The organism is Enterobacter cloacae complex sp. P43RS, assembly GCF_014930585.1.
In the GTDB taxonomy this organism is placed as follows: Bacteria; Pseudomonadota; Gammaproteobacteria; order Enterobacterales; family Enterobacteriaceae; genus Enterobacter; species Enterobacter bugandensis.
Window position 1 is genome coordinate 1 of the sequence record NZ_JADBRJ010000018.1, and the last position, 45,487, is coordinate 45,487.

Below are 45,487 nucleotides of genomic sequence, written 5' to 3' on the forward strand. Positions count from 1 at the left end.
GTAAAGGATGTTAAAAAGTGTTCACCATGTCCCCGAACACCTGTCTACCATGTCCCCGGACTGTACACCCACGGGGAGAGGGAGAAAACACTAAAAACGGCAACCTCAGGGTTGCCGTTTTGCTTTTACCTAACTGTGTTTGTTCTTCAATTCAAATCTCGGCGACACCAGACCGTACAGCGTCCAGCCCATGAAGGTCACTATCGCCCCGTACAGCATCGCCTCCTGTCCGGACGAGTAGAGCGCATAGAAGCTGTATATCGCCCCAACCAGCGCCACGATATTCGCTACTCGCGCTTTGTGCGGATCCACCTTCGCCACCTTCTGAATGATCGCCAGCGCCGCCATCGACAGAATATACGGGATGATGTTCGTCACCACCGCCAGGTTGACCAGCACGTTGAACTGGCTGTTCAGCGACGGGCTGATGGTCATTAGCGATAATCCGCTCTGGAAGATGACAATTGCCAGCATACCCTGCACCGGCGCATCGGCTTTGGTCACGCGGGAGAAGATTTTCGGGAAATAGCCTTCATCTGCCGAAGATTTAAAAACCTGTGCAATGGTGAACTGCCAGCCAAGCAGCGATCCGCAGCAGGACATCACCATCAATCCCATGATCACTTTCCCGACCTCCGGGGTGAACATCTGCGCAAAGGCCAGTCCGAACGGTGCCGTGGAGTTAGCCAGATCCATGTTTGGCACGATCCCCGCTATCACGTTGGTTGAAACGATATAGATCACCGCCGCGCCCAGCGTCCCGCCGAGAACCGCAATCGGCACGTTCTTCTCCGGGTTTTCCACCACTTCCGCATTTGCGCAGGCGGATTCCAGGCCCAGGAAAGCCCAGAGCGTCATGGCGATAGACGAGCCCACGGCGGTGAAGAACGGCACATGGTGCGGGTTCCAGGAGTTGGCGTACAGCGTCGGGCTAAACCAGAACCAGCCGATGATGCACAGACCGACCACCGGGATGATCACGCCCCAGACGGTGATGCTGCTGAGTTGTCCGGTGATGCGCGCGCCGCCAAAGTTAGCGACGGTACAGATCCACAGCACGCCGATGGTCGCCAGCCCAATTTGCACCGGGCTGAGCGTCGCGCCAAACAGCTCCGTACCGTAGCCCACGGCGGAGATGGCAATCGCCACGTTGGCGATCAGCAGCGACACCCCATAGGTATAGTTCGCCATAAAGTTGCCGGACTTGCCGAAGGCGTACTCGGCATAGCCGCCCATGCCGCCTGACTTGCGGCTGAACATCCCGCACTTGGCAAACGCCCACGCCAGCGCCATCGATCCGACAGCCGTCACCAGCCAGGAGATGATAGAGATGGTCCCCACCTCGGCAAGCTTGGTGGGCAGCATGATAATCCCGGAGCCCATCATGTTAACCATGGTGAGGATAGTCAGCTGCACCACGCCCATCTTATTCGACTTGCTCATAATTTTTCTCCTTTCAGCAGCGATGGCTGAGCAGCGGATTGTTTGATGACGTAGCAGCGAACCTGTTTGCGACCGTCACACTCCTCGACGTACACGCCCTGCAGCTCCGGCGCGAAGCCCGGCAGCAGGTTGATGCCTTCTTCCAGCGCGGCAAAGTAGCGCAGCACGGAACCGCCCCAGACTTCCCCTGGAACCACGCACAGTACCCCCGGTGGGTAAGGGAGCGCACCTTCGGCGGCGATGCGGCCTTCCGCGTCGCGCAGGGAGACCAGCTCGACCTCACCACGCAGGTAGGCGTAGTTCGCCTCTTGCGGGTTCATCATCACGCGCGGGAAGTGAGACTTGCGGAACATCTCTTTTTGCAGCTGCTTCACGTTATGGCGGGCGTACAGATCGTGCATCTCCTGGCAGATCTGGCGCAGGGTGTAACCCGCGTAACGTTCCGGATGCTGTTTGTAGAGGGAGGGCAGGACGTCTTTCAGCGGCACATCGCTCTCAAGCAGTTTTTCGAAGCGCACCAGTTGGGCGACCAGCTGCTGCAGCTTGCCCATGTCCTCCGCAGGGGTGAGCAGGAACAGGATCGAGTTGAGATCGCATTTTTCCGGCACGATGCCGTTTTCACGCAGGAAGTTGGCGAGAATGGTGGCGGGCACACCGAAGTCGTCATACTCCCCGGTGCGGGCGTTAATGCCCGGCGTGGTCAGCAGCAGCTTGCACGGGTCGATAAAATACTGATGCTCAGCGTAGCCTTCAAAAGCGTGCCAGCGTTCACCCGGTACGAAATGGAAGAAGCGCAGATCGGTTGCAATCTCTGCCGTGTCCCAGCTTTCCCACGCGCGGCCATCCACCGTCTCGGGCACAAATGGACGAATAAATCGGCAGTTCTCCAGGATCAGCTTGCGCGCCTCAATGCCCGTCACCACGCAGTCCATCCACATGTTGCGGCCGCTTTGCCCCTCATGCATGCGGGCGTTAATGTCCAGCGCGGCAAACAGCGGATAAAACGGGCTGGTGGAGGCGTGCATCATAAAGGCATTGTTGAGCCGCTTATGTGGGACATAGCGCTGCTGGCCTTTGATGTGGCTGTCCTTCTTGTGAATTTGCGAGGTCTGCGAGAAGCCCGCCTGCTGTTTGTGCACGGACTGGGTGACCAGGATCCCCGGATCGTTCTCGTTCAGCTCCAGCAGCAGCGGCGAGCAGTCGGCCATCATCGGAATAAACTGCTCGTAACCCACCCAGGCCGAGTCAAACAGGATGTAATCACACAGGTGCCCAATCTTATCCACCACCTGACGGGCGTTGTAGATGGTGCCATCGTAGGTGCCCAGCTGGATCACCGCCAGGCGGAACGGACGCGCATCGCGTGCACGGCCAGGCGCCACCTCTGCCACCCGTTCACGCAGGTAGCTCTCCTCAAAGCAGTGCGCGTCAATGCCGCCGATAAAGCCGTACGGGTTGCGCGCGGTTTCCAGATAGACCGGCGTTGCGCCAGCCTGGAGGAGGGCACCGTGATGGTTAGATTTGTGGTTGTTACGGTCGAACAGCACCAGGTCGCCCGGAGTGAGCAGGGCGTTCAACACCACTTTGTTGGACGACGAGGTGCCATTCAGCACGAAGTAGGTCTTATCGGCGTTAAAGACTTTTGCCGCATGCTGCTGGGCAATGCACGGCGCGCCTTCGTGGATCAGCAGATCCCCCATCGCCACGTCGGCGTTGCACAGATCGGAGCGGAATAACGTCTCGCCAAAGAAATCGACAAACTGATTGCCGGCAGGATGACGGCGGAAAAACTGCCCGCCCTGATGCCCCGGGCAGTCAAACGCGCTGTTGCCCTGCTTCACGTAGTCGACAAGGGCGCGGAAAAACGGCGGGCGCAACTGGGTTTCATACTTCTGCGCGGCCGCTTCCAGCTGGCGTCCATAAAAGTCTTTGCTGGTGTCTGAATGCTCAAATACGCCGTGAATGCGCGATAAATAATCTGCCGGGATGATCTCTTCTTTGTGCGTCGCCACAAATACGGGAATGCCAAAACCGGTAGCTTCTATTTCTTCCAGGATACCGCTGGCAATATCCGTGACCGCCAGAACAATGGCGGCAACATCAATATAATCAGAAGCGCGGACATCCACCACTTCACGCTGGGTAGTAAAGCAGTCCGGACATGCACGGCTGGCTGCGATTTTTAAATTTTTCATCTTTCTCTCTTTATTTTAGGTAATAAGCGTCCCTCGATTTCTTGCAAGAAAGAAATCGATAATTTTCCGGAGAAAAAAGCAAAGGGTAGCCGCTGATTAAAATCAGTGAATTGCTTTTTTGATGATTGAAATTCAGTCCGCCCGGTGCGGATGAGTCTGAATCAAGATGAATGAGCGCACGAGTTCACAGGCAATTGCCTGTAAGTTAAGGTTTTTCAGGATAACCTGTAAGCGAGTGCGCCAGAAGTCGAAGGACTACCGGGCATTAAAGAGATGAAAGTCAAAGCAGTTTCGGTGGGCAAACATCATAATATGTGTTGTCCGCCTTATATGGGGCATTAAGCGATTGTTGTTTTCCATGTTTCATTTTCCTTTCAGTAATTGAAAGCATGGTCATTTTATCCAGGCAAAGGCGATTAACCGTGAAGCAGATCACCATTAACCGATCATTTCAGAAATAATTAGTCGCTTTTGATGAATAATGCAGATCAAAATTCTGAATTGTTAGTGTCACGTTAATAGATTGTGTTGTGAATGTTTGATGCGAGCTTAAATAATCAAAAAAATAACGGTTGGGATATTTATGAAATATTTTCTGAGAGGTTTCGTTTTTATTTAAAAATAAATTGAATAGTTATTCAAAGCATAAACCGATAACCGATACCGGTTTCAGTTAATAAATGACGGGGGCGCGCGGGGTCAACTTCAAGTTTCTGGCGAAGATGTCCCATATATATGCGTAAATAGTGACTATGCTCCACCGCGTTGGGTCCCCACACCTGACTTAACAGCTGGCGCTGGGTGAGAACCTTGCCGTGGTTGTTGAGCAGCACGGCGAGCAGGCGAAACTCGATTGGCGTGAGATGGATTTCTTCTTCACCGCGCACAATACGCCGCGCGGCCAGATCAACCCGGATATCCCCAAACGTATAGGTTGGGTCAGCAGGCGTGGTGGCGCTGTGGCGGCGCAGGGCCACGCGCAGGCGAGCCTGTAGCTCGCCGATACCAAAAGGTTTTATCAGATAGTCGTCCGCCCCGGCATCCAGCGCGGCGATTTTATCCGTCTCTTCAGTACGGGCGGAGAGCACCAGAATCGGCATCTGGCTCCACTGACGTACCTCGCGGATAAAATCGATGCCGTCACCGTCCGGCAGGCCAAGATCGAGGATCACCAGGTCCGGCTTGCGGGTCGCGGCTTCAATTAACCCTCGCTGAAGCGTACCCGCATCATGAACGCGCAGACCATCGCCTTCCAGCGCTGCGCGCAGAAACCGGCTAATGGCGATCTCATCTTCAACAATCAAAACGTTGATCACAAATCCTCTGGTAATTCATTCAGTTCCGGCGGGGTTTCCAGAGGAAGTGTAACACAAAAACGCGCGCCGCCTTCCGGACGATTTTCCGCGAAAATGGTTCCGCCATGAACATCAATTATTGCCTGACAAATCGCCAGCCCCAGCCCCACGCCCGGGATGGCAGACTCCTTATTGCCGCGTGCGAATTTTTCGAAAATAGCCATCTCCTGTCCGGCAGGAATGCCCGGCCCGGTATCCCAGACGTCAAGACGAAGCGTGTCGTCGTCCACCGTCGCATCCACCCCAATCCGGGCGCTGGCACCCGCATATTTGCCGGCGTTTTCCAGCAGATTAATTAACACTCGTTCAAACAGCGGACCGTCGACGTGAATTAACGTCAGGGGCTCGGGCATGTTCAGCGCAATATGCCGCCCACCGAGGCCGGGTTCGAGCATTTTCAGCGCGCTGCCCACCACCTCTTCAAGCGTGAGCCACTCTTTTTTGAGGTTAAAACCGCCTGACTGGATCCGCGCCATATCGAGCAGGTTATTCACCAGACGCGTGGTATTGAGCACGTGCTGACGGATTTCGCTGGCCTGCATGGCGTGTTTTGAACCTTCCGCTGCCAGGTCCAGCGTCAGGATTTCCGACTGGCCAAACAGGACGGTAAGAGGTGTGCGCAGGTCGTGAGACAGCGCCGCCAGCAGCGAGTTACGAATGCTTTCGCGCTCGCTTGCCAGCCGGGCCTGCTCTTCGCTGGCGGTGAGGGCCAGCCGTTCCAGCGCGCTGGCAACCAGCAGCGTAAAGGTCTCCAGCAGTCGCTGCTGTTCGGGGATCATCAGCTGGCGCAGATTAGAGGGCTCCACGATAACCAGCCCCAGGTTTTTATCGGCGCTGCGCAGGGGCAGAATTTGATAGGGCACGCCGGGCAGGGTGTCGGTTCCTGCACCCGCCGGTAGCCCTTTATCAAAGCTCCAGCGGGCGATGGCTTCGTCCCAGGGCGTCATGCCCGAGGCCGACGTCAGCGGGCGCAGCTTGCCGTGATCGTCCGGGAGTAAAATCAGGTTGCTGGCATGAAAGGTCGAGCGAATAAACTGCTCGCTGGTCTGCACAATATCCAGCGGCGTGCGGCCTACCGCCAGCGATTTCGACATCTCATAAAGATGCCGCGTGCGCTGTTCGCGATAGCGGGCGATACGCGCCTGGTAGCGCACGCCAGCCGTTAAGTTCCCTATCACCAGCCCGACGGTGAGCATCACGGCGAAGGTGAGGATGTACTGTACGTCCGAGACGGCGAGCGTCCCGCGGGGGGCAATAAAGAACAGATCGAAGCTGATGACGTTAATAACCGTCGCCAGTACCGACGGCCAGCGTCCGTAAAAGAGCGCCACCACTACCACGCCCAGCAGGTAGATCATCACCAGGTTGGCCGCGTCGAAGGCAATCAGCCATTTGCTGGCGATTATAGTGATCAGGGCGCAGAGCACGACGGCGACAAGGCAGCCGCGGAGCTGAATGCGCCATTTATCGCTGAAGGCCCGGCTGTCCGGCGCGCGGCTGGGGAGGGGAGCAGGTTTATCATCCAGCGCCACGATCACCAGGTCCAGATCCGGCGCGCGGCGGGCCAGCTTGTCGGCAAAGGATTCGCGGCTAAACCAGCGGCGATGCTGGCGGCGGCCAATGACAATTTTCCCCAGGTTATGCTCCCGCGCGTAGCGCAGAATGGCTTTATCTTCCTGCGGATCGGAAAGGGTAGCGGTTTCGGCACCCAGCTCCTGCGCCAGGCGCAGCGAGCTCAGGATCGCGCGGCGCTGATTTTCGGGCAGAGCGTGCAGCTGCGGCGTTTCGACATACACCGCATGCCAGACGCTGCCAAATTTGGCCGCCAGGCGCGCGGCGGTGCGGACCAGCTTTTCATTGCCGCTGCCGTGGCCCACGCACAGCAGAATGGCATCCCGCGTATGCCAGACGCGCTCCTGTCCCTGCAGGTCGCGCCAGGCGCGCATCTGATCGTCAACGCGATCGGCAGTACGACGCAGGGCCAGCTCGCGCAGGGCAATCAGGTTACCTTTGCGGAAGAAATGTTCGATGGCGCGCTCGGCCTGGCCGGCAATATAAACCTTGCCTTCGTGCAGGCGCTGGCGTAAATCGTCAGGAGGCAGGTCAACCAGTACCACCTCATCGGCAGAATCAAAGAACGGGTCGGGCACCGTCTCGCGCACCTGAATGCCGGTCACGCCGCTGACTACGTCGTTCAGGCTTTCAAGATGCTGAACGTTAACCGTCGTGAACACATCAATGCCGGCCTCGAGCAGCTCTTCAACATCCTGCCAGCGTTTGGGATGGCGTGAGCCTGGCGCATTGCTGTGCGCCAGTTCGTCCATCAGGATAAGGGCAGGGCGACGCGCGAGGGCGGCATCAATATCAAACTCCGTAACTAACCGACCACGGTGGCTGATGCGGCGGGGCGGCTGGGTAGCCAGCCCCTTCAGCAGCGACGCCGTCTCTTTGCGTCCGTGGGTTTCAACCACGCCGATCAGAATATCGAGCCCCTGCGCCCGAAGCCGCTGGGCTTCCGTCAGCATGGCGAAGGTTTTCCCGACGCCCGCGCAGGCGCCAAAGAAAATTTTCAGTTTGCCGCGATGGGCTTCAGCCGTCTGTTCAAGCAGCCTGTCCGGATCCGGGCGCATGGGCTCGTCGGTCATTTAGTTTTTCCTTAGCGCGTCCAGCGCCAGATTCAGCTCAACAATATTTACCACGGGCATGCCGATGAAGCTGACCAGTGGCTTTTGCGTGTGCTCTGCCACCAGCTTGCTCACCTGTTCGACGGTCAACTGACGGGCGGCGGCGACGCGCGGGATCTGCCAGGCCACCGCTGCCGGCGTCAGGCTGTAGTCCAGCCCGCTGGCCGAGGCGGTCACCAGCTCTACGGGCACATCGCGGCTGGCCTGAGGATTGGCGGCACGCAGGGTTGCCACGCGTTCAGCGACGGCTTTGTCCAGCTCCGGGTTGCTGCCCGCCAGGTTACTGCCGCCGGATGCCATCGGATTATACGGGCTTTCGGCAGTGGCGGAAGGGCGTCCCTGGAAGTAGCGAGCATCCGTAAAGTTCTGACCAATCAGGCGTGAACCGCGGTTTTCGCCGTTTTGTATAATCAGCGAGCCGTTGGCCTGATCCTTAAACCACCACTGGCCCAGCGCGGTGGTTACCAGCGGGTACAGCCCGCCGGTAATGAGAGACAGCAGAATAAACAAAAGTATAGCGGGGCGTAACATCGTCATTTGATTCACCTTTTAAACCAGCCCGAACAGGGTCAACAGCAGGTCGATAGCCTTGATACCGATGAAAGGCACCACCAGCCCGCCCAGGCCGTATATCCACAGGTTGCGGCGCAGCATGGCGGCGGCGGTCAGCGGCTTATAGCTCACGCCCTTCAGCGCCAGCGGAATAAGAAAGACAATGATCAGGGCGTTGAAAATCACTGCGCTCAGAATGGCCGATGCCGGAGAGTGCAGGTGCATCACGTTCAGCGCATTGAGCTGCGGATAGGTGGCCGCAAAGGCCGCCGGGATAATGGCAAAATACTTCGCCACGTCGTTGGCGATACTGAAGGTGGTCAGCGAACCGCGCGTCATCAGCATCTGTTTGCCGATGTGCACCACCTCAATCAGCTTGGTCGGGTTAGAGTCGAGGTCGACCATGTTGCCCGCCTCTTTTGCCGCCTGGGTACCGGAGTTCATCGCCACCGCCACGTCGGCCTGCGCCAGGGCAGGGGCATCGTTGGTACCGTCACCCGTCATCGCCACCAGACGACCTTCCGCCTGATACTGACGAATCAACGCCAGTTTCGCTTCCGGCGTGGCTTCGGAAAGGAAATCATCCACGCCCGCTTCGGCGGCAATCGCCGCGGCGGTAAGACGGTTATCCCCGGTGATCATCACCGTTTTAATGCCCATTTTACGCAGCTGGGCAAAGCGCTCTTTAATGCCGCCTTTGACGATATCTTTCAGGGCAATTACGCCCAGCACGTTCGCGCCTTCTGCCACCACCAGCGGCGTGGCCCCCTGACGGGCTACGCTTTCGACCAGGTTGTCCACTTCAGGCGGGAAGTGGCCATTGTTGGCCTCAATGTGGCGACGGATGGCGTCAACAGAGCCTTTACGGATCATGCGATCCTGAATGTTAATCCCGCTCATTCGGGTTTGCGCCGTAAACGGCACGAAGGTGGCATGCAGGCTCTGAACGTCGCGCTGGCGCAGGTTAAAGCGCTGCTTGGCGAGAACAACAATGCTTCGGCCTTCCGGGGTTTCATCGGCAAGCGAGGAGAGCTGTGCCGCATCCGCCAGCGTTTTTTCATCCACGCCCGGGGCGGGTAAGAATTCGGACGCCTGGCGGTTACCGAGGGTGATGGTCCCGGTTTTATCCAGCAGCAAGACATCCACGTCACCGGCGGCTTCAACCGCGCGCCCGCTGGTGGCGATAACGTTAGCACCGAGCATACGGCTCATGCCGGCCACGCCGATGGCCGACAGCAGGCCGCCGATGGTGGTAGGGATCAGGCAGACCAGCAGCGCCACCAGCACGGTGATGGTGACCGGAGTGCCGCCATAGGCGGAAAATGGCCACAGCGTCGCGGTTGCCAGCAGGAAGACGATGGTCAAAGCTATCAGCAGGATGGTCAGGGCAATTTCGTTCGGTGTTTTACGGCGCTGAGCGCCTTCCACCATGGCGATCATCCGGTCGAGGAAGGTTTCGCCCGGGTTGACGCTGCACTGGATCACCAGCCAGTCGGAAAGAATGCGCGTCCCACCCGTTACGGAGGCAAAATCACCGCCGGATTCACGGATCACAGGTGCGGATTCCCCGGTAATGGCGCTTTCATCTACCGATGCGCCACCTTCAATGACTTCTCCGTCGCACGGGATGATGTCGCCAGCTTCCACCAGCACCACATCACCTTTACGTAGTTCATCCGCCGGAACGTGGTCCATCTGCGCGCCGTATTTCGGTTCACGTAATTTCCGCGCAAACGCCGTTTTTTTCACCCCTTTCAGGCTGTTGGCCTGCGCTTTACTCCGGCCTTCCGCCAGCGCTTCGGCAAAGTTGGCGAATAGCACGGTAAACCACAGCCACAGGCTGATGGCCCCGGTAAACATCGCGTTTCCCGGCATGTGACCCGTCCCCATGGCAATCGCCAGTGCGGTGGTCAGGACGCTGCCGGCCCAGACGATAAACATCACCGGGTTGTGCCATTGCACGCGCGGGCTCAGCTTTTTGACCGCATCCATAAGCGCCTGACGAACTAACGTCGGTTCGAGCAGGGCCAGTTGTTTACGACTCATGACAAATACTCCGCAAAATCAGCGTAAAGAGAGAGTTTCCGCGACCGGGCCTAACGCGAGGGCGGGGATAAAGGTCAGGGCGCCGACCAGCAACACGGTGCCCGTCAGCAGGCCGATAAACAGCGCGCCGTGGGTCGGTAACGTCCCGGTGGTGGTCGGTTGGATTTTTTTATTCACCAGCGATCCGGCAATCGCCATAACCGGCACGATGATCCCGAAGCGGCCCACGAACATGCAGAACGCCAGCAGACAGTTCCAGAACGGAGAGTTGGCGCTTAAGCCTGCAAAGGCGCTACCGTTGTTGTTGGCGGCCGAGGAGACGGCATACAGCACTTCGCTAAAGCCGTGAATGCCCGGGTTAAAGATGCCGCTGCGTCCGGCCTCGGTCATCAGGGCCAGCGCGGTGCCGAGCAGCACAAGCGCCGGGGTGACCAGAATCGCCAGTGCGGTTAGTTTCATCTCGCGAACGTCGATTTTTTTACCCAGATATTCCGGGGTGCGGCCAATCATCAGACCGGCAATAAACACCGCCAGCAGCACGAACAGCAGCATGCCGTACAGACCCGATCCCACGCCGCCAAACACCACTTCGCCAATCTGCATCAGCCACATCGGGATCATGCCGCCCAGCGCCGTAAAGGAATCGTGCATGGCGTTGACCGCCCCGCACGAGGCTGCTGTGGTGACCACCGCATACAGGCTGCTGGCGAGAATGCCGAAGCGGCTCTCTTTACCTTCCATGTTGATATTGCTGTCAGCCCCAAGCTGCATGAAATGGCTGTTGCCGTTCCATTCCGCCCACATCACCAGCGCTACGCAGACCACAAAGATCAGCGACATGGTCCAGAGCAGTGTGCGGCCCTGACGGCGATCGTTGACCACATCACCAAAGGCGAAACAGAGCGCGGCGGGGATCAGGAAGATCGCCAGCATCTGCACAAAATTGGTCAGGGCGGTAGGGTTTTCAAACGGATGCGACGAGTTGGCGTTGAAGAAGCCGCCGCCGTTGGTGCCGAGCATCTTGATGGCTTCCTGCGACGCCACTGGCCCCATCGGCAGGAGCTGTTTTGCTCCTTCAAGCGAGGTATAAGGCGCGTAAGGCAGCAGGTTTTGCAGGGTGCCCTGCTGAATAAAGAACAGCGCGATGAGCAGCGCAATCGGCAGCAGGATCCACAGCGTAATGCGCGTCAAATCCACCCAGGCGTTACCCAGGGTACCGATTTTCTGACGTGCAAACGCGCGCGTCAGCGCGAAAATTACCGCGATACCGCTGGCGGCAGAGAGGAAGTTCTGCACGGTTAATCCAGCCATCTGGCTGAAATAGCTAAGCGTGGTTTCACCGGCATAGGACTGCCAGTTGGTGTTGGTAACAAAACTGACTGCCGTATTCAGCGCCAGGTGCCAGGACAGGCCCGGTAACCGCTGCGGATTCAGCGGCAGGCTACCCTGCAGCATCAGCATGGCAAAAAGTGCAAAAAGCCCAACGATGTTCAGCAGCAGAATGGCGATCAGATATTCACGCCAGTTCATCTCCCGATCGTCGATTCCCAGTACGCGCCAGATCCCTTTTTCAACGCTTCCCGTGCCGGGCAGGGGGACGTTGTTGATCAATCGCGCCAGTCCCGTTCCCAGCGGCCTTGCCAGAACGAACAATACCACTAAGAAGCTGGCAATAAGCAAAAACGCCTGAGCAGCCATCAGAATGCCTCCGCGTTAATCAGGGCATATACCAGATAACCCAATAACAGGAACACCAGCACGATGCCGGCAATAAGACCTGCACTCACAATCCACCTCCGGGTGACTTTTGTTGTTGTGCTAACGGTAGGATTTATGGCGCAAAGATTTCGCAAAAATCAGAAGGGTGGGTGTAAAAAAAGTATAAAAATGGAAAGCCCACAATTTAACTATTGATAAGTAAATCGTTAACTTTTTTGTAACTTAATTACGGCGCGAATGTAAATATTCACTAAATGGATAAAAATAAGTGGTCGGATGAGTAGTAAAATTACAAACAAAGCGATATTATTTTATCCAGGTCACAGATTTCACATTTTCCGGAGAAGGTTTCCGGCCAACTACAGGGGAGAAAAATATGGATCTTTATAAAGAGTATCCGGCTCATATCGTGTTCATGCGTCGCACTTTCGCCGTAGTGGCTGGCGTGCTGGCCCTGCCGGTGATGCTGTTCTGGAAAGATCGCGCGCGTTTTTACAGCTATCTGCACCGCGTCTGGGCGAAAACCAGCGAGAAGCCGGTGTGGATGGATCAGGCAGAGAAAGCGACCTGCGATTTCTATTGATACAACGCTGACGCGTAGCCATAAAAAAACCGCCAATAGCAATATGGCGGTTTTTTTGTCCCTCGGGATTCGCGGTCCGTTGGGTGGTCTTCAAGCCCTCGTCAGAGGCTTCCAAGAATATCTCGGGTCCTTAAGTAATCAAACTGCCACTCCCTAAATATATTCTTAAAAACCTTTTCGGTGAATTACGTTTTACGCCAGGGCCAACTACTATGCAGCGTCCCTTTCCGCCATCTCGCACATGGGCACCGGTCCCGGGAAAGGCGTCACCACAACCGTAAGTCAGGCTCTCGTCAGGGCTTGTGTCCACCGACTTATCACCGGTGGTGAACGGTGGAGCGGTTAGCAGCAGGGACCGCATAGAGAAACGCTATATATGCATCGCGTTCATTGTCGCCAGCGTACTCGTTGTAAAGAGTGATGAACCTAATGCGTTTGTCGCTTTAACCACGATAGCGCAGGACAAGTAGCGTTAAGGCCGCCCCGGGCGGCCTTTTTTATTTCATCCCGTCTACACTTCATGGCAAAGTAGTTCAATGCATGCTTTTTCCTTGTATGGCATGCCCTTATGGACATAATGGACAATAGCCTGGAGTTTTATGCCCACCCATCTGGTTTGGTTTCGCGCGGATTTGCGCGTACATGACAACATCGCTCTCGCGGCAGCCTGCCGCTCTGATGACGCCAGCGTACTGGCGCTATTTATCGCCACGCCTGAGCAGTGGCAGCAGCATGATATGGCTCCACGGCAGGCGGCTTACCTCAAATCACACCTGAACGAACTGCAGCACGCGCTTGCCGGGAAAGGCATTCCGCTGATCTACAAAGAGGTCAGCGATTTTACCGCGCAGCTTCATATGCTGCAGGAGATATGCCAGCAGAACGGCGTCACGCATCTTTTTTATAACTACCAGTACGAACTGAACGAACAGCAGCGGGACCGCCAGCTGGAGAAAATGCTGGGAGAAGTGGTATGTGAGGGATTTGATGACAGCGTGATGCTGGCTCCGGGCAGCGTTATGACCGGCGGTCACGAAATGTATAAAGTGTTTACGCCGTTTAAAAATGCTTTTGTTAAGCGCCTGAAAGAGGCGCTGCCGGAGTGCGTACCCGCGCCCGCCGCCAGAGGAGAGGCTATAACCGATCTCCCCGAATTAACGTTCAACTATCCCCAACGGGCATTTGATGAACTTCTGTTCCCTGCCAGTGAGAAGGCCGCTATTGCGAAGCTGCGCCAGTTTTGCAAGCAGGGCGCGGGAGAATACGACGCGCGCAGGGATTTCCCGGCAATTGAAGGGACAAGCCGGTTATCGGCCTGCCTGGCGCTGGGCGTGCTCTCTCCTCGCCAGTGTTTGCATCGTCTTCTGGCCGAACAGCCGCAGGCGCTGGACGGTGGTGCGGGCTCGGTGTGGCTGAACGAACTTATCTGGCGTGAATTCTACCGCCATCTGATGACGTACCACCCCAATCTCTGTAAGCATCGTCCGTTCATTCCGTGGACCGACAGCGTAAAATGGCAGCACGATGAGGCACTTTTACAGGCCTGGCAAAAAGGGGAGACGGGCTATCCGATAGTGGACGCCGCTATGCGCCAGCTAAATGAAACCGGGTGGATGCACAATCGTCTGCGAATGATTACCGCGAGCTTCCTGGTGAAAGATCTGCTTATCGACTGGCGAATCGGAGAGCGCTATTTTATTTCTCAGCTGATCGATGGCGATCTGGCGGCGAATAACGGTGGCTGGCAGTGGGCGGCCTCTACCGGCACTGATGCGGCACCCTATTTCAGGATTTTTAATCCGACCACTCAGGGGCAAAAATTTGATGCCAACGGCGACTTTATTCGCCGCTGGTTGCCCGCGCTCAGGAACGTTCCTGAAAAAGCGATCCATGACCCGTGGGCATGGGCGGATAAACAGGGCGTAAAGCTCGATTATCCCCGCCCGATTGTCGACCATAAACAGGCGCGCGTCGCCACGCTGGCGGCGTACGAAGCCGCACGAAAAGTTTGAGAGAATGATGATGAAAAACAGTGAACTGGAACGCCTGATTAACGAAAAACTTAATACCGCCTCCTTTAGCGACTATGGCCCGAATGGCCTGCAGGTCGAAGGGCGCGAAACGGTGCAGAAAATCATCACCGGCGTGACGGCAAGCCAGGCGCTGCTGGATGAGGCGGTGCGTCAGGAAGCCGACGCGGTGATTGTCCATCACGGTTACTTCTGGAAAAACGAATCGCCGATTATCCGCGGCATGAAGCGCAACCGCCTCAAAACGCTGCTGTCGAATGATATCAACCTGTACGGTTACCATCTGCCGCTGGATGCGCATCCTGAACTGGGTAATAACGTCCAGCTGGCGCAGCTGTTGGGGATTACCGTGATGGGTGAAATCGAGCCGCTGGTGCCGTGGGGCGAACTGTCGATGCCGGTACCGGGGCTGGAGCTGGCATCGTGGATCGAGGCGCGGCTGGGGCGTCGTCCGCTGTGGTGCGGAGATACCGGGCCGGATACCGTGAAGCGCGTGGCGTGGTGTACCGGCGGCGGCCAGGGCTTTATCGACAGCGCCGCGCGCTTTGGTGTTGATGCGTTTATTACCGGCGAAGTTTCCGAGCAGACGGTCCACTCTGCCCGCGAGCAGGGGCTGCATTTTTACGCGGCAGGCCACCACGCTACCGAGCGCGGCGGTATTCGCGCCCTCAGCGAGTGGCTGACGGAAAATACCGATCTGGATGTGACCTTTATTGATATTCCTAATCCGGCCTGATGAGAGGTAGTTAAGTGCAGCGAGCGCGTTGTTATCTTCTGGGTGAAACCGCGGTAGTTCTGGAGCTTGAGCCTCCCGTGACGCTTGCCACGCAAAAGCGTATCTGGCGCCTGGCTCAGCGACTGCCCGAGCTACCCGGCGTGGTTGAAGCTATTCCGGGTATGAATAATATCACCGTGGTGTTACGCGATCCGCACACCGGGGCGCTGGATGCCATTGAGCGTCTGCAGCGCTGGTGGGAAGAGAGCGAGGCGCTGGAGCCAGAATCGCGGACGATTGAGATCCCGGTTGTCTATGGCGGCAAAGGTGGCCCTGACCTTGGCGTGGTGGCCGAACACTGTGGATTAACAGTAAAGCAGGTTGTGGAGCTGCACAGCTCGGTGGATTACGTCGTCTGGTTTCTGGGTTTTCAGCCGGGCTTTCCGTATCTGGGCGGATTATCTCCCCGGCTGCATACCCCGCGTCGGGCTGAGCCGCGCCTGAGCGTACCCGCAGGAACGGTGGCGATTGGCGGTGAACAAACCGGAATTTATCCGCTTACTTCACCGGGCGGCTGGCAGCTTATCGGGCACACCTCTATGCCACTATTTAAACCGGGGCAGGAGGCACCGATCCTTCTGCGTCCGGGTGATACCCTGCGCTTTATCCCGCAGAAGGAGGGGGTATGTTAACGCTTATTCGCGCGGGGCTTTATACCTCCGTTCAGGATGCCGGACGCTTTGGCATGCGCCAGTCCGGCGTGAGCTACTGCGGTGCGCTCGATCGTCCTTCGCTGGAGATTGCCAACCTGCTGGTAGGCAACGCGGGCAGCACGGCGGCGTTAGAAATTACGCTGGGTCAGTGCGTTATTGAATTTGGTGAGGAGACCTGGTTCGCCTTAACCGGCGCGGGCTGTGACGCGACGCTGGACGGCAAAGCGGTGTGGACCGGCTGGCGATTGCGGGCGAAAGCCGGGCAGCGTCTGACGCTTAAGCGTCCTCTGCACGGCGTGCGCAGCTATCTTGCCGTGGCGGGGGGCATCGACGTGCCGGAGGTGTTGGGGTCGTCCAGCACCGACCAGAAAGCGGGAATGGGCGGCCATGAGGGACGGCTGCTGCGCGACGGCGATCGTCTTGCGATTAAGCCATCAGCGCGCCATTTCACCACCACGCAGGGCGTGAAGCAGCTGCTGTGGGGGAATGTGATCCGCGCCTTGCCGGGACCGGAATATCAGGAGTTTGATGAAGCCTCAAAAGAGTCTTTCTGGCGTTCGCCGTGGAAAATCAGCCCGCAGAGTAACCGTATGGGTTACCGGCTTCAGGGGCAGCCGCTGACCCGCACGACTGACCGGGAGCTGCTTTCCCACGGGCTGCTGCCGGGGGTGATTCAGGTGCCGGGCAACGGGCAGCCCATTGTACTGATGAACGACGCGCAAACTACCGGCGGCTATCCGCGTATTGCCTGCATTATCGAAGCGGATCGCTACCATCTGGCGCAAATCCCTCTCGGTCAGCCGATTCATTTCGTGCAGTGTACGCTGGAGGAGGCGCTAAAGGCGCGGCAGGATCGGCAGCGCTATCTCGAACAGCTGGCGTGGAGGCTTGATGGTAAAGATTGATTTAAACGCCGATCTGGGGGAGGGCAGCAGCGCCGATGCGGAACTGATGACCCTGGTCTCCTCGGTCAATATCGCCTGCGGTTTTCACGCGGGCGATGCGCAAACCATGCTGGAGAGCGTGCGTAATGCCATTAAAAACGGCGTGGCGATTGGCGCTCACCCGAGCTTCCCTGACCGGGAGAACTTTGGCCGTACGGCGATGGATCTGCCCCCTGAGACGGTCTACGCTCAGGTGCTCTACCAAATCGGCGCGCTGGAGGCGATAGCGCGCGCTGAGCATGGCGTGCTGCGTCACGTCAAACCGCACGGCATGCTCTATAACCAGGCAGCGAAAGACCCGGCGCTGGCGGAGGCGATTGCCCGCGCGGTGCGGGACTGCAATCCGCAGCTGATTCTGGTTGGCCTGGCGGGTAGCGAGCTTATTCGTGCCGGAGAACGGCTGGGGCTGACGACGCGGCAGGAAGTCTTTGCCGATCGGGGATACCTGCCGGACGGCAGCCTGGTGCCGCGCACGCAGGCCGGTGCGCTGATCACTGACGAAAATAAAGCGCTGGCGCAGACGCTGGCGATGGTGCGCTTCGGGCGGGTGACCGCCGTGGATGGAACATCCGCAAATGTTCAGGCCGATACGGTGTGTTTACACGGCGACGGGGAGCATGCGCTCCAGTTTGCGCGACGCCTGCGGGCGGCGTTCTCTGAAGAGGGCATTCTCGTCAGCGCAGATTGATTATAAAAGGACAATGACATGCCTGAAGGTCCGGAGATCCGCCGCGCGGCGGATAGCCTGGAGGAGGCGATAAAGGGCAAACCGCTGACCTATGTCTGGTTTGCCTTTCCTCAACTTAAGCCGTTTGAAACAGAGCTGGTGGGACAGACGGTGACCCATATTGAAACGCGCGGCAAAGCGTTGCTCACGCATTTTTCCCATAACCTGACGTTATATAGCCATAACCAGCTCTACGGTGTGTGGCGCGTCGTCGATGCGGACGAGCAGCCGCAAACGACGCGCGTGCTGCGCGTCCGGTTACAAACGGCGGATAAGGCAATCCTGCTCTACAGCGCCTCTGATATCGAAATGTTAACGCCGGAGCAGCTGCTGACGCATCCGTTCTTACAGCGCGTCGGGCCGGACGTGCTGGACATGCGCCTGACGGCGAGCGATGTGAAGGCCCGACTGTTATCGCCCACGTTCCGCAACCGGCAGTTTTCCGGCCTGTTCCTTGACCAGTCCTTTCTGGCCGGGCTGGGCAACTACCTGCGGGTGGAAATTCTCTGGGAAGTCGGGCTGGCGCCGCAGCACAAAGCCTCTCAGCTGAGCGATGAACGGCTGGAGGTGCTGTCCCACGCGCTGCTGGACATCCCGCGGCTGTCGTACAATACGCGCGGCATCGTAGATGAAAACAAGCATCACGGGGCGTTATTCCGGTTCAAAGTGTTTCATCGAGCGGGGAAAAAGTGTGAACGGTGCGGCGGGATTATTGACAGGATGATGCTCTCTTCAAGACCCTTTTACTGGTGCCCGCACTGCCAGAAATAAAAGTAAAACGGTAACCCAAGGGTTACCGTTTTTTAGGTTTTCACCCTCTCCCTGTGGGAGAGGGCCGGGGTGAGGGCATCAGGCCGCACCCAACGTTTTTTAGCGCTTCAGGTCAGACTTAAAATCACGCTGCTCGTAGCCGGTGTACAGCTGACGAGGACGGGCGATTTTCATGCCTTCGCTGTGCATTTCGTTCCAGTGCGCAATCCAGCCCACGGTACGCGCCATGGCGAAGATCACGGTGAACATGGAAGACGGAATGCCCATCGCTTTCAGAATAATGCCAGAGTAGAAATCGACGTTCGGGTAGAGTTTCTTCTCGATGAAGTACGGGTCGTTCAGCGCGATGTGTTCCAGCTCCATCGCCACTTCCAGCAGATCGTCTTTGGTGCCCAGCTCTTTCAGCACTTCATGGCAGGTCTCACGCATAACGGTTGCGCGCGGGTCGTAGTTTTTGTAAACACGGTGACCGAAGCCCATCAGGCGGAAGGAGTCATTCTTGTCTTTCGCGCGACGCACGAACTCTGGAATGTGCTCAACGGTGCTGATCTCTTCCAGCATCTTCAGCGCCGCTTCGTTCGCGCCGCCGTGCGCCGGTCCCCACAGGGAGGCGATGCCCGCAGCGATACAGGCGAACGGGTTCGCGCCTGAAGAGCCTGCGGTACGGACAGTAGAGGTAGAGGCGTTCTGCTCGTGGTCAGCGTGCAGGATCAAAATACGGTCCATCGCACGTTCCAGCACCGGGTTCACTTCATACTCTTCGCACGGCGTGGAGAACATCATGCGCAGGAAGTTGCCGGCGTAGGAGAGGTCGTTACGTGGGTACACAAACGGCTGGCCGATGGAGTATTTGTAGCACATCGCCGCCATGGTCGGCATTTTGGACAGCAGGCGGAACGCCGCGATATCACGGTGACGCGGGTTATTCACGTCAAGTGAGTCGTGGTAGAACGCCGCCAGCGCACCGGTAATCCCGCACATCACCGCCATTGGGTGAGAGTCACGACGGAACGCATGGAACAGACGGGTAATCTGCTCATGGATCATGGTGTGACGGGTTACGGTGGTTTTGAATTCATCGTACTGCGCCTGCGTCGGCTTTTCGCCGTTCAGCAGGATGTAGCACACTTCCAGGTAGTTGGATTCGGTGGCTAACTGATCGATGGGGAAGCCGCGATGGAGCAGGATACCTTCGTCACCGTCAATGTAGGTGATTTTGGATTCGCAAGATGCGGTAGAGGTAAATCCAGGGTCAAAGGTAAATACTCCTTTGGAACCCAGCGTACGGATATCAATAACATCCTGACCGAGCGTGCCTTTTAGCACATCCAGTTCAATAGCATCATCACCATTTAGGGTGAGTTTTGCCTTTGTATCAGCCATTTACGGTCTCCTTAGCGCCTTATGCTTAAGACTGCTTTTACCGGATTTGCCTTCAGCTGTTAATCACCGTTACCAGATTGTTATTTGGCTTACCGCTCAGCTCACGAGGAGTAACCAGGGTACAGAGCTATGGCGCCTTGCAGGTAAACAAATGAAATATCAGTGAAACAACAGCAAATCAGCGTTTTTGCAGTCCGAATTATTCAAACCTGTATATCACTAATAACTGTCCTGATAACTTCGGTCAATACCATCACACTGTTACATAACTATTTGTCAGGTGAAAGAGAGACCTCATAACTTTTGCGCATTATATGCCTTTTCTGATGACGTTTGTAACAATATTGTTTAACATTTGTCAAATCAGATGATTAAAAATTAAAAAGATGTTGTTATCGTGACCCTGATCACTGTTCCAGAGAAAACCCAACAAACTGTATGTAGGTTAATTGTAATGATTTTGTGAACGGCCTATACTGCCGCCAGGTCTCCGGAACACCCTGCAATCCCGAGCCACCCAGCGTTGTAACGTGTCGTTTTAGCATTTGGAAGCAATGTTTTGCATGACGCGCAGTTATAGAAAAGGAACGCTGCTTGACCCGCATCGCAGTCCGGAGGAAGGAAACAATAAGAACAGCATGTGGGCGTTATTCATGATAAGAAATGTGAAAAAACAAAGACCTGTCAATCTGGATCTCAAAACGATCCGGTTCCCCGTAACAGCAATAGCGTCCATTCTGCACCGTGTTTCTGGTGTGATTACGTTTGTGGCGGTCGGTATTTTGCTGTGGTTACTGGGCACCAGCCTCTCTTCCCCTGAAGGATTCCTCCAGGCCTCGGCCATCATGAATAGCTTCTTCGTGAAATTTATCATGTGGGGCATTCTCACCGCGCTGGCCTATCACGTTGTTGGCGGCGTACGCCACATGCTGATGGACTTTGGCTATCTGGAAGAGACGTTCGAGGCCGGGAAACGTACCGCGAACATTTCATTTGTGATCACTGTCGTGCTTTCACTTCTCGCAGGAGTTCTCGTATGGTAAGCAACGCCTCCGCATTAGGACGCAACGGCGTACATGACTTCATTCTGGTCCGCGCTACCGCCATCGTCCTCACGCTTTACATCATCTATATGATCGGTTTCTTCGCGACCAGCGGCACGCTGACGTGGGAAATCTGGAGTGGTTTCTTCGGATCGGCCTTCACCAAAGTGTTCACCCTGCTAGCCCTGTTCTCCATCCTTATTCATGCCTGGATCGGCATGTGGCAGGTATTGACCGATTACGTTAAACCGCTGGCGATTCGCCTTCCGCTGCAACTGATTATTGTTGTTGCGCTGCTGGTTTACGTCATTTATGGATTTGTTGTGGTGTGGGGTGTGTAATGAAACTGCCAGTCAGAGAATTTGATGCTGTTGTGATTGGTGCGGGTGGCGCAGGTATGCGCGCCGCACTGCAAATTTCCCAGAGCGGCCAGACCTGTGCGCTGCTCTCTAAAGTGTTCCCGACCCGTTCCCACACTGTGTCCGCGCAGGGCGGTATTACCGTTGCGCTGGGTAACTCCCATGAAGATAACTGGGAATGGCACATGTACGACACGGTAAAAGGTTCCGATTACATCGGCGACCAGGATGCCATCGAATATATGTGTAAAACCGGCCCGGAAGCGATTCTGGAGCTGGATCACATGGGTCTGCCGTTCTCCCGTCTGGAAAATGGCACCATCTATCAGCGTCCGTTTGGCGGCCAGTCGAAAAACTTCGGCGGCGAGCAGGCGGCACGCACCGCGGCGGCGGCTGACCGTACCGGTCACGCGCTGCTGCACACCCTGTATCAGCAGAACCTGAAAAACCACACCACCATCTTCTCCGAGTGGTATGCGCTGGATCTGGTGAAAAACGCCGATGGCGCAATTGTTGGCTGTACCGCACTGTGCATCGAAACCGGTGAAGTGGTTTACTTCAAAGCCCGCGCGACCGTGCTGGCGACCGGTGGCGCGGGCCGTATTTATCAGTCCACCACTAACGCCCACATCAACACCGGTGATGGCGTCGGTATGGCTATTCGCGCCGGCGTACCGGTGCAGGACATGGAGATGTGGCAGTTCCACCCAACCGGTATCGCCGGTGCGGGCGTGCTGGTCACCGAAGGCTGCCGCGGTGAAGGTGGCTACCTGCTGAACAAACACGGCGAGCGCTTCATGGAGCGTTATGCCCCGAATGCGAAAGACCTGGCGGGTCGTGACGTGGTGGCGCGTTCCATCATGATCGAAATCCGTGAAGGCCGCGGCTGCGATGGCCCATGGGGTCCACACGCGAAGCTGAAGCTCGACCATCTGGGTAAAGAAGTGCTGGAATCCCGTCTGCCGGGCATCCTGGAACTGTCCCGTACTTTCGCGCACGTCGATCCGGTGAAAGAGCCGATCCCGGTTATCCCAACCTGCCACTATATGATGGGTGGTATTCCGACCAAAGTGACCGGTCAGGCGCTGACCGTGAACGAGCAGGGCGAAGACGTGGTCATTCCTGGCCTGTTCGCGGTAGGCGAAATCGCCTGCGTATCCGTACACGGCGCCAACCGTCTGGGCGGCAACTCGCTGCTGGACCTGGTGGTATTTGGTCGTGCGGTGGGTCTGCATCTGCAGGAGTCCATTGCCGAGCAGGGCGCGCTGCGTGATGCAACCGACGACGAAATCGACGCCTCTCTTGAACGCCTCAACCGCTGGAACGGTAACCGTAACGGCGAAGATCCGGTGGAAATCCGTAAAGCGCTGCAGGAGTGCATGCAGCACAACTTCTCGGTATTCCGTGAAGGCGATGCGATGGCCAAAGGCCTTGAGCAGCTGAAGGCGATCCGCGAGCGTCTGAAAAATGCCCGTCTGGACGATACCTCCAGCGAGTTCAACACCCAGCGCGTTGAGTGCCTGGAGCTGGATAACCTGATGGAAACCGCATTCGCAACCGCGATGTCGGCAAACTTCCGTACCGAAAGCCGTGGCGCCCATAGCCGCTTCGACTTCCCGGATCGTGACGATGAAAACTGGCTGTGCCATTCCCTGTATCTGCCAGAGTCGGAAACCATGACGCGTCGTAACGTCAACATGGAACCGAAACTGCGTCCGGCGTTCCCGCCGAAGATTCGTACTTACTAATGCGGAGACAGGATAATGAAACTCGAATTCTCAGTTTATCGTTATAACCCGGATGTTGATGACGCTCCGCGCATGCAGGACTATACCCTCGAAGCGGAAGAAGGTCGTGACATGATGCTGCTGGATGCCTTAATCCAGCTGAAAGAAAAAGATCCTACGCTGTCGTTCCGCCGCTCCTGCCGTGAAGGGGTATGTGGCTCTGACGGTGTGAACATGAACGGCAAAAACGGCCTGGCCTGTATCACGCCAATTTCAGCGCTGCAGCGTCCTGGTCAGAAAATTGTTATCCGTCCTCTGCCAGGCCTGCCGGTCGTGCGTGATTTGGTGGTAGACATGGGGCAATTCTATGCACAATATGAGAAGATTAAGCCTTACTTATTGAATAATGGGCAAAATCCACCCGCTCGCGAGCACTTACAGTCTCCTGAGCAGCGTGAAAAACTCGATGGTCTGTACGAGTGTATTCTCTGCGCATGCTGTTCAACGTCCTGCCCGTCGTTCTGGTGGAACCCGGACAAGTTTATCGGCCCTGCGGGTCTGCTGGCTGCCTATCGCTTCCTGATCGACAGCCGCGACACCGAAACCGACAGCCGTCTGGAAGGATTAAGTGACGCTTTCAGCGTATTCCGCTGCCATAGCATCATGAACTGCGTCAGTGTGTGTCCGAAGGGGCTGAACCCGACGCGCGCCATCGGCCATATTAAGTCGATGCTGCTGCAGCGCAGTGCGTAAGTAATGAGAGGGGAGCGCTGTTCCCCTCACCCTAACCCTCTCCCAAAGGGAGAGGGAATAAATTGCAGAAACCTTTAAAAACTGCCCTGAAGTCTAGACAGTTTCTAAAGGTTCCTTCGCGGGCCAAATGAAAAGAGCTCGCAGGTGAACCCCGGCACGTACACGCGGTGTGCGTGGTAGTTTCTACGGCGAAAGTAAGCATAAAAATGCTTAAGGGATCACGATGCAGAACGGCGCAATGAAAGCCTGGCTGGACTCTTCTTACCTCTCTGGTGCCAACCAGAGCTGGATAGAACAGCTCTATGAAGACTTCTTAACCGATCCTGACTCAGTGGACGCAAACTGGCGTTCCATGTTCCAGCAGTTGCCTGGTACAGGGGTCAAACCGGATCAATTCCATTCCAAAACACGTGATTATTTCCGTCGTCTGGCGAAGGATGCCTCACGTTACTCTTCTGCGATTTCCGACCCTGACACCAATGCGAAACAGGTTAAAGTCCTGCAGCTTATCAACGCTTATCGCTTCCGCGGTCACCAGCATGCGAATCTCGATCCGCTGGGACTGTGGCAGCAGGAACGTGTGGCCGATCTCGATCCGGCGTATCACGATCTGACCGAGGCCGATTTCCAGGAAAGCTTTAACGTAGGTTCCTTTGCCATCGGCAAAGACACGATGAAGCTGGGCGATCTGATTGACGCGCTCAAGCAAACCTACTGCGGCTCCATCGGCGCGGAATATATGCACATTACCTCTACCGAAGAGAAACGCTGGATCCAGCAGCGCATCGAATCCGTAGCGGGCCACGCGACCTTCTCGGCCGACGAGAAGAAACGCTTCCTCAGCGAACTGACCGCAGCGGAAGGGCTTGAGCGCTATCTGGGCGCGAAGTTCCCGGGCGCAAAACGCTTCTCGCTGGAAGGCGGCGACGCGCTGGTGCCGATGCTGAAAGAGCTGATTCGCCACGCAGGCAAGAGCGGCACCCGTGAAGTGGTGCTCGGCATGGCGCACCGTGGTCGTCTGAACGTGCTGGTCAACGTGCTGGGTAAAAAACCGCAGGACCTGTTCGACGAATTCGCGGGCAAACACAAAGAACACCTCGGCACCGGTGACGTGAAGTACCACATGGGCTTCTCGTCGGATATCGAAACCGAAGGCGGTCTGGTTCACCTGGCGCTGGCGTTTAACCCGTCACACCTGGAAATCGTCAGCCCGGTGGTTATCGGTTCCGTGCGCGCGCGTCTGGATCGTCTGGACGAGCCGAGCAGCAATAAAGTGCTGCCAATCACCATCCACGGTGATGCGGCGGTCACAGGGCAGGGCGTGGTTCAGGAAACCCTGAACATGTCGAAAGCGCGTGGTTATGAAGTGGGCGGTACCGTTCGCATCGTGATCAACAACCAGGTGGGCTTCACCACCTCTAACCCGCTGGATGCCCGTTCTACCCCGTACTGCACCGACATCGGTAAGATGGTACAGGCGCCGATCTTCCACGTTAACGCGGATGACCCGGAAGCCGTTGCGTTCGTTACCCGTCTGGCGCTGGACTTCCGTAATACCTTTAAGCGCGATGTGTTCATTGACCTCTTCTGCTACCGCCGTCACGGCCACAACGAAGCGGATGAGCCAAGTGCAACCCAGCCGCTGATGTACCAGAAAATCAAAAAACACCCGACGCCGCGCAAAATCTATGCTGACAAGCTGGAAAGCGACAAGGTGGCGACGCTGGAAGATGCGACCGAAATGGTCAACCTCTACCGCGACGCGCTGGACGCGGGTGAATGCGTGGTGAAAGAGCTGCGTCCGATGAACATGCACTCCTTTACCTGGTCGCCGTACCTCAACCACGAGTGGGATGAGAGCTACCCGAACAAGGTTGAGATGAAGCGCCTGCAGGAGCTGGCTAAACGCATCAGCACCGTGCCGGACGCTATCGAGATGCAGTCTCGCGTGGCGAAAATCTACGCCGACCGTCAGTCCATGGCGGCAGGCGAGAAGCTGTTCGACTGGGGCGGGGCGGAAACGCTGGCCTACGCAACGCTGGTTGACGAAGGCATTCCTGTTCGTCTGTCCGGTGAGGACGCGGGCCGTGGGACCTTCTTCCACCGTCACGCAGTGGTTCACAACCAGTCTAACGGTTCAACCTACACTCCGCTGCAGCACGTGCATAACGGTCAGGGCCAGTTCAAGGTCTGGGACTCCGTGCTGTCTGAAGAAGCGGTCCTGGCATTCGAATACGGCTACGCCACTGCGGAACCGCGCACCCTGACCATCTGGGAAGCGCAGTTCGGCGACTTCGCCAACGGTGCGCAGGTCGTTATCGACCAGTTCATCTCCTCCGGCGAGCAGAAGTGGGGCCGCATGTGTGGCCTGGTGATGCTCCTGCCGCACGGTTATGAAGGCCAGGGTCCGGAGCACTCCTCCGCGCGTCTGGAACGTTATCTGCAGCTCTGCGCCGAGCAGAACATGCAGGTCTGCGTGCCGTCCACCCCGGCTCAGGTGTACCACATGCTGCGTCGTCAGGCGCTGCGCGGTATGCGCCGTCCGCTGGTAGTGATGTCGCCGAAATCCCTGCTGCGTCATCCGCTGGCGGTGTCCAGCCTGGAAGAGCTGGCGAACGGTACCTTCCTGCCGGCCATCGGTGAAATTGACGAGCTGGATCCGCAGGCCGTGAAGCGTGTGGTGATGTGTTCTGGTAAGGTTTATTACGACCTGCTGGAACAGCGCCGCAAGAACGATCAGAAAGATGTCGCCATCGTGCGTATCGAACAGCTTTATCCGTTCCCGCATCAGGCGATGCAGGAAGTGCTGAAACAGTACGCTCACGTACATGATTTTGTCTGGTGCCAGGAAGAGCCGCTCAACCAGGGCGCATGGTACTGCAGCCAGCATCATTTCCGTGAAGTGATTCCATTTGGGTCAGCCCTGCGCTATGCAGGTCGCCCGGCCTCCGCCTCTCCGGCGGTAGGGTATATGTCCGTTCACCAGAAGCAGCAACAAGATCTGGTCAATGACGCGCTGAACGTCGATTAATTAAAGGATACATAATGAGTAGCGTAGATATTCTTGTTCCCGACCTGCCTGAATCCGTAGCAGATGCGACCGTCGCTACCTGGCACAAAAAACCAGGCGATGCCGTTAAGCGCGATGAAGTGCTGGTAGAAATCGAAACTGACAAAGTGGTACTGGAAGTACCGGCTTCGGCGGATGGCGTTCTGGACGCGGTGCTGGAAGATGAAGGCACCACCGTCACCTCTCGTCAGATCCTGGGGCGCCTGCGTGAAGGCAACAGCGCGGGCAAAGAGTCCAGCGCGAAGTCTGAAGAGAAAGCCTCTACGCCGGCTCAGCGCCAGCAGGCTTCTCTGGAAGAACAGTCTAACGACGCCCTCAGCCCGGCGATCCGTCGCCTGCTGGCTGAACACAGCCTTGACCCGGCAGCCATCAAAGGCACCGGTGTGGGCGGTCGTCTGACCCGCGAAGACATCGACAAGCACCTGGCGAAAGCGCCTGCTCAGGCGGAAGCGAAAGCCCCTGTGGCCGCGCCGGCAGCTCAGCCTGCTCTGGGTGCCCGCAGCGAAAAACGCGTACCGATGACGCGCCTGCGTAAGCGCGTGGCCGAGCGTCTGCTGGAAGCGAAAAACTCCACCGCGATGCTGACCACCTTCAACGAAGTGAACATGAAGCCAATCATGGATCTGCGTAAGCAGTACGGTGACGCGTTTGAAAAACGTCACGGTATCCGTCTGGGCTTCATGTCCTTCTACGTGAAGGCGGTGGTTGAAGCGCTGAAACGCTACCCGGAAGTGAACGCGTCTATCGATGGCGATGACGTGGTTTACCACAACTACTTCGACGTCAGCATGGCGGTTTCTACCCCACGCGGCCTGGTGACCCCGGTTCTGCGTGATGTGGATACCCTGGGTATGGCTGACATCGAGAAGAACATTAAAGAGCTGGCCGTGAAAGGCCGCGACGGCAAGCTGACCGTAGACGACCTGACCGGCGGTAACTTCACCATTACCAACGGCGGCGTATTCGGCTCGCTGATGTCTACCCCGATCATTAACCCGCCGCAGAGCGCGATCCTGGGTATGCATGCCATTAAAGATCGCCCGATGGCGGTTGACGGTAAAGTTGAGATCCTGCCGATGATGTACCTGGCGCTCTCTTACGACCACCGCCTGATCGACGGCCGCGAGTCCGTGGGCTTCCTGGTAGCCATTAAAGAGCTGCTGGAAGATCCAACGCGTCTGCTGCTGGACGTCTAGTAACGATTTAGCATCACCTGCCCCGTGGACCGGCACACGCTGCGCCGGTCTACAGGTTTGAAGATAACGATTACCCTGAAGGATGGATAGAACACATGAACTTACATGAATATCAGGCCAAACAGCTGTTTGCCCGGTATGGCTTACCGGCTCCGGTGGGTTATGCCTGTACTACCCCGCGTGAAGCAGAAGAAGCCGCATCTAAAATCGGTTCCGGCCCGTGGGTAGTTAAATGTCAGGTTCACGCTGGTGGCCGTGGTAAAGCGGGCGGTGTGAAGGTTGTTAAGAGCAAAGAAGAGATTCGTGCGTTTGCTGAACATTGGCTCGGCAAGCGTCTGGTGACCTACCAGACAGATGCGAACGGCCAGCCGGTCAACCAGATCCTGGTCGAAGCGGCGACCGACATCGCGAAAGAGCTGTACCTGGGCGCGGTGGTTGACCGTAGCTCCCGTCGCGTGGTGTTCATGGCGTCTACCGAAGGCGGCGTGGAAATTGAAAAAGTGGCGGAAGAGACCCCGCACCTGATCCACAAAGTGGCTATCGATCCGCTGGCGGGTCCAATGCCTTATCAGGGTCGCGAGCTGGCGTTCAAGCTGGGTCTGGAAGGCAAGCTGGTTCAGCAGTTCACCAAGATCTTCATGGGCCTGGCGACTATCTTCCTTGAGCGCGATCTGGCGCTGATCGAGATCAACCCGCTGGTGATCACCACCCAGGGCGACCTGATCTGCCTCGACGGCAAGCTGGGCGCTGACGGCAATGCCCTGTTCCGCCAGCCGGATCTGCGCGAAATGCGCGACCAGTCTCAGGAAGATCCGCGTGAAGCACAGGCTGCTCAGTGGGAGCTGAACTACGTGGCGCTGGATGGCAACATCGGCTGCATGGTTAACGGTGCGGGCCTGGCGATGGGCACCATGGACATCGTTAAGCTGCACGGCGGTGAGCCGGCAAACTTCCTCGACGTGGGCGGTGGCGCAACCAAAGAGCGCGTAACCGAAGCGTTCAAAATCATCCTCTCTGACGACAACGTTAAAGCGGTACTGGTTAACATCTTCGGCGGCATCGTCCGTTGCGACCTGATTGCAGACGGCATCATCGGTGCGGTAGAAGAAGTGGGTGTTAACGTTCCGGTGGTTGTGCGTCTGGAAGGTAACAACGCTGAACTCGGCGCGAAAAAACTGGCTGACAGCGGCCTGAATATTATTGCAGCGAAAAGTCTGACGGATGCAGCTCAGCAGGTTGTTGCCGCAGTGGAGGGGAAATAATGTCAGTTTTAATTAATAAAGATACCAAGGTTATCTGCCAGGGCTTCACCGGTAGCCAGGGGACTTTCCACTCCGAACAGGCGATTGCCTACGGCACGCAGATGGTTGGCGGCGTAACGCCAGGTAAAGGCGGCACCACGCACCTCGGCCTGCCGGTGTTCAACACCGTGCGTGAAGCGGTAGAAGCGACGGGCGCAACCGCGACCGTGATCTACGTTCCGGCACCGTTCTGCAAAGACTCCATTCTGGAAGCGATCGACGCAGGCATCAAGCTGATCATCACTATCACCGAAGGCATCCCGACCCTGGATATGCTGACCGTGAAGGTGAAGCTGGACGAAGCAGGCGTGCGCATGATCGGCCCGAACTGCCCAGGCGTGATCACTCCGGGCGAATGCAAAATCGGCATCATGCCTGGCCACATTCACAAGCCGGGCAAAGTGGGCATCGTTTCCCGTTCCGGTACCCTGACCTATGAAGCGGTTAAGCAGACCACCGACTACGGCTTCGGCCAGTCCACCTGCGTGGGCATCGGCGGTGACCCAATCCCGGGATCTAACTTCATCGACATCCTGAAGCTGTTCCAGGAAGATCCGCAGACCGAAGCGATCGTGATGATCGGTGAGATCGGCGGTAGCGCGGAAGAAGAAGCGGCTGCTTATATCAAAGAACACGTAACCAAGCCTGTTGTCGGTTACATCGCGGGTGTGACCGCGCCGAAAGGCAAGCGTATGGGCCACGCGGGCGCGATCATCGCCGGCGGTAAAGGTACGGCTGATGAGAAGTTTGCTGCGCTGGAAGCCGCAGGCGTGAAGACCGTTCGCAGCCTGGCGGATATCGGCGAAGCACTGAAATCCATCATTAAGTAAGTCCTCTCTGCTCCCCGAACGGGGAGCGATGAAGTATAAAAATGTCCGTTTCGACATGGTTGGCCGCTGTAAAGCGGCCTTTTTTATTGCCTGCGTCTGGCGACGAGAGTGAACTTGTAGTCGTCGGTATTGAACACGTTGCGGCTGTATTCAAACACCCGTCCGTCCTTCAGGAACCCGCGGGAGACTTTTTCCAGGATCGGCTTTGCCGGATCGAGCGACAGTGCGGCGATCGCCTCCTCTGACGGCATGATCGGCATCAGCTCCTGCTCGCTGCGATCGATAACTAGTTTTTTGATCTGCTCAACGTAGTGATATTTCGAATTCTCCATCACTTCCCAGGTGAGGTCGGGAAACATGGCCAGCGGCATCCATGTCTCCTCCAGGTTCACCGGCTTCTGCTTGATGAAACGCACGCGCTTAACGTGCCAGACCTTATCTTCCACGCCAACCGCTAATGTTGCCGCCAGCCGCGCATCGGCTTTCACCACTTCAAATATTTTGACATCACTGTGCGTATCGACATGACGATCCGCCAGCTTTTCGTAAAAGCCGGTGAGCTGATAAATATCGTAATTGACGCGCTCCTCTTTTTTTACATAAGAGCCGCTGCCCTGAATACTTTCGATGATCTGCTCGTCGGCGAGCAGTTTCAGGGCCTGCCGCACGGTGACGCGGCTGACGCGAAACGCCTCCTGAAGACTGGACTCCGTCGGCAGCGCGTCTCCGGGTTTTAATTCCCCGGCGTTGATTTTCTCGCGGAACGCATCGGCTATCTGCCGGTACATCGGTTTGTTGCCCATTTTATCGCGCCTGCTTAATACCTTTTCAGGGAATTATGCATTCAACTGATGATTTGTAAATAGTACAATTAAAATACAAATTTGGCTTTTAGTGAAAGTGATCACATAAATGTATTATCAGGTCTGCCAGAATCCTCCCCAGACAATAACTCTGTAAAGGTGAGGATCTTTATGAACCTGACGACTCTGACCGATCCGCGTGCTGTTTGCGTTCAGGCGCAGTTTACCCGCCGGGATGAGGCAATCCGTCAGCTTACGGCGCGGCTGGTGGCGCTGGGCAAAATCGCTGATGCCGATGCGTTTCTGGAGGAGGTGTTTCATCGGGAATCGCTTGGGCCGACCGCGCTGGGTGAAGGACTGGCCGTTCCTCACGGTAAATCAGCCGTCGTGAAGGAGGCGGCTTTTGCCGTGGCAACTCTGCGAGAACCGCTTGCATGGGAAGGCGTGGACGGGCCGGAAGAGGTTGAGCTGGTTTTTCTGCTCGCCATTCCGCCAGCAGAAGCGGGTTCGACCCATATTCAGGTGCTGACGGAGCTGACGTCTCGCCTGGCGGATGACGATCTCAGGGCGCGCGTGATGGCTGCTACCACGGCGGAAGACGTGCTTGCTGCGCTTGAAGCTGCCCCTGACACGGAAGAGGCAGGCGTCGTGCTGAATGCCCCGACAATCGTCTGCGTGACCGCCTGTCCGGCCGGGATCGCGCATACCTATATGGCCGCAGAGTACCTGGAAAAAGCGGGACGCAAGCTTGGCGTCAACGTGGTGGTCGAAAAGCAGGGGGCGAACGGCATTGAGGGGCGCATCACCGCGCAGCAGCTTCGTGAGGCCAAAGCGTGCATTTTTGCCGCAGAAGTGGCGATCAAAGAGAGCGAGCGTTTTCAGGGGATCCCCGCCATCTCCGTGCCCGTCGCGGAGCCTCTGCGCCATGCTGAAGCGCTTATTGAGCGCGCGCTGGCGCTGCAGCCTGCATCCGATGCGCGTCCTGCGCATGTCGATACCGAAACGAAAAAGAGCGTTAAAACTGAACTCAAGCAGGCACTTCTCAGCGGTATCTCTTTTGCGGTGCCGCTGATCGTCGCTGGCGGTACGGTGCTGGCCTTGTCGGTACTGCTGGCGCAAATACTGGGCCTGCAGCACCTGTTTGACCAGGAAAACTCGTGGCTGTGGATGTACCGCAAGCTTGGCGGCGGCATGCTCGGCATTCTGATGGTACCTGTTCTGGCGGCCTATACCGCGTATTCGCTGGCGGATAAACCTGCGCTGACGCCGGGCTTTGCGGCCGGTCTTGCTGCCAATATGATCGGCTCCGGTTTTCTGGGCGCTATTGTCGGTGGGCTGATCGCGGGCTATCTGATGCGCTGGGTGAAAAACCACATCCTGCTCAGTAGCCGCTACAACGGCTTTCTGACCTTTTATCTCTATCCGGTGATTGGCGTGCTGGGCGCGGGCAGCCTGATGCTGTTTGTGATTGGCGAACCGGTGGCCTGGCTCAATAACACGCTCACCGTCTGGCTTAACGGTCTCTCCGGCGCGAATGCGCTGCTTCTGGGGGCAATCCTCGGGTTTATGTGCTCATTCGATTTGGGTGGCCCGGTCAACAAAGCCTCTTACGCGTTTTGCCTGGGGGCGATGGCGAACGGCGTTTATGGGCCTTACGCAATCTTTGCCTCCGTCAAAATGGTCTCAGCCTTCACCGTCACGGCGTCGACGATGCTGGCGCCGAAGCTGTTTAAACCGTTTGAAATTGAAACCGGTAAATCAACGTGGCTGCTCGGCCTGGCGGGCATTACCGAAGGGGCGATCCCGATGGCGATTGAAGATCCGCTTCGCGTCATTGGCTCATTTGTGCTCGGCTCCATGGTAACAGGCGCGGCTGTCGGTGCGATGGGGATCGGGTTGTCTACCCCGGGGGCCGGGATTTTCTCTCTCTTTTTACTTCACGATGCCGGGTTGGGCGGTGTGGTTGCGGCGGCGGGCTGGTTTGGCGCGGCGCTGACGGGGACCGCTGTCTCCACGTTTGTTCTGCTGCTCTGGCGACGTCAGGCAGTAAAAAAGGGCAAGTACCTCACAGAAGACGCCATACCGTAAAAACTCACAAAACAGGAAACGAAGATGAAAGCTGTATCTCGCGTTCATATCACGCCGCATATGCACTGGGACCGTGAGTGGTACTTCACCACTGAAGAGTCGCGCATTCTTCTGGTCAATAATATGGAAGAGATCCTGACCCGCCTGGAGCAGGACGACGAGTATAAATATTACGTCCTTGATGGCCAGACGGCGGTGCTGGAAGATTATTTTGCCGTCGTGCCCGAAAACCGCGCGCGGGTAAAGGCGCTTGTGGAGCGCGGAAAACTGATTATCGGCCCCTGGTATACCCAGACCGATACCACGATTGTCAGCGGCGAGTCGATTGTCCGCAACCTGATGTACGGCATCCGGGACTGTATGGCGTTCGGCGAGCCGATGAAGATCGGCTATCTGCCGGATTCGTTTGGTATGTCCGGCCAGCTTCCGCATATCTATAACGGATTTGGCATTACCCGGACGATGTTCTGGCGCGGCTGCTCGGAACGACACGGGACCGATAAAACCGAATTTCTCTGGCAGAGCCAGGACGGCAGTGAAGTCACGGCACAGGTGCTGCCGCTGGGCTACGCGATTGGTAAGTACTTACCGGAGGACGAAGCCGGGCTGCGAAAACGGCTCGACAGCTATTTCGACGTTCTGGAAAAGGCCTCTGTCACCAAAGAGATTTTGCTGCCCAACGGTCACGATCAGATGCCGCTGCAGCAGAACATTTTCTCCGTGATGGATAAGCTGCGTGAAATCTATCCGCAGCGTCAATTTGTAATGAGCCGCTTTGAAGAGGTGTTTGACCACATTGAGGCACGCCGCGATGAACTGGCGACCCTGAAAGGGGAGTTTATCGACGGGAAATACATGCGCGTGCACCGGACAATCGGCTCCACGCGCATGGATATCAAAATTGCCCATGCGCGTATTGAGAACAAAATTGTCAACATCCTCGAACCGCTGGCGACGCTTGCATGGACGCTGGGCTTCGATTATCACCACGGCCTGCTGGAGAAGATGTGGAAAGAGATCCTTAAAAACCACGCTCACGACAGCATCGGCTGCTGCTGCAGCGACAAGGTGCATCGTGAGATTGTCTCTCGTTTTGAACTGGCTGAAGACATGGCAGATAACCTGGTGCGTTTCTATATGCGCAAGATTGTCGACAACATGCCGCAAAGCGACGCCGACAAACTGGTGATGTTCAACCTGATGCCCTGGCCGCGTGAAGAGGTGATGAACACCACGATTCGACTGCGCGCCAGCCAGTTCCGTCTGTTGGATGATAAAGGCAACGAGATCCAGTATTTCATTCGCAGTGCGCGCGAGCTGGACCCTGGTCTCATTGACCGGCAGATTGTCCATTACGGTAATTATGAGCCGTTTATGGAGTTTGATATTCAGCTCAGCCAGATACTGCCGTCGATGGGCTACCGTACGCTGTTTATCGAGCCAAACGTGGCCGGGAAGGTGATCTCTCCGGTGATAAACACCGAATCCTTGCTCGAAAACGCCTTCTGGCAGATTGATTTAAATAACGACGGTACGCTGCGCCTGCGCGACAAAGAAACCGGGCTGATTTATGACCGGGTGCTGGAAATCGAAGAGGGTTCGGATGATGGCGATGAGTACGACTACTCGCCTTCTCGTGAAGAGTGGAGACTCACTTCAGTGCAGGGCGAGCATCAGGTCGAGGTTATACACGAAGGCTGGCAGAGCAGGGCGCTGATTCGCCATCAGATCGCGGTACCGGCTAATCTGGCCGAACGCGCGGCGGGTCAGCGAAGCGGGTCTCTCGGCGCTGAGTTTGAAATCACGCTTAGCCACCACAGCAGGCGTATTGATGTGGCGGTGCGTCTGGATAATCAGGCTGACGACCACCGCGTTCGCGTGCTGATCCCTACGCCGTTTACAACCCAGGGCGTGTTAGCGGATACTCAGTTTGGCACCCTCACTCGTCCGGTGCAGGATGCGGCGATGGAAAACTGGCAGGAGGAGGGGTGGAAAGAAGCGCCGGTTCCCGTCTGGAATTTACTCAACTATGCCGTCCTGCAGGAAAAACGAAACGGGCTTGCGCTGTTCACCGAAGGGCTGCGCGAGTTTGAAGTAGTAGGCGAGGATAAAAAAGCCTTTGCCCTGACCCTGCTGCGCGGCGTGGGGTTACTCGGCAAAGAAGATTTGCTGTTGCGCCCCGGTAGGCCTTCAGGAATCAAAATGCCTGTTCCTGACTCTCAGGTGCGCGGTTCGTTAAGCTGTCGCTTTAGCCTCTTCAGCTTCAGTGGAACGCCGGAAAACGCGGGCGTCGCGCAGCAGGCTAAATCGTGGTTAACGCCGGTGCAGTGCTATAACAAAATTCCCTGGGACGCGATGAAGCTCAATCGCTCGTCGTTTACCACGCCGGAAAGTTACAGCCTGCTGGCGCTTTCGCCCACGGGATGCGTGCTCAGTACGCTCAAAAAGGCTGAAGATCGAGACGAGCTCATTCTTCGTCTGTTCAACCCTTCCGAGTCCAGCGCATGTGACGCGACGTTATCCGTGGATCCGACCGTGAAACGGTGCTGCGAAACGGACATGAATGAACGGATAATAGACAATCGTGAAGAAGAGGGCATCGTCGGGGCGTTCAGACCGGGACAGTCACGAACCTTCAGCATTCTTCTTGCCTGAACACCGCTGACACGATCAAAAGGCCGCAGAGTTTGCGGCCTTTTTTCATTAAATAGTCACGCTTCGGTGTTAACTTTCGGGATAATAAAAGTAAATCAAATGTAATTTCTAAGAGTTGCAAAAACAGAATGGAAAAATAAACTGGCCCAGCTACGCTTATTGTTTGTCCCGCTTCGACAGGGCATTTTTTTCTCGCGTTAATTAAAATCACTTCTGTTTATATTTTTTTTGGTCTTCGATAACCAATCGCATCTTTACATGCACATATCATTAACATGGTTTTTACCATTCTCACCACAGCTAAACATGATTAACATCAAGACCGGTTTTTGATTTAAATCAAAGTTTAATGCTTGGAAAAAGATGCCGAAAAGCGCTAAATTGTCCCCGATCAAAATGGCCGAAAAGTGGTAATTTTGCTATAAATTGATCGCCGTCGAAAAACGTAAATGTGATTCAATAAAAACCTGTTTATTGTAAGGGTTTTGCAGCGTATTATATTTGCGGGATCAATTTGAGTTTTTTATTAACCTATTTGTAACCTGTCGTCATCGTTTTTATCCTTCTCCAGGGTAATAACGACGACCAGGATGCGAATAATTTGTATTGGGGCATGCGTGTGAATCTCTTTCTGACGGGGTTCACTCTCGGAGTCTTCATGCGATGAGCAAGGAGTCATAATGTTAGACGTAGTCGAACTGTCGCGCTTACAGTTTGCCTTGACCGCGATGTACCACTTCCTGTTTGTGCCGCTGACGCTCGGTATGGCGTTCCTGCTGGCAATTATGGAAACGGTTTACGTCCTCTCCGGCAAACAGATTTATAAAGATATGACCAAGTTCTGGGGCAAGTTGTTCGGTATCAACTTCGCGCTGGGCGTGGCAACCGGTTTGACCATGGAGTTCCAGTTCGGGACTAACTGGTCTTACTATTCCCACTATGTAGGGGATATCTTCGGTGCGCCGCTGGCCATTGAAGGCCTGATGGCCTTCTTCCTCGAATCCACCTTTGTAGGTCTGTTCTTCTTCGGTTGGGACCGTCTGGGTAAAGTCCAGCACATGGCCGTAACCTGGCTGGTGGCATTAGGTTCGAACCTGTCCGCGCTGTGGATCCTGGTGGCGAACGGCTGGATGCAGAACCCGATCGCGTCTGACTTCAACTTCGAAACCATGCGTATGGAGATGGTCAGCTTTGCCGAGCTGGTCCTGAACCCGGTTGCTCAGGTTAAATTTGTTCACACCGTGGCATCTGGCTACGTGTGCGGCGCGATGTTCGTGTTGGGTATTAGCTCCTACTATATGCTGCGCGGTCGTGACTTCGCGTTTGCCAAGCGCTCCTTTGCTATCGCTGCAAGCTTCGGTATGGCTGCAATCCTCTCCGTTATCGTTCTGGGTGATGAATCCGGTTACGAAATGGGTGACGTGCAGAAAACCAAACTGGCCGCTATCGAAGCCGAATGGGAAACCCAACCGGCGCCTGCTGCCTTTACGCTGTTCGGTATTCCCGATCAGGACGCGCAGGAAAACCGCTTCGCCATCCAAATTCCTTACGCGCTGGGTATCATCGCAACCCGTTCTGTCGATAAGCAGGTAACGGGTCTGAAGGAGCTGATGGTTCAGCACGAAGAGCGTATCCGTAACGGTATGAAGGCTTACTCGCTGCTGGAACAGCTGCGTGCCGGCTCTACCGATCAGGCCGTTCGCGATCAATTTAACGACGTGAAGAAAGACCTGGGCTACGGTTTGTTGCTGAAACGTTATACCCCGAACGTTTCTGATGCGACGGAAGCACAGATTCAGATGGCGACCAAAGACTCGATTCCACGCGTTGCGCCACTGTACTTCGCATTCCGTATCATGGTGGGCTGCGGCATCATCATGCTGCTGATCATTGCGGCGTCCTTCTGGTCCGTGATTCGTAACCGCATCGGCGAGAAAAAATGGCTGCTGCGCACCGCGCTGTACGGTATTCCACTGCCGTGGATCGCGATTGAATCCGGCTGGTTTGTAGCGGAGTATGGCCGTCAGCCATGGGCGATTGGTGAGGTACTGCCAACGGCGGTCGCGAACTCTTCCCTGACGGAAGGCGACCTGATCTTCTCCATGCTGCTGATCTGTGGTCTGTACACCCTGTTCCTGGTGGCTGAACTGTTCCTGATGTTCAAGTTCGCGCGCCTTGGCCCAAGCAGCCTGAAAACCGGTCGCTATCACTACGAGCAGCCCACTGCGACTACTCAGCCGGCACGCTAAGACAGGAGTCATCAAATGATCGATTATGAAGTATTGCGTTTTATCTGGTGGCTGCTGGTTGGCGTTCTGCTGATCGGTTTCGCCGTCACGGATGGTTTCGACATGGGGGTGGGGATGCTCACCCGTTTCCTCGGTCGTAATGACACCGAGCGTCGAATCATGATTAACTCCATCGCCCCTCACTGGGACGGTAACCAGGTGTGGCTGATCACCGCAGGCGGCGCGCTGTTCGCTGCCTGGCCGATGGTCTACGCGGCTGCGTTCTCCGGCTTCTATGTGGCGATGATTCTGGTGCTGGCCTCTTTATTCTTCCGTCCGGTCGGTTTCGACTACCGTTCCAAGATTGAAGATACCCGCTGGCGCAACATGTGGGACTGGGGCATCTTCATTGGTAGCTTCGTTCCACCGCTGGTGATTGGCGTGGCATTCGGTAACCTGCTGCAGGGCGTACCGTTCCACCTCGATGAATACATGCGTCTTTACTACACCGGCAACTTCTTCCAGCTGCTGAATCCGTTTGGCCTGTTGGCCGGTGTGGTGAGCGTGGCGATGATCATCACTCAGGGCGCAACTTACCTGCAGATGCGTACTGTGGGTGAACTGCACCTGCGTTCCCGTGCTACTGCTCAGGTGGCGGCACTGGTGACGCTGGTTTGCTTCGCTCTGGCAGGCGTGTGGGTGGTGTACGGTATTGATGGCTACGTGGTGACGTCTGCGATTAACCACTCGGCACCGTCTAACCCGCTGACCAAAGAAGTGGCGCGTCAGGCTGGTGCATGGCTGGTGAACTTCAACAATACCCCTGCGCTGTGGGCGATCCCTGCTCTGGGCGTGCTGCTGCCGCTGCTGACCGTGCTGACGTCTCGTCTGGAGAAAGGTGCTCTGGCTTTCGTGTTCTCTTCACTGACGCTGGCATGCATCATCCTGACGGCGGGTATTGCCATGTTCCCATTCGTCATGCCATCCAGCACCATGCTGAATGCTAGCCTGACCATGTGGGATGCAACCTCCAGCCATATGACGCTGAACTTAATGACTTACGTTGCTTGCGTGTTCGTTCCGATTGTTCTGGCCTACACCATCTGGTGTTACTGGAAAATGTTCGGTCGTATCACCAAAGAACATATCGAAAGCAACACCCACTCTATGTACTAAGTAAGGAGCTGAATATGTGGTATTTCGCATGGATTTTAGGGACGCTTCTTGCCTGTGCTTTTGGTGTCATCACTGCCCTGGCGCTTGAGCACGTCGAAGCGACCAAAGCGGGTGAAGAAAAACACTGATGAATATTATCGCGAAGCTTTACGCGGTAATGGATAAGCGCCCGTTGAGGGCGCTTTCTTTAGTGATGGCATTACTGCTGGCAGGCTGTATCTTCTGGGACCCGTCGCGCTTTGCGGCAAAGACCAGCGAGCTTGAGATTTGGCACGGCTTCCTCATCATGTGGGCAGTGTGTGCCGGGGTGATCCACGGCGTGGGCTTTCGTCCGAAAGCCGTTCACTGGCAGGGAATTTTTTGCCCACTGATTGCCGATCTGGTGCTTCTCGCCGGTTTGATTTTCTTCTTCTTCTGAATAAGAAATGTCCGTTAACGTTATGGGCTTACCCGAGCCCATAAAAATTTACTCTCCGTTTACTTTCCCCCATTCCAAACCATCTTTCCCGCGCGTATAGTAGCGAAGTTTAAAAGCTCTAACTTTTGTTGCATTACTGGGATGTAAAGTGAATACAACGCTGTTTCGATGGCCGGTTCGTGTCTATTACGAAGATACCGATGCCGGTGGTGTGGTTTACCACGCCAGCTACGTTGCTTTTTATGAACGGGCACGCACAGAGATGCTGCGCCATCATCACTTTAGTCAACAGGTGCTGTTGGCTGAGCGAGTTGCCTTCGTGGTACGCAAGATGACGCTTGAGTATTTTGCGCCTGCCAGACTCGACGATATGCTCGAAGTCCAAACAGAAATTACATCAATGCGCGGGACCTCACTGGTTTTCACGCAGCGGATAGTCAACTCAGAGAACACCGTACTGAACTCAGCTGAAGTACTGATTGTTTGTGTTGATCCAACCATAATGAAGCCTCGTGCGCTTCCTAAGTCTATTGTCGCGGAGTTTAAGCAGTGACTGACATGAATATCCTTGATTTGTTCCTGAAGGCAAGCCTTCTGGTTAAACTTATCATGTTGATTTTGATTGGTTTTTCAATCGCATCCTGGGCCATCATTATCCAGAGAACGCGTATCCTCAATGCTGCTGGCCGTGAAGCGGAAGCATTTGAAGATAAGTTCTGGTCGGGTATTGAACTTTCTCGCCTGTATCAGGAGAGCCAGGGACGCCGTGAAAACCTGACCGGCTCCGAACAAATTTTCTATAGCGGATTCAAAGAGTTCGCTCGTCTGCATCGGGCAAACAATCATGCGCCGGAAGCCGTCGTGGAAGGGGCATCGCGTGCGATGCGTATCTCCATGAACCGCGAGCTGGAAAATCTTGAAACGCACATTCCTTTCCTCGGCACCGTGGGTTCTATCAGCCCGTATATCGGTCTGTTTGGTACCGTGTGGGGGATCATGCACGCCTTTATCGCGCTGGGCGCGGTGAAGCAGGCGACGTTGCAGATGGTTGCACCGGGTATCGCTGAAGCACTGATTGCGACCGCTATCGGTCTGTTTGCGGCCATTCCGGCGGTTATGGCTTACAACCGTCTGAACCAGCGCGTGAACAAACTGGAACTGAACTACGACAACTTTATGGAAGAGTTCACCGCGATTCTGCACCGTCAGGCGTTTACCAGCACCGAGAGCAACAAGGGGTAAACCATGGCCAGATCGCGTGGACGAGGTCGTCGCGAGCTCAAGTCCGAAATCAATATCGTGCCACTGCTGGACGTTCTGCTGGTACTGCTGCTGATCTTCATGGCAACAGCTCCCATCATTACCCAGAGTGTGGAAGTCGATCTGCCGGATGCGACAGAATCACAGGCGGTGAGCACCAATGACGATCCTCCGGTCATCATTGAAGTTTCCGGCGTAGGGCAGTACAGCGTGGTGGTAGAGAAAGATCGTATGGATCAGCTGCCACCTGAGCAGGTTATTGCCGAAGCGCAGCGTCGCCTGGAGTCAAATCCGAAAACGGTCTTCTTAATCGGTGGCGCGAAAGACGTACCCTACGATGAAATTATTAAAGCGCTGAACTTGCTACATAGTGCGGGTGTTAAGTCAGTTGGCTTAATGACTCAACCTATTTGATCATCCGCGTAGTTTTTGGGAACCGATAGTGTCAAAGGCAACCGAACAGAACGACAAGCTTAAGCGAGCGATAATCGTCTCCGCAGTGCTGCACGTTATTCTTTTTGCAGCGCTGATCTGGAGTTCGTTCGACGAGCATATTGATGCATCAGCAGGCGGCGGTGGAGGGTCTTCCATTGACGCCGTAATGGTGGATCCCGGTGCGGTAGTGCAAAACTATAATCGCGAACAACAGCAGAAGGCGAGTGCCAAACGGGCTGAAGAGCAGCGTGAAAAACAGGCGCAACAGCAGGCGGAAGAGCTGCGTGAAAAGCAAGCCGCCGAGCAGGAGCGTTTGAAGCAGCTTGAGAAAGAACGTTTGCAGGCGCAGGAAGCCGCGAAAGCGCAGGCGGAACAGCAGAAGCAAGCCGAAGAGGCCGCGAAGAAAGCTCAGGAACAGCAAAAGCAGGCGGAAGAGGCGGCAGCAAAAGCCGCAGCGGATGCCAAAGCGCAGGCTGATGCCCAGGCAAAATTAGCAGCAGAAGCGGCGAAGAAAGCGGCTGCCGATGCCCAGAAGAAAGCTGAGGCCGAAGCCGCGAAGAAAGCCGCTGCGGATGCCCAGAAGAAAGCCGAAGCGGAAGCCGCGAAGAAAGCCGCTGCTGACGCACAGAAGAAAGCTGAAGCCGAAGCCGCGAAGAAAGCCGCTCAGGACGCAGAGAAGAAAGCGGCTGCCGAGGCTGCGAAGAAAGCCGCTGCGGCTGAGAAGGCTGCTGCAGAAAAAGCTGCCGCCGCTGAAAAAGCCGCTGCTGATAAAAAAGCTGCAGCTGAGAAGGCCGCTGCCGATAAGAAAGCCGCTGCTGAAAAAGCGGCTGCTAAAAAGGCTGCTGCCGCTGAGAAAGCCGCGGCCGCCGCAGGGGTTGACGATCTGCTGGGGGATTTAAGCTCCGGTAAGAATGCACCGAAAACGGGCGGTGGCGCGAAAGGAAACAACGCAGCGCCGACCGGAAGTGGTAACACTAAGAATAACGGTGCGACAGGGGCTGAAATCAACGGCTATGCCGCGCAGATTAAATCGGCGATTGAAAGCCGGTTCTACGATGCGTCTTCCTATGCCGGTAAAACGTGTACGCTGCGTATAAAACTGGCTCCGGACGGCATGCTGCTTGATATTAAGTCTGAAGGTGGCGACCCGGCTTTATGTACTGCGGCTCTGGCTGCAGCGCGTCAGGCGAAGATGCCTAAACCGCCTTCTCAGGCAGTCTACGAAGTCTTCAAAAATGCGCCGCTGGACTTCAAACCTTAAGTTACATTTTCCCCGTGCAAACGGGGAAAAATAGACCAGGTTTAGTCACAGGGTTCGGGTAGTTTTGTCTATTTGAGTTTGTTAACATTCTGCTAAATTATCGTGGGTAAGGTTACCCGGATAAGGGAGATATGATGAAGCAGGCATTACGTGTAGCATTTAGTTTTTTAATGCTGTGGGCAGCAGTCCTGCACGCAGAAGTACGTATCGAGATCACCCAGGGGGTGGACTCGGCACGCCCAATCGGTGTTGTTCCGTTCCAGTGGGCCGGTCCTGGCGCTGCACCTGAAGATGCCGGTGGCATCGTGGCGGCTGACCTGCGTAACAGCGGTAAATTCAACCCGTTAGATCGTTCTCGTCTGCCGCAGCAGCCGGGCAGTGCGCAGGAAGTCCAGCCTGCTGCATGGTCTGCGCTGGGTATTGATGCCGTGGTGGTGGGGCAGGTTACGCCTAACCCGGACGGTTCTTACAACGTGGCCTGGCAGCTGGTGGATACCGGCGGTGCACCGGGTACCGTTCTGGCACAGAACTCTTACAAGGTCACTAAACAGTACCTGCGCTACGCGGCACACGCGGCCAGCGACGCGGTATTCGAAAAGCTGACCGGTATTAAAGGTGCGTTCCGTACCCGTATCGCATATGTGGTACAGACCAACGGCGGTCAGTTCCCGTACGAGCTGCGCGTATCTGACTACGACGGTTACAACCAGTTCCTGGTGAAACGCTCTTCACAGCCGCTAATGTCTCCAGCCTGGTCTCCGGACGGGTCTAAGCTGGCGTATGTCACCTTCGAAAGTGGTCGTTCTGCGCTGGTTATCCAGACGCTGGCTAACGGTGCGGTGCGTCAGGTAGCGTCGTTCCCACGTCACAACGGTGCGCCTTCCTTCTCTCCAGATGGGTCTAAACTGGCGTTTGCGCTGTCTAAAACCGGTAGCCTGAACCTGTACGTGATGGACATTGGCTCTGGCCAGATCCGTCAGGTGACCGACGGTCGCAGCAACAATACTGAACCATCATGGTTCCCGGACAGCCAAAACCTGGCGTTTACCTCTGACCAGGCAGGCCGTCCACAAATCTATAAAGTGAACATTAACGGCGGTGCTCCGCAGCGTATCACCTGGGAAGGTTCTCAGAACCAGAACGCAGACGTGAGCAGCGACGGTAAATTCATGGTAATGGTCAGCTCCAACGGTGGGCAGCAGCACATTGCCAAACAAGATCTGGTAGCGGGTGGCGTTCAAGTTCTGTCGTCAACGTTCCTGGATGAAACGCCAAGTCTGGCACCTAACGGCACTATGGTAATCTACAGCTCTTCTCAGGGGATGGGATCTGTGCTGAATCTGGTTTCTACAGATGGGCGTTTCAAAGCGCGTATTCCGGCAACTGATGGACAGGTAAAATCACCTGCCTGGTCGCCGTATCTGTAAATAATAATTAATTGATTACTAAAGGAATCATAGAAATGCAACTGAACAAAGTGCTGAAGGGGCTGATGATCGCTCTGCCTGTAATGGCAATCGCAGCGTGTTCTTCTAACAAGAACGCCAGCAATGACCAGAGCGGCGAAGGCATGATGGGTGCCGGTACCGGTATGGACGCGAACGGCAATGGCAACATGTCTTCTGAAGAGCAAGCGCGTCTTCAGATGCAGCAGCTGCAGCAGAACAACATCGTTTACTTCGATCTGGATAAATACGACATCCGTTCTGACTTCGCTGCGATGCTGGATGCTCACGCTAACTTCCTGCGTAGCAACCCATCTTACAAAGTCACCGTAGAAGGTCACGCGGACGAACGTGGTACTCCAGAGTACAACATCTCCCTGGGTGAACGTCGTGCTAACGCCGTTAAGATGTACCTGCAGGGTAAAGGCGTTTCTGCTGACCAGATCTCCATCGTTTCTTACGGTAAAGAAAAACCTGCAGTACTGGGTCACGACGAAGCGGCTTACTCCAAAAACCGTCGTGCCGTACTGGTTTACTAAGAGAATTGCATGAGCAGTAACTTCAGACATCATCTGTTGAGTCTGTCGTTACTGGTTGGAATAGCGGCCCCCTGGGCCGCTTTTGCTCAGGCACCAATCAGTAGTGTCGGCTCAGGCTCGGTAGAAGACCGGGTCACTCAGCTCGAGCGTATTTCTAACGCTCACAGTCAGCTTTTAACCCAACTCCAGCAGCAACTTTCCGATAACCAAAACGATATTGACTCTCTCCGTGGTCAGATTCAGGAAAGTCAGTATCAGCTTAACCAGGTTGTGGAACGTCAGAAGCAAATTTTATTGCAGATAGATAGCCTCAGCAGCGGCGGTGCAGCAGCACAACCCGCAGCGGGCGATCAAAGCGGCGCGGCAACCTCAGCGCCTGCGCCGTCTGCTGATGCTTCAGCCTCAACAGGAGCGCCTGTACAGAGCGGTGACGCGAATACGGATTACAATGCGGCCATTGCCCTGGTGCAGGATAAATCTCGTCAGGATGACGCGCTCGCTGCGTTTCAGAACTTTATCAAGAAATACCCTGACTCAACCTATCAGCCAAATGCGAATTACTGGCTTGGTCAGTTGAATTACAACAAGGGTAAAAAGGACGATGCGGCGTTTTATTTTGCCTCCGTGGTAAAAAATTACCCGAAATCGCCGAAAGCGCCAGATGCGATGTTTAAGGTTGGCGTGATCATGCAGGACAAAGGCGACACGGCGAAAGCCAAAGCGGTTTATCAGCAGGTAGTCGCAAAATTCCCGGGCACCGAAGGTGCTAAGCAGGCGCAAAAACGCCTGAATTCGATGGGATGATTATCGCATGACCAGAAATCGCGTTATTTCTGGTCGTGCAGCATGATTACTAAGCAGTTAAGTGATCTTCATCGAAATTTTTGTTGCGCAGAATTCTTAAATCAGTAATATATGCCGCCGTTGCCACGGGATATCAAACAACGTGAAAGCAGCATAAAAGTGGGTCGTTAGCTCAGTTGGTAGAGCAGTTGACTTTTAATCAATTGGTCGCAGGTTCGAATCCTGCACGACCCACC

39 protein-coding genes and 1 tRNA gene are annotated in these 45,487 nt (G+C 55.8%); 29 read left to right on the forward strand and 11 right to left on the reverse strand.

Annotation, left to right across the window (positions count from 1 at the left end):
- Window positions 1-129: 129 nt before the first annotated feature.
- The 9 genes from potE to kdpF form a co-directional block, all read right to left on the reverse strand.
- A complete protein-coding gene (gene potE / locus IM294_RS21140; protein WP_045630860.1) occupies window positions 130-1,443 on the reverse strand; it encodes a putrescine-ornithine antiporter in 1,314 nt (437 codons plus the stop codon).
- Entirely contained in the window at window positions 1,440-3,638 is a 2,199-nt protein-coding gene (gene speF / locus IM294_RS21145; RefSeq protein WP_048957831.1) for an ornithine decarboxylase SpeF, read from the reverse strand. The genes potE and speF overlap by 4 nt, the downstream gene beginning before the upstream one ends.
- A gap of 255 nt (window positions 3,639-3,893) precedes the next feature.
- Entirely contained in the window at window positions 3,894-3,998 is a 105-nt protein-coding gene (gene speFL, locus IM294_RS21150; RefSeq protein ID WP_003858645.1) for a leader peptide SpeFL, read from the reverse strand.
- Between the two features lie 278 nt (window positions 3,999-4,276).
- Window positions 4,277-4,954, reverse strand: coding sequence for a two-component system response regulator KdpE (kdpE, locus tag IM294_RS21155; RefSeq protein WP_008501074.1), 678 nt, complete (start codon window positions 4,952-4,954; stop codon window positions 4,277-4,279).
- Complete coding sequence (gene kdpD, locus IM294_RS21160) at window positions 4,951-7,638, reverse strand: two-component system sensor histidine kinase KdpD (RefSeq protein WP_048957830.1); 2,688 nt, start codon at window positions 7,636-7,638, stop codon at window positions 4,951-4,953. The genes kdpE and kdpD overlap by 4 nt, the downstream gene beginning before the upstream one ends.
- Window positions 7,639-8,214 carry a potassium-transporting ATPase subunit KdpC gene (gene kdpC / locus IM294_RS21165; RefSeq protein WP_126818804.1) on the reverse strand — a complete coding sequence of 192 codons (576 nt, stop codon included), beginning with the start codon at window positions 8,212-8,214 and terminating at the stop codon, window positions 7,639-7,641.
- Between the two features lie 12 nt (window positions 8,215-8,226).
- Entirely contained in the window at window positions 8,227-10,275 is a 2,049-nt protein-coding gene (gene kdpB / locus IM294_RS21170; protein WP_028012370.1) for a potassium-transporting ATPase subunit KdpB, read from the reverse strand.
- 18 nt (window positions 10,276-10,293) lie between these two features.
- On the reverse strand, window positions 10,294-11,973 hold the full coding sequence (gene kdpA, locus IM294_RS21175) for a potassium-transporting ATPase subunit KdpA (protein WP_063154701.1): 1,680 nt from the start codon (window positions 11,971-11,973) through the stop codon (window positions 10,294-10,296).
- A complete protein-coding gene (kdpF, locus tag IM294_RS21180; RefSeq protein ID WP_014069365.1) occupies window positions 11,973-12,062 on the reverse strand; it encodes a K(+)-transporting ATPase subunit F in 90 nt (29 codons plus the stop codon). Before kdpF ends, kdpA begins: the two co-directional genes overlap by 1 nt.
- 308 nt (window positions 12,063-12,370) lie before the next feature.
- On the opposite strand from kdpF, the gene IM294_RS21185 reads away from it, so the two are divergent.
- From IM294_RS21185 to nei, 7 genes are all read left to right on the forward strand, one after another.
- The gene (locus IM294_RS21185; protein ID WP_014069366.1) at window positions 12,371-12,577 is read left to right on the forward strand and encodes a YbfA family protein; all 207 of its coding nucleotides are present in this window, start codon (window positions 12,371-12,373) and stop codon (window positions 12,575-12,577) included.
- 599 nt (window positions 12,578-13,176) lie between these two features.
- Window positions 13,177-14,589 (forward strand): deoxyribodipyrimidine photo-lyase, encoded by a 1,413-nt coding sequence (gene phrB / locus IM294_RS21190; protein ID WP_100170595.1) that lies wholly within the window; start codon window positions 13,177-13,179, stop codon window positions 14,587-14,589.
- A gap of 10 nt (window positions 14,590-14,599) precedes the next feature.
- On the forward strand, window positions 14,600-15,343 hold the full coding sequence (locus IM294_RS21195) for a type 2 GTP cyclohydrolase I (protein ID WP_028012373.1): 744 nt from the start codon (window positions 14,600-14,602) through the stop codon (window positions 15,341-15,343).
- A 14-nt stretch (window positions 15,344-15,357) separates the two neighbouring features.
- On the forward strand, window positions 15,358-16,014 hold the full coding sequence (gene pxpB, locus IM294_RS21200; RefSeq protein WP_088205146.1) for a 5-oxoprolinase subunit PxpB: 657 nt from the start codon (window positions 15,358-15,360) through the stop codon (window positions 16,012-16,014).
- Window positions 16,008-16,940 carry a 5-oxoprolinase subunit PxpC gene (gene pxpC / locus IM294_RS21205; RefSeq protein ID WP_028012375.1) on the forward strand — a complete coding sequence of 311 codons (933 nt, stop codon included), beginning with the start codon at window positions 16,008-16,010 and terminating at the stop codon, window positions 16,938-16,940. The genes pxpB and pxpC overlap by 7 nt, the downstream gene beginning before the upstream one ends.
- Window positions 16,927-17,667, forward strand: coding sequence for a 5-oxoprolinase subunit PxpA (pxpA, locus tag IM294_RS21210; protein WP_126818803.1), 741 nt, complete (start codon window positions 16,927-16,929; stop codon window positions 17,665-17,667). Before pxpC ends, pxpA begins: the two co-directional genes overlap by 14 nt.
- An 18-nt stretch (window positions 17,668-17,685) precedes the next feature.
- Entirely contained in the window at window positions 17,686-18,477 is a 792-nt protein-coding gene (gene nei / locus IM294_RS21215; RefSeq protein WP_126818802.1) for an endonuclease VIII, read from the forward strand.
- Window positions 18,478-18,576: 99 nt separating this feature from the next.
- Here the strand turns inward: nei and IM294_RS21220 are convergent, their stop codons facing one another.
- Complete coding sequence (locus IM294_RS21220; protein WP_028012378.1) at window positions 18,577-19,860, reverse strand: citrate synthase; 1,284 nt, start codon at window positions 19,858-19,860, stop codon at window positions 18,577-18,579.
- 638 nt (window positions 19,861-20,498) lie between these two features.
- On the opposite strand from IM294_RS21220, the gene sdhC reads away from it, so the two are divergent.
- From sdhC to sucD, 8 genes are all read left to right on the forward strand, one after another.
- Window positions 20,499-20,903, forward strand: coding sequence for a succinate dehydrogenase cytochrome b556 subunit (gene sdhC, locus IM294_RS21225; RefSeq protein ID WP_026080740.1), 405 nt, complete (start codon window positions 20,499-20,501; stop codon window positions 20,901-20,903).
- Complete coding sequence (sdhD, locus tag IM294_RS21230) at window positions 20,897-21,244, forward strand: succinate dehydrogenase membrane anchor subunit (protein WP_003858621.1); 348 nt, start codon at window positions 20,897-20,899, stop codon at window positions 21,242-21,244. The genes sdhC and sdhD overlap by 7 nt, the downstream gene beginning before the upstream one ends.
- Complete coding sequence (sdhA, locus tag IM294_RS21235) at window positions 21,244-23,010, forward strand: succinate dehydrogenase flavoprotein subunit (RefSeq protein WP_041910764.1); 1,767 nt, start codon at window positions 21,244-21,246, stop codon at window positions 23,008-23,010. The genes sdhD and sdhA overlap by 1 nt, the downstream gene beginning before the upstream one ends.
- Window positions 23,011-23,025: 15 nt before the next feature.
- On the forward strand, window positions 23,026-23,742 hold the full coding sequence (sdhB, locus tag IM294_RS21240; protein WP_008501090.1) for a succinate dehydrogenase iron-sulfur subunit SdhB: 717 nt from the start codon (window positions 23,026-23,028) through the stop codon (window positions 23,740-23,742).
- Between the two features lie 223 nt (window positions 23,743-23,965).
- Entirely contained in the window at window positions 23,966-26,773 is a 2,808-nt protein-coding gene (gene sucA / locus IM294_RS21245) for a 2-oxoglutarate dehydrogenase E1 component (RefSeq protein WP_045261080.1), read from the forward strand.
- A 14-nt stretch (window positions 26,774-26,787) separates the two neighbouring features.
- Window positions 26,788-28,008 carry a 2-oxoglutarate dehydrogenase complex dihydrolipoyllysine-residue succinyltransferase gene (gene odhB / locus IM294_RS21250; RefSeq protein ID WP_041910762.1) on the forward strand — a complete coding sequence of 407 codons (1,221 nt, stop codon included), beginning with the start codon at window positions 26,788-26,790 and terminating at the stop codon, window positions 28,006-28,008.
- A 95-nt stretch (window positions 28,009-28,103) separates the two neighbouring features.
- Window positions 28,104-29,270, forward strand: a complete 1,167-nt coding sequence (gene sucC / locus IM294_RS21255; RefSeq protein ID WP_006809579.1) for an ADP-forming succinate--CoA ligase subunit beta — start codon at window positions 28,104-28,106, stop codon at window positions 29,268-29,270.
- The gene (gene sucD / locus IM294_RS21260) at window positions 29,270-30,139 is read left to right on the forward strand and encodes a succinate--CoA ligase subunit alpha (protein ID WP_008501094.1); all 870 of its coding nucleotides are present in this window, start codon (window positions 29,270-29,272) and stop codon (window positions 30,137-30,139) included. The genes sucC and sucD overlap by 1 nt, the downstream gene beginning before the upstream one ends.
- A gap of 83 nt (window positions 30,140-30,222) precedes the next feature.
- On the opposite strand, the gene IM294_RS21265 is transcribed toward sucD, so the two are convergent.
- On the reverse strand, window positions 30,223-30,942 hold the full coding sequence (locus IM294_RS21265) for a GntR family transcriptional regulator (RefSeq protein ID WP_028012382.1): 720 nt from the start codon (window positions 30,940-30,942) through the stop codon (window positions 30,223-30,225).
- Between the two features lie 171 nt (window positions 30,943-31,113).
- Here IM294_RS21265 and mngA point away from each other — a divergent pair, with 171 nt between their 5' ends.
- The 14 genes from mngA to IM294_RS21335 all read left to right on the forward strand — a co-directional run bounded on the left by mngA (window position 31,114) and on the right by IM294_RS21335 (window position 45,485).
- A complete protein-coding gene (gene mngA, locus IM294_RS21270; protein ID WP_126818801.1) occupies window positions 31,114-33,030 on the forward strand; it encodes a PTS 2-O-a-mannosyl-D-glycerate transporter subunit IIABC in 1,917 nt (638 codons plus the stop codon).
- A gap of 24 nt (window positions 33,031-33,054) precedes the next feature.
- Window positions 33,055-35,685 (forward strand): mannosylglycerate hydrolase, encoded by a 2,631-nt coding sequence (mngB, locus tag IM294_RS21275; protein ID WP_126818800.1) that lies wholly within the window; start codon window positions 33,055-33,057, stop codon window positions 35,683-35,685.
- 680 nt (window positions 35,686-36,365) lie between these two features.
- A complete protein-coding gene (gene cydA / locus IM294_RS21280) occupies window positions 36,366-37,934 on the forward strand; it encodes a cytochrome ubiquinol oxidase subunit I (protein ID WP_126818799.1) in 1,569 nt (522 codons plus the stop codon).
- A 15-nt stretch (window positions 37,935-37,949) separates the two neighbouring features.
- Window positions 37,950-39,089 (forward strand): cytochrome d ubiquinol oxidase subunit II, encoded by a 1,140-nt coding sequence (gene cydB, locus IM294_RS21285; protein ID WP_028012386.1) that lies wholly within the window; start codon window positions 37,950-37,952, stop codon window positions 39,087-39,089.
- A 14-nt stretch (window positions 39,090-39,103) separates the two neighbouring features.
- A complete protein-coding gene (gene cydX, locus IM294_RS21290) occupies window positions 39,104-39,217 on the forward strand; it encodes a cytochrome bd-I oxidase subunit CydX (RefSeq protein ID WP_003858598.1) in 114 nt (37 codons plus the stop codon).
- Complete coding sequence (gene ybgE, locus IM294_RS21295) at window positions 39,217-39,507, forward strand: cyd operon protein YbgE (protein WP_008501100.1); 291 nt, start codon at window positions 39,217-39,219, stop codon at window positions 39,505-39,507. The genes cydX and ybgE overlap by 1 nt, the downstream gene beginning before the upstream one ends.
- Window positions 39,508-39,655: 148 nt before the next feature.
- The gene (gene ybgC / locus IM294_RS21300) at window positions 39,656-40,060 is read left to right on the forward strand and encodes a tol-pal system-associated acyl-CoA thioesterase (RefSeq protein WP_028012387.1); all 405 of its coding nucleotides are present in this window, start codon (window positions 39,656-39,658) and stop codon (window positions 40,058-40,060) included.
- Window positions 40,057-40,749 (forward strand): Tol-Pal system protein TolQ, encoded by a 693-nt coding sequence (gene tolQ, locus IM294_RS21305; RefSeq protein ID WP_008501101.1) that lies wholly within the window; start codon window positions 40,057-40,059, stop codon window positions 40,747-40,749. Before ybgC ends, tolQ begins: the two co-directional genes overlap by 4 nt.
- A gap of 3 nt (window positions 40,750-40,752) precedes the next feature.
- Window positions 40,753-41,181: a colicin uptake protein TolR gene (tolR, locus tag IM294_RS21310; protein WP_003858589.1), complete on the forward strand. Its 429-nt coding sequence runs from the start codon at window positions 40,753-40,755 to the stop codon at window positions 41,179-41,181.
- Between the two features lie 28 nt (window positions 41,182-41,209).
- Window positions 41,210-42,463: a cell envelope integrity protein TolA gene (tolA, locus tag IM294_RS21315; RefSeq protein ID WP_126818798.1), complete on the forward strand. Its 1,254-nt coding sequence runs from the start codon at window positions 41,210-41,212 to the stop codon at window positions 42,461-42,463.
- Window positions 42,464-42,597: 134 nt separating this feature from the next.
- A complete protein-coding gene (gene tolB / locus IM294_RS21320; RefSeq protein ID WP_013097529.1) occupies window positions 42,598-43,890 on the forward strand; it encodes a Tol-Pal system beta propeller repeat protein TolB in 1,293 nt (430 codons plus the stop codon).
- 35 nt (window positions 43,891-43,925) lie between these two features.
- Complete coding sequence (pal, locus tag IM294_RS21325; RefSeq protein WP_003858578.1) at window positions 43,926-44,447, forward strand: peptidoglycan-associated lipoprotein Pal; 522 nt, start codon at window positions 43,926-43,928, stop codon at window positions 44,445-44,447.
- Window positions 44,448-44,456: 9 nt separating this feature from the next.
- Window positions 44,457-45,251, forward strand: coding sequence for a cell division protein CpoB (gene cpoB, locus IM294_RS21330; RefSeq protein ID WP_028012389.1), 795 nt, complete (start codon window positions 44,457-44,459; stop codon window positions 45,249-45,251).
- A 161-nt stretch (window positions 45,252-45,412) separates the two neighbouring features.
- A tRNA-Lys gene (locus tag IM294_RS21335) sits at window positions 45,413-45,485 on the forward strand.
- Window positions 45,486-45,487: the final 2 nt, after the last annotated feature.

Coding starts and splice junctions, on each gene's coding strand:
- kdpA (WP_063154701.1), bottom strand. CDS start 11,973: ATGGCTGCTCAGGCGTTTTTGCTTATTGCCAGCTTCTTAGTGGTATTG.
- sdhB (WP_008501090.1), top strand. CDS start 23,026: ATGAAACTCGAATTCTCAGTTTATCGTTATAACCCGGATGTTGATGAC.
- phrB (WP_100170595.1), top strand. CDS start 13,177: ATGCCCACCCATCTGGTTTGGTTTCGCGCGGATTTGCGCGTACATGAC.
- speFL (WP_003858645.1), bottom strand. CDS start 3,998: ATGGAAAACAACAATCGCTTAATGCCCCATATAAGGCGGACAACACAT.
- kdpC (WP_126818804.1), bottom strand. CDS start 8,214: ATGACGATGTTACGCCCCGCTATACTTTTGTTTATTCTGCTGTCTCTC.
- sdhD (WP_003858621.1), top strand. CDS start 20,897: ATGGTAAGCAACGCCTCCGCATTAGGACGCAACGGCGTACATGACTTC.
- pxpA (WP_126818803.1), top strand. CDS start 16,927: ATGGTAAAGATTGATTTAAACGCCGATCTGGGGGAGGGCAGCAGCGCC.
- tolB (WP_013097529.1), top strand. CDS start 42,598: ATGAAGCAGGCATTACGTGTAGCATTTAGTTTTTTAATGCTGTGGGCA.
- sucC (WP_006809579.1), top strand. CDS start 28,104: ATGAACTTACATGAATATCAGGCCAAACAGCTGTTTGCCCGGTATGGC.
- IM294_RS21185 (WP_014069366.1), top strand. CDS start 12,371: ATGGATCTTTATAAAGAGTATCCGGCTCATATCGTGTTCATGCGTCGC.
- sdhC (WP_026080740.1), top strand. CDS start 20,499: ATGTGGGCGTTATTCATGATAAGAAATGTGAAAAAACAAAGACCTGTC.
- cydA (WP_126818799.1), top strand. CDS start 36,366: ATGTTAGACGTAGTCGAACTGTCGCGCTTACAGTTTGCCTTGACCGCG.
- odhB (WP_041910762.1), top strand. CDS start 26,788: ATGAGTAGCGTAGATATTCTTGTTCCCGACCTGCCTGAATCCGTAGCA.
- kdpD (WP_048957830.1), bottom strand. CDS start 7,638: ATGACCGACGAGCCCATGCGCCCGGATCCGGACAGGCTGCTTGAACAG.
- nei (WP_126818802.1), top strand. CDS start 17,686: ATGCCTGAAGGTCCGGAGATCCGCCGCGCGGCGGATAGCCTGGAGGAG.
- pxpC (WP_028012375.1), top strand. CDS start 16,008: ATGTTAACGCTTATTCGCGCGGGGCTTTATACCTCCGTTCAGGATGCC.
- pal (WP_003858578.1), top strand. CDS start 43,926: ATGCAACTGAACAAAGTGCTGAAGGGGCTGATGATCGCTCTGCCTGTA.
- mngA (WP_126818801.1), top strand. CDS start 31,114: ATGAACCTGACGACTCTGACCGATCCGCGTGCTGTTTGCGTTCAGGCG.
- cpoB (WP_028012389.1), top strand. CDS start 44,457: ATGAGCAGTAACTTCAGACATCATCTGTTGAGTCTGTCGTTACTGGTT.
- kdpB (WP_028012370.1), bottom strand. CDS start 10,275: ATGAGTCGTAAACAACTGGCCCTGCTCGAACCGACGTTAGTTCGTCAG.
- mngB (WP_126818800.1), top strand. CDS start 33,055: ATGAAAGCTGTATCTCGCGTTCATATCACGCCGCATATGCACTGGGAC.
- ybgE (WP_008501100.1), top strand. CDS start 39,217: ATGAATATTATCGCGAAGCTTTACGCGGTAATGGATAAGCGCCCGTTG.
- tolR (WP_003858589.1), top strand. CDS start 40,753: ATGGCCAGATCGCGTGGACGAGGTCGTCGCGAGCTCAAGTCCGAAATC.
- IM294_RS21220 (WP_028012378.1), bottom strand. CDS start 19,860: ATGGCTGATACAAAGGCAAAACTCACCCTAAATGGTGATGATGCTATT.
- speF (WP_048957831.1), bottom strand. CDS start 3,638: ATGAAAAATTTAAAAATCGCAGCCAGCCGTGCATGTCCGGACTGCTTT.
- cydX (WP_003858598.1), top strand. CDS start 39,104: ATGTGGTATTTCGCATGGATTTTAGGGACGCTTCTTGCCTGTGCTTTT.
- IM294_RS21265 (WP_028012382.1), bottom strand. CDS start 30,942: ATGGGCAACAAACCGATGTACCGGCAGATAGCCGATGCGTTCCGCGAG.
- sdhA (WP_041910764.1), top strand. CDS start 21,244: ATGAAACTGCCAGTCAGAGAATTTGATGCTGTTGTGATTGGTGCGGGT.
- potE (WP_045630860.1), bottom strand. CDS start 1,443: ATGAGCAAGTCGAATAAGATGGGCGTGGTGCAGCTGACTATCCTCACC.
- sucA (WP_045261080.1), top strand. CDS start 23,966: ATGCAGAACGGCGCAATGAAAGCCTGGCTGGACTCTTCTTACCTCTCT.
- sucD (WP_008501094.1), top strand. CDS start 29,270: ATGTCAGTTTTAATTAATAAAGATACCAAGGTTATCTGCCAGGGCTTC.
- IM294_RS21195 (WP_028012373.1), top strand. CDS start 14,600: ATGAAAAACAGTGAACTGGAACGCCTGATTAACGAAAAACTTAATACC.
- cydB (WP_028012386.1), top strand. CDS start 37,950: ATGATCGATTATGAAGTATTGCGTTTTATCTGGTGGCTGCTGGTTGGC.